Annotated in this window: 42 protein-coding genes, 5 tRNA genes and 3 rRNA genes (1 of these 50 cut by a window edge); 26 read left to right on the forward strand and 24 right to left on the reverse strand. The window is 40.7% G+C overall.

Annotation, left to right across the window (positions count from 1 at the left end; all coding sequences use genetic code 11):
• The 4 genes from OGI71_RS20215 to OGI71_RS20230 form a co-directional block, all read right to left on the reverse strand.
• On the reverse strand, window positions 1-2,373 hold the 5' portion of the coding sequence (locus OGI71_RS20215) for a PIG-L family deacetylase (protein ID WP_282251479.1). It extends 102 nt beyond the left edge of the window; 2,373 of the gene's 2,475 nt are visible here — the first part of the coding sequence; the start codon lies at window positions 2,371-2,373; the stop codon falls past the left edge of the window.
• Window positions 2,374-2,744: 371 nt separating this feature from the next.
• Window positions 2,745-2,999 carry a hypothetical protein gene (locus tag OGI71_RS20220; protein ID WP_077436919.1) on the reverse strand — a complete coding sequence of 85 codons (255 nt, stop codon included), beginning with the start codon at window positions 2,997-2,999 and terminating at the stop codon, window positions 2,745-2,747.
• On the reverse strand, window positions 2,980-3,294 hold the full coding sequence (locus tag OGI71_RS20225) for a thioredoxin family protein (RefSeq protein WP_172392504.1): 315 nt from the start codon (window positions 3,292-3,294) through the stop codon (window positions 2,980-2,982). Before OGI71_RS20225 ends, OGI71_RS20220 begins: the two co-directional genes overlap by 20 nt.
• An 85-nt stretch (window positions 3,295-3,379) precedes the next feature.
• Complete coding sequence (locus OGI71_RS20230) at window positions 3,380-4,012, reverse strand: peroxiredoxin (RefSeq protein WP_120261326.1); 633 nt, start codon at window positions 4,010-4,012, stop codon at window positions 3,380-3,382.
• 287 nt (window positions 4,013-4,299) lie between these two features.
• Between OGI71_RS20230 and OGI71_RS20235 the strand changes: the two genes are divergently transcribed.
• The 3 genes from OGI71_RS20235 to OGI71_RS20245 all read left to right on the forward strand — a co-directional run bounded on the left by OGI71_RS20235 (window position 4,300) and on the right by OGI71_RS20245 (window position 5,836).
• A tRNA-Tyr gene (locus OGI71_RS20235) sits at window positions 4,300-4,380 on the forward strand.
• Window positions 4,381-4,622: 242 nt separating this feature from the next.
• Window positions 4,623-4,694 (forward strand) — tRNA-Arg (locus OGI71_RS20240).
• 407 nt (window positions 4,695-5,101) lie between these two features.
• On the forward strand, window positions 5,102-5,836 hold the full coding sequence (locus OGI71_RS20245) for a phosphatase PAP2 family protein (RefSeq protein ID WP_282251480.1): 735 nt from the start codon (window positions 5,102-5,104) through the stop codon (window positions 5,834-5,836).
• An 86-nt stretch (window positions 5,837-5,922) separates the two neighbouring features.
• On the opposite strand, the gene OGI71_RS20250 is transcribed toward OGI71_RS20245, so the two are convergent.
• Window positions 5,923-7,113 carry an MFS transporter gene (locus tag OGI71_RS20250; protein ID WP_282251490.1) on the reverse strand — a complete coding sequence of 397 codons (1,191 nt, stop codon included), beginning with the start codon at window positions 7,111-7,113 and terminating at the stop codon, window positions 5,923-5,925.
• A gap of 498 nt (window positions 7,114-7,611) precedes the next feature.
• Here OGI71_RS20250 and OGI71_RS20255 point away from each other — a divergent pair, with 498 nt between their 5' ends.
• The 4 genes from OGI71_RS20255 (at window position 7,612) to OGI71_RS20270 (ending at window position 14,454) form a co-directional block, all read left to right on the forward strand.
• Window positions 7,612-10,815 carry a S41 family peptidase gene (locus OGI71_RS20255; protein WP_282251492.1) on the forward strand — a complete coding sequence of 1,068 codons (3,204 nt, stop codon included), beginning with the start codon at window positions 7,612-7,614 and terminating at the stop codon, window positions 10,813-10,815.
• Between the two features lie 275 nt (window positions 10,816-11,090).
• The gene (locus OGI71_RS20260) at window positions 11,091-11,951 is read left to right on the forward strand and encodes a hypothetical protein (protein WP_282251494.1); all 861 of its coding nucleotides are present in this window, start codon (window positions 11,091-11,093) and stop codon (window positions 11,949-11,951) included.
• A gap of 421 nt (window positions 11,952-12,372) precedes the next feature.
• A tRNA-Lys gene (locus OGI71_RS20265) sits at window positions 12,373-12,445 on the forward strand.
• A gap of 446 nt (window positions 12,446-12,891) precedes the next feature.
• Window positions 12,892-14,454: a serine hydrolase gene (locus tag OGI71_RS20270; protein ID WP_282251495.1), complete on the forward strand. Its 1,563-nt coding sequence runs from the start codon at window positions 12,892-12,894 to the stop codon at window positions 14,452-14,454.
• 123 nt (window positions 14,455-14,577) lie between these two features.
• Here the strand turns inward: OGI71_RS20270 and OGI71_RS20275 are convergent, their stop codons facing one another.
• A complete protein-coding gene (locus OGI71_RS20275) occupies window positions 14,578-15,822 on the reverse strand; it encodes a hypothetical protein (RefSeq protein WP_282251496.1) in 1,245 nt (414 codons plus the stop codon).
• A 218-nt stretch (window positions 15,823-16,040) separates the two neighbouring features.
• On the opposite strand from OGI71_RS20275, the gene OGI71_RS20280 reads away from it, so the two are divergent.
• Window positions 16,041-16,604, forward strand: coding sequence for a hypothetical protein (locus OGI71_RS20280; RefSeq protein WP_282251497.1), 564 nt, complete (start codon window positions 16,041-16,043; stop codon window positions 16,602-16,604).
• A gap of 104 nt (window positions 16,605-16,708) precedes the next feature.
• Window positions 16,709-17,173, forward strand: a complete 465-nt coding sequence (locus tag OGI71_RS20285) for a response regulator (protein WP_282251498.1) — start codon at window positions 16,709-16,711, stop codon at window positions 17,171-17,173.
• 26 nt (window positions 17,174-17,199) lie between these two features.
• On the opposite strand, the gene OGI71_RS20290 is transcribed toward OGI71_RS20285, so the two are convergent.
• The 4 genes from OGI71_RS20290 to OGI71_RS20305 all read right to left on the reverse strand — a co-directional run bounded on the left by OGI71_RS20290 (window position 17,200) and on the right by OGI71_RS20305 (window position 22,098).
• Window positions 17,200-18,285 (reverse strand): hybrid sensor histidine kinase/response regulator, encoded by a 1,086-nt coding sequence (locus OGI71_RS20290; protein ID WP_282251500.1) that lies wholly within the window; start codon window positions 18,283-18,285, stop codon window positions 17,200-17,202.
• 78 nt (window positions 18,286-18,363) lie between these two features.
• Window positions 18,364-20,514, reverse strand: coding sequence for a 7TM diverse intracellular signaling domain-containing protein (locus OGI71_RS20295; RefSeq protein ID WP_282251502.1), 2,151 nt, complete (start codon window positions 20,512-20,514; stop codon window positions 18,364-18,366).
• 10 nt (window positions 20,515-20,524) lie between these two features.
• Window positions 20,525-21,289 carry a methyltransferase domain-containing protein gene (locus OGI71_RS20300; RefSeq protein WP_282251504.1) on the reverse strand — a complete coding sequence of 255 codons (765 nt, stop codon included), beginning with the start codon at window positions 21,287-21,289 and terminating at the stop codon, window positions 20,525-20,527.
• Complete coding sequence (locus OGI71_RS20305; protein ID WP_282251505.1) at window positions 21,289-22,098, reverse strand: hypothetical protein; 810 nt, start codon at window positions 22,096-22,098, stop codon at window positions 21,289-21,291. Before OGI71_RS20305 ends, OGI71_RS20300 begins: the two co-directional genes overlap by 1 nt.
• Window positions 22,099-22,458: 360 nt before the next feature.
• Between OGI71_RS20305 and OGI71_RS20310 the strand changes: the two genes are divergently transcribed.
• From OGI71_RS20310 to OGI71_RS20330, 5 genes are all read left to right on the forward strand, one after another.
• Window positions 22,459-23,403 carry a LytTR family DNA-binding domain-containing protein gene (locus tag OGI71_RS20310; protein WP_282251506.1) on the forward strand — a complete coding sequence of 315 codons (945 nt, stop codon included), beginning with the start codon at window positions 22,459-22,461 and terminating at the stop codon, window positions 23,401-23,403.
• Window positions 23,404-23,514: 111 nt separating this feature from the next.
• Entirely contained in the window at window positions 23,515-24,297 is a 783-nt protein-coding gene (locus OGI71_RS20315; RefSeq protein WP_282251507.1) for a CPBP family intramembrane glutamic endopeptidase, read from the forward strand.
• Between the two features lie 152 nt (window positions 24,298-24,449).
• A complete protein-coding gene (locus OGI71_RS20320) occupies window positions 24,450-25,580 on the forward strand; it encodes an SH3 domain-containing protein (protein ID WP_282251508.1) in 1,131 nt (376 codons plus the stop codon).
• 131 nt (window positions 25,581-25,711) lie between these two features.
• Window positions 25,712-26,188 (forward strand): hypothetical protein, encoded by a 477-nt coding sequence (locus OGI71_RS20325; RefSeq protein WP_282251509.1) that lies wholly within the window; start codon window positions 25,712-25,714, stop codon window positions 26,186-26,188.
• A gap of 10 nt (window positions 26,189-26,198) precedes the next feature.
• Window positions 26,199-26,663: a hypothetical protein gene (locus OGI71_RS20330; protein ID WP_282251510.1), complete on the forward strand. Its 465-nt coding sequence runs from the start codon at window positions 26,199-26,201 to the stop codon at window positions 26,661-26,663.
• Window positions 26,664-26,781: 118 nt separating this feature from the next.
• On the opposite strand, the gene OGI71_RS20335 is transcribed toward OGI71_RS20330, so the two are convergent.
• The 4 genes from OGI71_RS20335 to OGI71_RS20350 form a co-directional block, all read right to left on the reverse strand.
• Entirely contained in the window at window positions 26,782-27,531 is a 750-nt protein-coding gene (locus tag OGI71_RS20335) for a LytTR family DNA-binding domain-containing protein (RefSeq protein ID WP_282251512.1), read from the reverse strand.
• Between the two features lie 193 nt (window positions 27,532-27,724).
• Window positions 27,725-28,792 (reverse strand): sensor histidine kinase, encoded by a 1,068-nt coding sequence (locus tag OGI71_RS20340; protein ID WP_282251514.1) that lies wholly within the window; start codon window positions 28,790-28,792, stop codon window positions 27,725-27,727.
• A gap of 7 nt (window positions 28,793-28,799) precedes the next feature.
• Window positions 28,800-29,414 carry a hypothetical protein gene (locus tag OGI71_RS20345; protein ID WP_282251516.1) on the reverse strand — a complete coding sequence of 205 codons (615 nt, stop codon included), beginning with the start codon at window positions 29,412-29,414 and terminating at the stop codon, window positions 28,800-28,802.
• Window positions 29,415-29,551: 137 nt separating this feature from the next.
• Complete coding sequence (locus OGI71_RS20350) at window positions 29,552-31,699, reverse strand: carboxypeptidase-like regulatory domain-containing protein (RefSeq protein ID WP_282251517.1); 2,148 nt, start codon at window positions 31,697-31,699, stop codon at window positions 29,552-29,554.
• 171 nt (window positions 31,700-31,870) lie between these two features.
• Here OGI71_RS20350 and OGI71_RS20355 point away from each other — a divergent pair, with 171 nt between their 5' ends.
• From OGI71_RS20355 to OGI71_RS20375, 6 genes are all read left to right on the forward strand, one after another.
• Window positions 31,871-32,839 carry a D-2-hydroxyacid dehydrogenase family protein gene (locus tag OGI71_RS20355; protein ID WP_282251518.1) on the forward strand — a complete coding sequence of 323 codons (969 nt, stop codon included), beginning with the start codon at window positions 31,871-31,873 and terminating at the stop codon, window positions 32,837-32,839.
• A 23-nt stretch (window positions 32,840-32,862) separates the two neighbouring features.
• Window positions 32,863-33,909 (forward strand): 8-amino-7-oxononanoate synthase, encoded by a 1,047-nt coding sequence (locus OGI71_RS20360; protein WP_282251519.1) that lies wholly within the window; start codon window positions 32,863-32,865, stop codon window positions 33,907-33,909.
• 247 nt (window positions 33,910-34,156) lie between these two features.
• Complete coding sequence (locus tag OGI71_RS20365) at window positions 34,157-34,441, forward strand: HU family DNA-binding protein (RefSeq protein WP_028071165.1); 285 nt, start codon at window positions 34,157-34,159, stop codon at window positions 34,439-34,441.
• Window positions 34,442-34,458: 17 nt separating this feature from the next.
• Window positions 34,459-35,295 (forward strand): tetratricopeptide repeat protein, encoded by an 837-nt coding sequence (locus tag OGI71_RS20370; RefSeq protein ID WP_104384819.1) that lies wholly within the window; start codon window positions 34,459-34,461, stop codon window positions 35,293-35,295.
• A 37-nt stretch (window positions 35,296-35,332) separates the two neighbouring features.
• A complete protein-coding gene (locus tag OGI71_RS27120; protein WP_008506795.1) occupies window positions 35,333-35,422 on the forward strand; it encodes a hypothetical protein in 90 nt (29 codons plus the stop codon).
• Window positions 35,423-35,599: 177 nt separating this feature from the next.
• On the forward strand, window positions 35,600-37,153 hold the full coding sequence (locus OGI71_RS20375) for an Rne/Rng family ribonuclease (protein ID WP_077436961.1): 1,554 nt from the start codon (window positions 35,600-35,602) through the stop codon (window positions 37,151-37,153).
• A gap of 50 nt (window positions 37,154-37,203) precedes the next feature.
• Here OGI71_RS20375 and miaA read toward each other — a convergent pair whose 3' ends face one another.
• The 3 genes from miaA to OGI71_RS20390 form a co-directional block, all read right to left on the reverse strand.
• Window positions 37,204-38,103, reverse strand: coding sequence for a tRNA (adenosine(37)-N6)-dimethylallyltransferase MiaA (gene miaA, locus OGI71_RS20380; protein ID WP_282251522.1), 900 nt, complete (start codon window positions 38,101-38,103; stop codon window positions 37,204-37,206).
• Window positions 38,100-39,272: a Gfo/Idh/MocA family oxidoreductase gene (locus tag OGI71_RS20385; protein WP_282251523.1), complete on the reverse strand. Its 1,173-nt coding sequence runs from the start codon at window positions 39,270-39,272 to the stop codon at window positions 38,100-38,102. The genes miaA and OGI71_RS20385 overlap by 4 nt, the downstream gene beginning before the upstream one ends.
• Window positions 39,273-39,339: 67 nt before the next feature.
• Window positions 39,340-40,119: a hypothetical protein gene (locus OGI71_RS20390; protein ID WP_282251525.1), complete on the reverse strand. Its 780-nt coding sequence runs from the start codon at window positions 40,117-40,119 to the stop codon at window positions 39,340-39,342.
• Window positions 40,120-40,205: 86 nt separating this feature from the next.
• Here OGI71_RS20390 and def point away from each other — a divergent pair, with 86 nt between their 5' ends.
• Window positions 40,206-40,787 (forward strand): peptide deformylase, encoded by a 582-nt coding sequence (gene def / locus OGI71_RS20395; RefSeq protein ID WP_259184803.1) that lies wholly within the window; start codon window positions 40,206-40,208, stop codon window positions 40,785-40,787.
• A 57-nt stretch (window positions 40,788-40,844) separates the two neighbouring features.
• Here the strand turns inward: def and OGI71_RS20400 are convergent, their stop codons facing one another.
• The 7 genes from OGI71_RS20400 to OGI71_RS20430 form a co-directional block, all read right to left on the reverse strand.
• A complete protein-coding gene (locus OGI71_RS20400; protein ID WP_282251526.1) occupies window positions 40,845-41,456 on the reverse strand; it encodes a trimeric intracellular cation channel family protein in 612 nt (203 codons plus the stop codon).
• A 66-nt stretch (window positions 41,457-41,522) separates the two neighbouring features.
• The gene (locus OGI71_RS20405) at window positions 41,523-43,883 is read right to left on the reverse strand and encodes a GAF domain-containing protein (RefSeq protein WP_282251527.1); all 2,361 of its coding nucleotides are present in this window, start codon (window positions 43,881-43,883) and stop codon (window positions 41,523-41,525) included.
• Between the two features lie 13 nt (window positions 43,884-43,896).
• Window positions 43,897-46,506, reverse strand: a complete 2,610-nt coding sequence (locus OGI71_RS20410; RefSeq protein ID WP_282251528.1) for a BamA/TamA family outer membrane protein — start codon at window positions 46,504-46,506, stop codon at window positions 43,897-43,899.
• A gap of 5 nt (window positions 46,507-46,511) precedes the next feature.
• Window positions 46,512-47,408, reverse strand: coding sequence for a hypothetical protein (locus tag OGI71_RS20415; protein ID WP_282251529.1), 897 nt, complete (start codon window positions 47,406-47,408; stop codon window positions 46,512-46,514).
• Between the two features lie 4 nt (window positions 47,409-47,412).
• Complete coding sequence (ppk1, locus tag OGI71_RS20420) at window positions 47,413-49,425, reverse strand: polyphosphate kinase 1 (RefSeq protein ID WP_282251530.1); 2,013 nt, start codon at window positions 49,423-49,425, stop codon at window positions 47,413-47,415.
• A 49-nt stretch (window positions 49,426-49,474) separates the two neighbouring features.
• Entirely contained in the window at window positions 49,475-50,659 is a 1,185-nt protein-coding gene (locus OGI71_RS20425; protein ID WP_282251531.1) for a Pycsar system effector family protein, read from the reverse strand.
• An 815-nt stretch (window positions 50,660-51,474) separates the two neighbouring features.
• Window positions 51,475-51,759: a hypothetical protein gene (locus tag OGI71_RS20430; RefSeq protein ID WP_282251533.1), complete on the reverse strand. Its 285-nt coding sequence runs from the start codon at window positions 51,757-51,759 to the stop codon at window positions 51,475-51,477.
• A 552-nt stretch (window positions 51,760-52,311) separates the two neighbouring features.
• Between OGI71_RS20430 and OGI71_RS20435 the strand changes: the two genes are divergently transcribed.
• The 5 genes from OGI71_RS20435 to rrf all read left to right on the forward strand — a co-directional run bounded on the left by OGI71_RS20435 (window position 52,312) and on the right by rrf (window position 57,629).
• Window positions 52,312-53,839 (forward strand): 16S ribosomal RNA (locus tag OGI71_RS20435).
• Window positions 53,840-53,961: 122 nt separating this feature from the next.
• Window positions 53,962-54,038: transfer RNA gene (locus OGI71_RS20440), tRNA-Ile, on the forward strand.
• A 97-nt stretch (window positions 54,039-54,135) separates the two neighbouring features.
• A tRNA-Ala gene (locus OGI71_RS20445) sits at window positions 54,136-54,209 on the forward strand.
• Between the two features lie 280 nt (window positions 54,210-54,489).
• Window positions 54,490-57,371: ribosomal RNA gene (locus OGI71_RS20450) — 23S ribosomal RNA — on the forward strand.
• A 146-nt stretch (window positions 57,372-57,517) separates the two neighbouring features.
• Window positions 57,518-57,629: ribosomal RNA gene (gene rrf, locus OGI71_RS20455) — 5S ribosomal RNA — on the forward strand.
• The 16S, 23S and 5S rRNA genes sit together here with 2 tRNA genes alongside, the layout of an rRNA operon.
• Window positions 57,630-57,671 lie beyond the last annotated feature (42 nt).

The raw sequence follows: 57,671 nt of genomic DNA on the forward strand, positions 1-57,671 counted from the left end.
TTTTCCGTAGTCCGTGATCAATAATGATCCGTTGTGTAAAGGCTCACCGGAATCTTGTATGGCAATTGGTGTACGGTATCTCTTGTCGATATTTTCAGCGAAATACAATCCCCTCTCCTGTACCCAATTGTCAAAGTCTGCTTTTGTAATTTTATTGGGATAATTGAAAACCGGATCTTTTTCGTCAAAATGAACATCGGCAAGTTCATCGGTAACCCGACTCCTTCCAAGGCTAAAGGCATAGGGACCAAAATTTTTCGAAACCAAGCCATTGCTTACGTTGTATTGCTCGAGGACAGTTCCGCCATTATTGACATAATCCAATAGTCTATTTTGAATCTGTGCGATGTCTTTATTAACATTGAAGATCCTCACACCCAAGATGACCGCATCATAGCCTGAAAGATCACTTTTTAATAGCTGTTCGCTTGTTAGCACGTCCACTTTGATGCCAATTGCACTGAGCGATTCCGGAATTAGATCTCCTGCGCCATGAATATAGGCTACTTTTTTTACCTCATTGCTTAGATTGATATTGCTCATTTTTATAGCAACATCTGGGAAATAGACAATCTCAGGAATATGGTTATAACCTATAGTTTTTATCTCTTTTAGTCTATCCTTTTGATTGACTTGAAAAAGCAGTGTATCAATGGACGAAACAGTAGCATCTAAGGGGCTTATTGTGATCTCTTTAGAGAGATCGCTAACACCAGAGGTAAACTGGAGTTCAAATGAAGCAGGAGATATTTCCCAGCCTTTTGCTCCAATGGTCTTTACACTAAAGGATTGTGCTGGATCCTGTCCATTTTTTTGGAACAATAGGTTTACTTTGACAGATTGGGCATTTTGAGTCAAAGCCAATGGACTTGAACTCTTTGCAGTGAGCAGTGGAAGGACAACTATTGGATTATAGATTTCGCCACGAACGGGGTCAGTATATTTATATTGTATATTCTGGTCAAATGTGATTGCAGTACCATTGATCAATAATTCAAAGCGTACTTTTGTATTATTGGGGTTTTCGGGATAACCGGTGAGATTGAAATCACTGACATTAAATTTTCCTTTGGCGTGAGGTTCATTTAGCCAATAAGGCTGTGTTGAATTTGTTGTACTAACAGCAATAGCATCTTTTAAAAGAAGATTATTGACAAGGTTTTTATGGATCTCTTTGCCATTTAACTTAGCCAATTGTACGGTAACATCTGGACGTCTTGCAATAATGGCGTTGTCGACATTGATCTGATCACCTACCGCATAATTAGGATTTTTTGCGATACTTTCAAACCAAATTCCAGCACAGGCTAAGATTAATTTCTCTACCTCCTTTTTCTTCTCATTTTTCCAGTACGCGTCATTGATCTGATCAAGTGCTTTATAGAGCTGGATCAGATCGGGCAAAGCCGATTCAGGTTTGTCCATTTGATAGTTCTGATTGACTTTTGCGATCAGTGACTGTACTGTTCCGCTATTTGCGACCCTTTTCCAGGAAGTATCTATTCCTTCCAGTGGAGAAGCTTTTGCGGGAGTACCATCGACATACTCAAAATACTCGATAGAAGAACCACGTTGAGCGGCCGATCCGAAGCCTTGGCTTTTGTGGGAAGAACGGCTATGCGCGGCAATTTCACCATAGGAAGCACCTATCAGCGCATTATAGTTTCCGATATCCACTTTTAGCTGATCTTCGCTAGTGTTGTCCTGTCCGCCGAAATTAAAAGTATTCCAAAGGAGGCGTTTCGCTTGCCAGGGTTTGACGTATTGAAGCTGCTCTGGAAACTGTTTGGGATCGGCTGCGGCTTTGAAAGCTTCGTGTGCCAACATCGCTGAGGCCTGGTGGTGCCCATGTCCCCCCCTAGCATCAGGTGGAAACCTTGTTATGATGACATCAGGTCTGAATTTGCGGATCAACCATACCGCCTCGGCGAGCACCCTTTGTTTGTCCCAGAAGGCAAACGTTTCTTCGGGCGTTTTGGAAAACCCAAAATCATACGCAGAGGAGAAAAATTGTTCCCCTTTGTCGATCTTTCGCGCAGCAAGAAGTTCTTGCGTACGGATCAGTCCCAGTTCGATGCCCTGTTCGGTACCGATGAGATTTTGACCTCCGTCACCACGAGTTAGGGATAAGTAGCCTGTTCTATATTTTTTCTCCTGGGCAAGCCAGGCGATCAGACGGGTATTTTCGTCGTCTGGATGTGCTGCAAAATACAGAACAGAGCCTAAAACATTCAGTTTTTCTAGATTAAGCTTGATCTCGGCGGCATTCCACTGCGGATTTTGTGCTTGTACAGTTGATTTTGACAAGATACTAGCTAATAAAATAATGATGGAAAGAAAGGGTTTTCGCATGCTTAAAGATAAAGATTTCATCCAAAACAGCATTGTTTCACATTGTAATTTTAATGTATATTAATCACTCTTGAGGACGCAAAAATCAGAGAAAATAAAGGAGTTAACTTTAAATACGTACAAAAACAAAAAACGGAAATTCCAACCAAGTTGAAATTTCCGTTTAACAATTAAAATATTTTTTCCTGAAACGAATTTTTAGAGAATAGTTATTTTGTCGCTTCGCTCCAAGTGGCAACCTTTAACATAGTAAATATATGTAGAAAATATTTAGTTCTGTCAGATTCCTTCAATTAGTTTTCCACATTGCTAAATTTTGTCAACAATTTAGCTTTTGGGCAACTAAAAACATGAAAAGAAAGTTTCACTTCAGGGTGTTTAATCAAGCAAAATTATTTGTCAATTGCTCCTAAAACACGTTTCATGAACATATTTAAGGCATCTTTTTTCGAATTGCCTTCTTTTATCAATTTATCAACCTCTACTGCTCCGTATAGGTTAGAAATTAATTCACCGATCACGTCAAGTTCCTCATCTTTCAAGGGAGCTTCGGTAAGAGCTTCCAATGTCTCGATGGTCTCCAATACATAGTCGACATCATTCTGTTCGATGAATTCTGTAAGATGTTTAATTACCGGCAGCTTCATTGAATAATTCTACTAATGCGTCCAACTTATTTGTTTGTACTTGATTCACCAATTTGCCGTTTTTAAATGCAGCAAATGTAGGCAGGTTATTGACATTCGCCAATTTGCGTGATTCAGGGAATTTTTCTGCATCAGCGATGATAAAAGGAACACCCTCATTTTCGCCAGATAATTTCTTGAATTTTGGTTTCATGATTTTGCAATTACCACACCAGGTAGCAGCATACTGAACCATCACAATATCGTTATTGTTTACAATTTCTTGTAAATTATCGTTTTCTAATTCTTGTAACATGATTTTATTATTAAGGTGATTGATGGAGAAATCAACAGGAGCCGGGATAAAGGCCCCTGTTGATAAGAACTAGGGTCTTTTATTGTTAGTGTTTAGCTAAATAGTCAGCTACACCTTTTCTGTCTGCATTCATTGCATCTTTACCTTCTTCCCAGTTTGCAGGACATACTTCGCCAAATTTTTGTACGTGAGCGTAAGCGTCGATCAAGCGTAAATATTCTTTTACGTTACGGCCCAAAGGCATATCGTTTACAGACTCGTGGAATACACGGCCAGTCTCGTCGATCAAATAAGTAGCTCTGTAAGTAACAGCAGATCCTTGTGCTAATGTACCGTATTCAGGATGCTCAACTTCTTGAACGTCCAAGATACCCAATACGCTAGATAAGTTGCGGTTAGTATCAGCTAAAATAGGATATTCAACACCTTCGATACCGCCATTATCTTTTGCAGTGTTTAACCAAGCAAAGTGAACTTCGTTTGTGTCGCAAGAAGCACCGATTAAGATTGTGTTGCGTTTTTCAAATTCAGCAGCAGCTTCTTGGAAAGCATGTAATTCTGTAGGACATACAAAAGTGAAATCTTTTGGATACCAAAATAAAATTACTTTTTTACCTTCTTTAACTGCTTTTTCGAAAATGTTGATCTGCAAATTGTCGCCTAAATAATCGATTGCATCTACCGTAATGCTTGGAAAACTTTTACCTGTGAAACTCATAATATATCTTTCTTTTTTTGTTGTCACAAAGATAAGGCAACTCTGATCAAAAAGCGAATTGATTTTACCAATACACTATCATCAAAATCTATTATGACTAGAATATAACAATAAGTTTTTATTATATTAATATGTGGTGGATGATGTGTTTATACAGGAGCTAGGTCATCCCTGAGAAATAAAACAATTCATACTGGGGTAGTTACAAATTAATGCATCAAAATAGTTGCACAAGTGCTACGCAAAACCTACTTTTGCGACGTTCTATTTCAAAATAGCGCAATGCTGGAGGGGTTCCAGAGCGGTCAAATGGGACGGACTGTAAATCCGTTGCTTCGGCTTCGAAGGTTCGAATCCTTCTCCCTCCACATTTTTTTCCTTTATAAAATTCACTTTAAATTTTCCTGTCAAATAGATGAGCACATTGCACTGATTGCAATCCGTCTCCATTGTCCGGTGTGTACTGTTATGCAGAGGTAGTTGAGGCATTGTTGAGCATCATCATCGAGCTATTTTTTCTTAATGATGGAGGTCTACAAAAAAGATACAACGGATTTTCATGTAGCTATTGACTTATTTATAAAATAAACCTAAGTTTGGCTTTTGAAAAGGCCCCGTAGTTCAACGGATAGAATAGATGTTTCCTAAACATTTGATAGCAGTTCGATTCTGCTCGGGGCTACATAAGGAGAAGTGATATTATTAATGTCGTTTTTCAATTGCAGGAGAAATACTATAAAAGGTATTTCTCCTGTTCTATTTTAAGACATAATCATCTTTGCTATTTTGTATAAGTCTCCTGTCGGATGTATAGATTGTATATTTTTAAAATAAAAATATACAATTTGGATTTGTTGAGATCACAGTGCTATCCAAGTAATGTAATATCTAATTGCTGTACATTAAAAAGGATGTATATCTTTTAGTGTTGATCATCAATAAACTCATTATGTCATTAATTCTGTAACATTTCAGGACTTTTGTCATAATATTTTCATGGTTGGTAAAAATTGTGTTAATTTAAATTTTATTACAAATTAATGACTTACTAATATTCGGCAGCTAAATTTGTCTGATAAAACCTGTGAAATGATAAAAGTGATTCAGAATCAATTTAAAAGGATATATAATACCAATTGTGCCTTTTTCATCACCTTCAGTATATGGTTTATACTGATTGCCTCTATCCTGCTTTTTGTTACGAAAAGAGAATCATTTCAGTTTATTAATAGTCATCATGCCCTATGGGCGGATATTTTCATGACATTGAACACTTTCGTTGGGGATGGGATCTGTATGATAACCCTCGCTGTTGTGTTTTGCTTTCTGAAAAAATGGAATTTCGCCAAGGGAATTTTTGGAACTTATGTTTTTTCGGGCTTGGTGTGTTGTGTTTTGAAAAGTCTATTTCATGCGGAGCGTCCGGCAGCGATGTTTAAAGGTGATCCGACATTACATGTTGTCTCTTGGTTACCTGTAGCCTATGCAAATTCCTTCCCTTCGGGGCATACAACTTCTGCATTTGCTATGGCAGCTACTGTTGCCATCATTTCCAAGGACAAAAGAATAGGTCTGTTTTGTTTTATTCTAGCAGCGTTAACAGGCTATTCCAGAATTTATTTGGGCCAACATTTCCTTGAAGATGTTGCGTTTGGATCACTATTGGGTGTGGGAACTACTTGTATTTATTTTATTCTTATGCCGATGATTTCATTTAATAAACGTCCGGTATCCAACTTTAAATTCCCTCAAACCAAACTAATAGGAGCTGTCCTTCCGGCTATGGTTAATAGGAATAGGTCAAAACAGGAACGAAGACCGTAAGGGTATTATGGTAAAATACCAATATAAATAGCGGCGGTCAAAGACAGCTAGACACACTATGAATATACTATCTAAAGCCAATACTGTTAGGAATTGGACTGCGGTTCCTTAAATAGGGATAATCTTCCAACCATACAAAACATAAGTAAGCCGAAGCAGGCGAAAACACCGTAGGAATAGCGAAGACTAAAAGCTTCTGCGATATAACCGATCAACGGAGGTCCCATTAAAAAGCCAAGATAGCTAATGCTCGATACCATAGCTAAGGCCACACCCGATGGTACATTTTTGTTTTGGCCTGCGATACTATAGATAGAGGGTACATTACAGGCAACACCGATGCCCACAAGCATAAAAGCAAGGGTACATACAATAAATTGAGGAAAAACGACAGAGGCCATCATGCCTATAAACATCAAGATTCCACTATATTGTAATGTTCTTTTGCGGCCCAGCTTGCGAATCACGGCATCACCCACGAAACGGCCGATAGCCATCATGATCATAAAAGAAGCGTAGCCCACGACAACGAATTTTTCGGGAGCATGTACAATTTCCTTAAAGTAAACCCCACTCCAGTCAAACATGGCTCCCTCGGTTGCCATACTGAAAAAGCCAATGATACCCAGTTGCAAAAGACTTCCCTCCGGTTTGGAGAAGAAACTCCGCTTTTCTTTCTGCGGCGATTTTCCCGGAACCAGGTACCGCTGATTAATCAATGTATTGCCAGTGACGAAAGCCAATATGATCAAGAAATGGGATAGCGTATCCAGGCCAAGATTCATGGTCAGCAGTCCAACTAGCGCTCCCGTAAAACCAGCAATACTCCAGGCGCCATGGAAGGATGTCATAATAGACTTTTTATAGATCTGCTCCGTGGCTACCCCCTGTGTATTGACTGAGATGTTGCACATATTACCTGTGACACCAAACAGGAAGAGAATAGCCCCCAGTTGCCAGGCATTTTGAGCAAAGGCGATGGAGCACAAGACCAATGCGTAAGCAATCGGTACGATACGCAATACTTTAGCGCTACCATATTTGGTAACCAACTTGCCTGAAAGAGCCATTGTCACCAATTGACCTACAGGAAGCATCAATAGAATTGTTCCCAGTTGTCCTTCGCTCAAATGGAGGCGCTCCTTGATGACAGGAATGCGGCTAGCCCAAGATGCGAAAGCAATACCCTGACAGAAAAAGAAAAGTGATACTGCAATCCGTATGCGGTTGCGCTTATTGTAAAGATCTTCCTCTGAGAGAGTTAACGTTGCGTTCATAGTTCTTGATTTGAGGGTGCAAAGTTACGGATAAGTATTTCATTTTACGACAGGATCAATAAAGAAATTTAATAGCTCAGTTTCAACAGAAAAAATGCTCGCCAAGCTGAGCAAGAATGTAATCGGTAATTAGAGTCGCGATAATTATCTTCAAAAAACAATGCTAATTATCTTCTTTAGTTTTGTTTTCTGCGCAGGAAGGTTGCGATAATTATCTTCGCCTATTCGCTAGGACGGAGTTATTTGCTTTAAATAGTTTATTATCAGATTTCTATGTGTTTCGCATGTCTGACTCAACCAAGCTTATTGATACTAAGATCAGATGCCAAATATTGAAGGCACCCCTACTTTACATTAAATATACGAAGATGTTCAAACATGACCTATTAATATCGGGCTAAATTCAATAAAAATGTAAAATTCACAATACTTCAATAGTTTTTCAATAACCTATTCTATTTTTGTTAAAGGCAAACAATTATTAGCCTCCTAGATATAATGATAAAAAAACTGCTTTTGAGTGCAGTTCTGGCCTATGGTGGAACTGCTTATGTTGTTGCGCAGCAACCGACATTCTTGTCTCATCCCGCGTTGACACCCGATGGGAAGGAGATGGTATTCAGTTATGAAGGTGATCTTTGGAAAGTCGCAAGTCAAGGTGGGGTTGCTGTCCGGCTTACTGGTATGGAAGGTAATGAGATCAATCCCCGAATATCCCCAGATGGCAAATGGTTAGCATTCTCGGCCAATCAAAATGGGAATATGGACGTCTATGTCATGCCCTTAGCGGGTGGAGACATCCGTCAATTGACCGCGCATGACGCCTCGGATGAAGTGGATAGCTGGAGCTGGGACAGTAAAACACTCTATTTTACTTCGACACGTTATAATCGTATGGGAGGTTACCAGGTCTCAGTAGATGGTGGTACGGCAATACGCCTATTTCCACATTTTTTTAATTATATCAGCGGGATCGTCCCTACACCGTCGGGAGAGCTGCTGTTCAACGATAGCTGGGAAGGATATAGTTCGGCAAACCGCAAGCGCTATAAAGGAGCATTCAATCCAGATATCCGTTCCTATAATCCCAAAACAAAAGCCTTTCAACAGTATACAGACTATGTTGGAAAAGATCTATGGCCAACGATAGACCAAAAAGGAACGATATATTACGTCTCGGATGAAAACAACGGCGAATACAACCTGTATCAGCTCAACGGTAAGACCAAAACAGCGCTGACAAGTTTCCCGGAATCCATTAAAAGACCCTTCGTGTCAGCAAACGGCGATAAGATCGTATTTGAAAAGGGGTATCAGCTCTATATTTACGATGTCAATGGAAAGAAAACGGTACAGCCCAATATTGCTTTAAACCGCAATCAGGTCCTCGGCAAGCTAAAGGAATTCAATATTTCGGGCAGCATCAGTAATTTTGATGTCTCACCAGATGGCAAAAAAATAGCTTTTGTATCCCGAGGAGAGCTTTTTGTTTCCGATAGCGAGGGCAAGTTTGTCCGTCAGATGTCCGGACAGGGAGAGCGCGTCATGGAGGTCAAATGGCTTAAGGATAGCAAAACCTTACTCTATAGCCAAACATTCCAAGGCTATCAAAATTGGTTTTCCCGCACTGCGGATGGAAAAGGTGAAGTGAAACAGCTGACGCAAGATCTTCGAAACAACCGTGACATTACCTTTAATGCCGACCGTACAAAAGCGGTATACCTAAGCGGCCGTGATGAGGTACGTACGTTGGATCTAGGTAGTCTCAAGAGCCAGACCGTAGTCAAAGACGAAATCTGGGGATTCCAAAATTCTACGCCTTCATTTTCGCCCGACGGCAATTATTTGCTATTTACCGCAATGCGTAATTTTGAGCAGGATATCTTTGTCCATAACCTCAAGAGTGGACAAACGACCAACCTAACCAATACCGGTGTCTCCGAGACCAGCCCCTATTGGTCGCCAGATGGCAAGTATATTTATTTTGCAAGTAATAGAACAAAGCCCTCATACCCTACCGGAATGCAAAATTCGAGCATTTTCCGTATGGCGCTGACCAATTTTGACCAACCCTATCGCAGTACGAAGTTTGATGAATTATTTGCCAAACCCACAGTAAAAAAAGATTCCGTCGCAAATAAGCCAGCAGCGCCTAAAAAAGAAAACGATGCCAAGGATAAGAGTAAGGCCAATGCGGATAAGAATAAACCGGCAGCTCCTAGTCCAGAACCAAAGAAAACCGTTTTGGTACAGCTTGATCTCGAGGGTTTGCGGGATCGTATTGAGCAGGTCAGTCCTGCATTTGGGACACAATATAGCCCTTTGGTGATCCAAAAGGCAGACAAGACCTATGTCTTCTATGGGTCTGATCATGAGGGGAAGTTCAGTGCTTATCGTACAGTTTATGAACCATTCACTGCTCCAAAAACTGAAAAAGTAATTGAAGGCGGTATGGGACAGGTACAGGAATCGGCAGGCAAGTATTTTGTGCTTAACCGTGGTATCATACAGAAATACAGCCTGGAGGGAAACAAGCTCGATGCAATAACCATGAGCTATAAATTTAATAAAGACCTGGAGAAAGAGTTTAACCAGATGTTTTATGAGACCTGGGCCAATCTGGAAGAGAATTTTTATGATCACAATTTTCATGGTGTAGACTGGACAGCAACCAAAAAGAAATACGAAAAATATCTGCCCGGCATCAACGACCGGAATGACCTGCGTATTCTCTTAAACGACATGCTGGGTGAGCTGAACTCATCACACTTGGGCTTTAGTTCAATGGGGACTGAAGAGCGCAAACCATTCGGTTTTGTGACTAACGAAATCGGCGTGGAATATGATAGCCAAAATCCTTATAAGATCAGTCGGATCGTAGGCAATGGACCTGCGACCAAGAAAGAGGTGGATATTAAACAAGGGGACGTACTGGTCGCTGTCAATGGTGTTAAATTAAATACTGCCGCAGATCGGGATAGCTATTTTACCTGGCCATCATTGGAAGAGGAAATTCAGCTGACTTTGAACCGTAATGGGAAAGAGGTTCAAACGAATGTACGACCAGCTTCCAGTACAGCTTTTAGGGAATTGATTTACGATGAATGGATCAAGGATAACCGCAGCCGTGTAGACAAACTGAGTGACAATAAGATCGCTTATTCGCACATGAAGAATATGTCGGGAGGCGAACTGCAACGTTTTCTCATCGATATGGCTGAGCAGGAGAATAATAAGCAAGGTATAATCTTAGATCTGCGGTATAATACTGGAGGAAATGTACACGATGAGGTATTACGCTTTTTGTCGCAGCGCCCTTACCTACAATGGCAATATCGTGGGGGAAAGCGTGCTCCGCAGAGTAATTTTGCGCCTGCAGCCAAACCGATCGTTCTGTTAATCAATGAGCAATCGCTGAGTGATGCGGAGATGACCGCAGCGGGGTTCAAAGCATTGAAACTAGGTAAAATCATCGGTAATGAAACTTATCGCTGGATTATTTTTACCTCTGGCAAAGGATTGGTCGATGGGTCTTTTTACCGCTTACCTTCCTGGGGATGCTATACCCTAGATGGTCAGGATTTAGAGCAGACAGGTGTCGCACCGGATATTTTTGTAAAAAATACGGTGCAAGACCGTATGGAAAATAAAGATCCACAGTTGGAGCGTGCTGTGAAGGAGATTTTAGCTGATCTCAAATAATGCTGTAACAAGATTAAATGACTACAGGCTGGGGGCTACCTCCGGCCTGTAGCAGGATTACTTCGAAAGGCGATTTCGAAAAATAGCTTCCAGAGTTGAAAGCGATATTAAATATTGTGAACAGGCTGTGTCCGAAAAAGGGTCGGACACAGCCTGTTTTTTATTTTTACTTGTATTCCCCTACTAGCTCTTTATAGATATTTAAAATTATTTTATTCTACTCTTGTGGAATCTTGAATTTTTGTGCATCCCTTACCAAACATAAAGACATAGACATGGAGAAGATCATATTACAAGTAAAAGAATCTTGCAAAGCAGATTGGGGTAAAATGACACCACAGGAGCAGGGACGTTTTTGTGGCAAATGTGAAAAGGTAGTCGTTGATTTCTCGGAGATGAGCGATCAGGAAATTGTAGATCAGATCAAAAAATCCAGTAAAGGGCTTTGTGGCCGGTTTTATGAAGATCAGCTGCTGCGTGAACTGGATGCCAGTGTTTCCTTTGCAAAAAATCCGATATGGCGCAATAGATGGAGCGGTATTGCTGCGGGTCTGATGCTGATCGGTTCATTGAGCTTTCCTATGGCACAGGCGCAGACTGCCACGACCGCTCAAGGGATTACTGTACAATCAAACGAAAAAGGTGTAAAGCCCGCCGGGAAACAAATAAATCCAAACTATCGTGTCAATAACAAGACGACTGGAGAAGTGATGGTGGTACAATTGAAAGGAAAGAGTGCAGGTAAATCTGTTGGGAAAAAAATAGATTCAAACCATCGTGTTAATAATAAACAGGTATCATCTGGTCAAGATAGCAGTAAGGTAAAGATCGCCGGAAAAATTGTCTGCGCTTCTGCTGGGGAAAGTATGAAGGGTACCAATGTGACCATAGGAAACTACCATACACAGGCTGATGAAAAAGGTAATTTTGAACTTTGGGTACAGCAGTCGCTCCTGAATAAGGATCAGGAACTTCGGGCAGAGATGATTGGTTATCGAACTGTTGTCATCCCATTGAAAAAAGGAGCTAAAACAGCGATAAACAAGCCGATTGTGATGGAGGTTAGACCGATGATCATGGGAAAGATCGTTGCTCCTATGAAGCAAGAGGATATACCTACGATGAATAAATATTAGTGTATGCTGTATTACCATCATCAAATTGCTTGAGCGCCATTTCACGAGGAATTATGTGAAAGTGGATATCTTTTTTAGAGGCTCTGTAAGCATGGAGTGGCGCTAATACACCCATATGTCGATCCCTACCACGGTTTGTTCGCGAAAATTTTAAATCCGTTAATGTCGTTTCTGTTGATGATGATCAGTAGGCTTTTCTTGGAGCTTATCTGGATATATCGATTCTGTATATGCCGAATCAGGACTTCGCTTAGGAGATTTTCGAGAGTTATCGCATGTGATATGAATTTGTAAAACCGGTGTACGAACGTACATCAAAAGCGATCGAAGCAATGACGTCAAAAATGAAAGATAAAGAATAAAAAATCTACTTTTATACTTGACTTTCTCTTCAGTGAATCTTACATTTGATTTATCGAATGACTTCGTAGCTCAGTTGGTAGAGCAACAGACTCTTAATCTGTGGGTCCTGAGTTCGAGCCTCAGCGGGGTCACTTTCAGAAAAGCCGTTTTACGTAAGTAGGACGGTTTTTTTGTGTGTTTAGAGCACCTTTAAAGCGGTTTTTTCATTTTTGTCATACCGAGAAGTTATAAAATCTATTAATTACTTCTTTGTTCAAAGATACTAAAAAATGGTCATTTTAGGGCTGTTTTGTCTCGCAAAGTGTCTCGCACAATCGTGAAAAATCAAATTTTAATTCGTGATGGAACTGCATTTTCTGTTTTATATACCGTCAATTGTTTTCGTGTCTCCCCTCCTATCTAATCTTAATGAGCTTTTTTAAACGTTGACTTTATTCTATATAATTGAAAAAAAAGTATTCGCCAGCATTAATAAATAAACCCGTAATTAATGTAAATTAGCGTATTGCAATTTCTCCTGAAAAAAGGATTACTGACCATGATATTGTAAGCTGGATGTATCCATATTAAATAAGACATGAAGATTTTTAAACGATTTCTATTTACGGCATTGATCAACCTTGGAATATCAATGCAAGTCATTGCTCAGGTAACAACACTTCAAGTAGACTCGCTTATGAAGTCCGCATTGGCCGAGTTAGAGGTAGCGGGTGCAGCCATCGCAATTGTCAAAGATGGAAAAGTAGTCATTCAAAAAGGATATGGAACCCGCGATATAGATGCACCATCCCCTGTTAATGAGTATACTAACTTTCAGATAGCCAGTACGTCCAAAGCTTTTACCGTGGCCGCATTGGCAATTTTGGTTGAAGAGGGAAAAGTTACCTGGGAGGATAAAGTAAAGGATCATATACCTGAGTTTAAGATGTACAACGATTATGTCACCGAAAACATGAATATTGCTGATCTGTTGACTCATCGCAGTGGACTTGGACTTGGTGTTGGCGATCTCATGTTCTTTCCGGATGGGGGAGATTTCGATGCAAAGGATGTCGTAAAAGTTTTCCAATATTTTAAACCCGTTTCCGCATTTCGGACTCAATTTGACTACGATAATTTACTTTATATTGTCGCTGGAGAGGTAATCCATCGCGTGAGCGGACAACCTTTCGGAACGTTTGTCGAAAAACGTATTCTAATGCCTTTGGGGATGAATCGTTCAAAAGTGGATAAAAAGGCTATGCTGAAAGATGAGAATACTGCTGGCCCGCATAGCTTGATAGCCAATAAAGTGAAAAGGATAAATTTTTTCGAAAACAGTGAATCCGCAGCAGCAGGGGGAATCTACTCAAATGTTGCCGACATGACCAAGTGGATGTCTGTTCAATTGAATCGAGGAAAATACGGACGTAATCTAGATTCAGCCTTATTCTCTGCAGCCAATAGCAAACGGATGTGGACAATCCATACACCATTGAGTGCAGAGGAATCAAAACGCTATAAATCACATTTCTTAGGTTATGGGCTCGGTTGGTTTCTTACGGATAAAAATGGTTGTATGGTTGTTTCACATTCTGGATATGTACCAGGAATGCATTCTGAAGTGATATTGGTGCCAGATCTGAACTTGGGTATTACTATACTAAATAATTCAGATCATTCAGGAGGGGCACTCAATCATGCTGTAACAAACGCTATTTTGGATAAGTATTTGGGCTTAAGTGAACTGAAATGGGTCGACATGGGTGTCAATTTCCTTGCGCAAAACAAAGGTAAGGATGATGAGGCAACAACAAAAGTATGGGCGAAGGTAGATTCGCTAAAAAAACAGAAGGTTGATATTCAGAAATATATTGGTTCCTATTCTGATCGCTGGTTTGGTGAAGTACAAGTCTATCTAAAAGATAAGGAACTTCGGATCCGCAGTGTTCGATCACCCAAATTAAATGGTGCAATGCATTTGTACGAGAAGGATATTTTCGCTATCCGATGGGATTATCAGGACATGAACTGTGATGCACTTGCGACCTTCACTTTAAATAAAGAAGGAAAGGCCGAAAGCATCAAAATGAAGGGAATTTCCCCCAATATTGATTTTAGCTTTGATTTTCAGGACTTGGATCTTCGTCGTAAACCTTAAATAACAGAATAGGACAATTTGTTTACCTAAGAAATAGAATTAAAACTGTCCAAATTTTACATTTAGATGCAACGAAGGCGGACGGATTTTAATTATAATTACTATTCAGTGTTTGGTTAAGTTCTAATGGCGTAATACGGCTGTATCATGGATATCAAATGATTTGATAAGTCCAGACCCCTGAAAGGAAACTCGGACACCAACAATCTTTCCGATTCCAGTAAGAAACAATCCCTGATAGGCGAGTTTGTCATTCAGCTCTATCTTAATCTTCCCCGCATTGGATATGCATTTGACTGATACAGGTGAAGAGAAGTCGACTCCAAAAGCAGATAGATTGTTGGTAGCTCCTTCCAATAATTGCTCCCCAATCCACAATTGGAGTTCTCCGACACAGCCTGGTTTGGAGAGTGGAATCATAATTATTCCATCTGTTCCTAAGAGTGTTATTCCGCTTTGTTGACAAGGCACATTAAGTTGTCGATATGTATTCTGAATGGCCAGGGATAAAGTGAAATTTTTACTGTCGATATTCCATCCCCTGGAAACCTGTGTTAATACAAATTCTGGTATTTCGGAATTGTAGTTATTGGTATTTTGTGGTAAATCCTGTTGCTTCAGACCCTGCCAGTCTCCATGATCAATCATTTCCTTGGGCAGATATATTGGGACAGGTTCCTTCGTTATGAATCCCATCCAATCTTCGGATTCTATAAAAATATCATGCTCTTTAACAATCGAGTCATTGAGGACCAATTTTGCCCGGTAATATCCCGGACGGTAATAGGTACTGGCATGTTCGTGACGGTTTTTATCAACTTTTACCCTTCTTTTTGAATCCCAGTTTTGTTGAATAAAGACACTGTCTGCATTGGAATGGCTTGCATCGTACTCGAATATGACTGTATTGGGTACCCCTGTTGTTACAGGTTTACTACTAAAGCTGATTTTACGATAGGATAATTCATTCCTTGATTTTCCTCGAAATCTATTGACCCCTATCAGAAATCCTGTTAATATTAGCAGGATAAGACAGCCATATACTATTTTAGCACGAGGTCTTCTCTTGCGCTCTTCTTTATTGTTTTGATCAGTGATTGGGATGGAAGATATCAGTGAGCGCCAATTCGAGAATCCCGAAAATTTGGCTAAAGCATCTAATGTGCTTAAATTGGGATTGCTATTGTATTGTACCTTTCCCCAGATTCTTTTGAGGGTGCTTGTGCTGAGGACAACATTGGTTTCCTTATAAATCAATTCACTCAGGTTATCAAAATCCTGCGATTGCCAACCTGCGCTACTTCCCCACCCGACTTTTTCTTCGATGAGTTCCTTGCATTTGTTTATATGGTGTTGATTTTCAGTCATATTTAATCAAGATTAAACTTGCACAGATTTGAACAAGCCATGAATTCAGGATATATCCATTGCGAACTATCTTTATCAAAGTATATTTTGCAATGCCTAATATAAACATCAAATCTTTTAACAATATGATTAAATTTAAAATTACATGCTGCTTGTGTTTACTCTTTTCTTTGCTGTCTATAGCATCAGGACAGGAGCCCGTCAAAACAAATTTATCTTTGGATAATTTATATCCGGTCAACAGGACGGTGACCATAGAAAAGGACAGTACAGGAACACCTGTCTTACATATTAATGGTCGGCCCAATGCTGGTATCGCATGGATAAAAGATAGTTCTTTTAAAAATGGTTATATCGAATTCGATGTCAGAGGAAAAGACCTGTTGCAACAGAGCTTTGTGGGGATAGCATTTCACGGAGTTAATGATACAACTTATGAAGCCGTATATTTCCGGCCATTTAATTTTTATGCAACGGATCCGATAAGAAAGAAGCATGCGGTACAATATATCGCGCTACCGACCAATGACTGGCCCCATCTGAGAGAGCAATTTCCAGACAAATACGAAGCGCCCATAACATCTGTGATGGATCCTAACGATTGGTTTCATGTAAAGCTCCTTGTAGTCGGACAAACGATCAAAATTTATTTTAATTCGGATACTACCCCAGTACTTGAAGTTCAATCTTTACATGGAAAATCCGATGGAAAAGTGGGATTTTGGACGGGACATACATCGGATGGTGACTTTAAAAATCTAACTATTACTGCTAAAAATTAAAAGTATGAAGCTGTTGACACAAGGGCTAATCTCATAAAAACTACCTTCTTGTTACTTAATTCAGAAGATTTATTCCGTAAATTTGTCCTGGAGGCAACAAGCTTATGGAAAATAAGAAGATTTCGATATTGTATGTTGACGACGAGGAAAATAATCTATTTTCCTTTAAAGCGACATTCCGGTTAAAATATAAGGTGTTTACGGCTATAAATGGCGCCGAAGCAATAGAACTTGTCAAAAACAACCCCATTGATATCATTATCACGGACCAGCGGATGCCAGAAATGACGGGTGTGGAGTTTTTGGAAGAAATCATAAAAATTGATGCGGCTCCAATGCGCATCCTTTTAACAGGGTATGCCGATATGGCTGCAGTGGTCGATGCTGTCAATAAAGGGAAGATATTTCATTACCTCAATAAACCCTGGAGTGAGAAAGAGCTCGATCAAACAATTCAACGCGCTTATGAAGTGTATACTGAGCGGCAAAAAATAATTGAAACAAATGCGCTGCTAGAAACCTCTAATGATCAATTGGAATTTATGCTACGTCAGAAGCTGCTATCCTAAAAAATCAGTTTTTAGGATAGCAGATCTTATTTGCTCGGTATCCTAACCGTAAATGTTGTTCCTGTATTTGGTGGCGATTGCACATCGATTGCCCCCTGTAGCTTAAGTAGGGCGTTCTGTACATTATATAAGCCAAATCCCATTCCTTTGGCCTGATCACTGCCTCTAAAGAATAACTTGAAAATATCACCGATATGTTCGGGAGAAATTCCAATACCATTATCACTCACGACAATAGTAGCATGTTTGTCAGATACATCGACCGATAATTTGACAAATGGATTCGTCTGCTCTTTTTGCTGATATTTAAAAGCATTGGATAGTAGATTGTGCAAGATTAATTCCAGTATGGCTTTATCACAATGAAATGGCTCTTTCTGCTCCACATGAATATCAAATGTTACATCCTTATTTTGTGTGTACATTTTATAGAATTGTCTAACATTGCCGAAAAGTTCATCAAAATTAATTTCAGAGAGCATGAGCTCACCTCTCCGCAACAGATAGTAGTCCCTTAGACTATCAATGTAGGCATCCAGACTGACCAAGGAACTATCCATCAAGGTAAGCAACTCGTGGATGCGGTCTATGTTGTTAAATTCTAGTCCTAGTTTTACCGCAGAGAGTACGCCAGTTAAGGGATCACGTAAATCATGGCTCACACTATATGCAAACTTATCGAGCTCATCGTATGCTTTCTGCAATTCTTGGTTCTTTGTCTCCAATAATGAATTTGCGACATAAAATTTATTCGCCTCTTCGATCGCAGAGATAATTTCTTCACGCATCCAGGGTTTGCGAACGAACCGAAATATATGCCCCTTATTGATCGCATCTATAACCGTATCCATGTCTGCATAGGCGGTCAATAGAATACGGATTGGCTTAGGATAATCTTTTTTGATGCGGTGGAGAAAATCTATTCCCAGTTCCCCAGGCATACGCTGATCACAAAAGATCACACGGATATCCGGGTTGGAAAGAAGTATTTTTTCGGCTTCGGCAGTATTTGATGCGGTATGAATGACATAGTCGTATCTAAAATTTGCTTTAAAACCAACCAAGTTATTTGCTTCATCATCAATATATAATATTTCAATCTCCGTCTGCATAATTTTTATAATCTGGTTTTTTTCCAAAATGAACGAAATTAATGATAATTTATCGAATTCATTGGGTTTACTTTGGCATCAATTTGTTTGTTGTACAGGAATGTGTAATGTAAAAGCTGTTCCCTCTCCTATTTCTGATTCTACAATAATCTTACCATGATGTTTTGCAATAGTATTATAGGCAATAGACATGCCTAGTCCTGTTCCTTCACCTACATCTTTTGTCGTAAAAAAGGGTTCAAAAATTCGGTCTCGAATGTTTTCTGGGATGCCGATACCGTTGTCTGCTATTTTAACATAAATAGCGGATTGATCAGCTGTAAGCCCCGTTTCAATACTTAGTTTCCCTCCACTTTTCCCACCGAATTTTTTGCCTATGGCATACACTGCGTTAGTGATAATATTCAGAAATACCTGATTCAGTTTTCCGGCATGGCATTCGATCTTTGGTAGATTTGCAAGATGTTTTTCTACCTCTATCGAATTGTTTATTACGTTGTTAAGTATTATCATGGTGGACATCAGGCCTTCATTGATATCCGCAAATTTTAAGGTGTCTTCGTCGACACGAGAAAAGATACGTAAACTTTTTACAATTTCTGCTGTTCGATGAGCACCTTCGTCCATTCCTTTCAATAGATAATCTACTTCGGTCTTCAGATATCCAATATCCAAATCATCTTTAAATTTTTTGATCTGTGACTGTTTTTCACTATCGGAAAGGCCCGTAGTAAATGCAATACGCTCAACTTCGTCCAGTGTTTCCCAGATCATATTGATGTCGCGCTTTAGTGGGGCGACATTGGAAGTGACAAAGTTGATCGGGTTATTTATCTCATGAGCTACTCCTGCAGTCAATTGCCCTAAAGAAGCCATTTTTTCGGCTTCGACAAGCTGTGACTGGGCTTCTTTCAGATGTGCCAATGTTATTTGTAGCGACTCATTGGATTCTTTTAGTTCATGTGTCCGTTCATCTACCTTTTGTTCTAACACCGTATTCTGCTCACGGATAAGTTGCTCATTTTCCAGAGAGATAGCCAATTCTCGTTGTTGGGACTCTTCTTTTTCCTGTTTAAGTATATTGATACTGTATGCCAGACCAAAAGAAAGTAAAGCCATTTCGATAACTGAGGCAATTTGTACCGAATTGCTCGTAAAGTTGTTATAGTCTAATATCCCATAGTCTTTTAATAAAAATACTACGGATCCCAATAATAGAACAGTCCAGCCATAGACAAAGTATTTCGCCGGCCTATATCCGCTGATCATGATGCGGTAGGATAAATAGAGGACAAATAATGAACCTATACCAGTGGTCACTTGCATCACAAAAAATGCGGGCTGTGTCCGATTGAACAATGCGAGGATGGTACCAAGGGCAAATAATATGATAAAGATCGTGATTATCCGTTTTGATCGAGGAGCATTCTTCTCTAATTGGAGAAATGAACCTGCGAAGAGAAGGGCGTTAAGTCCAGACAAACAGCCGAAAATAATCGGACCTTTGGTCGCAAAATAAGGCCAGTTAGGCCATAAATATTGAAAACTATAGCCTTTGATACCCATTTGAGTGATCCCTGCACAAACAACATATAGGACATAATAGAGGTAGCCCTTGTCCCGAACAGAAAAAAACAGAAAAAGGTTGTATATCGCCATAATGAATACGATACCAATATAAATACCACTAAGGAGGCTATCGCTATTCATCTGCGCCATAAATTTGCGTTCGCTACTTAAGTAGATCGGCAATATAATTTGCTCGATACTTTTAATGCGGAGAAAAAAGGTCTTTTCCGACTGACAGTGCAGATGAATGTCAAACACATAATTGGGAACTTTATATTTTCTGATCGAAAAATTCTGATGTTCTCCCAGTTTAATGGATTGATATGTGCCATTCTCATTAGGACTATATAGTTCAATCTCATCCAGCAATGGATAGGCGATTTCCAGAAGAAGATCTAAATCTTGTTTGGTATTATTTTTAACAGGTAGACGCAACCAGATGGCATTGGGCGATGTCCCTAGGTTAGGCACCTCACTGTTCAGCGATTGAAAGGTCGATGATGATGAAACTGTTGAAAAATCTGAGGTTTCGGGGCCTGTATAGCGCTCGAGCATATGACCAATCAGCAACCGTTGCCCAGATTGATCAATAGTGAGCTGGGCACGTGATGGTAGGCTTGCGAGAATAAAAATACAGATCAGGAAAAACCAGCACTTCATCTTTAGGATACTATTTTTTTGCTTGTGCGATTACTAAATTCATGGAGACTAAAAAGCAGCCCGATTCATCCAATTGGTTTAATGTGAGCTGAAAATTGTCGTATTCGGTTTGACTTAATTTACCTTTTTCAAACATTTCCAACAGTATCTTGTCCAGAAATAAATAACGGTTGGCTTCTTCTCTGGAGCTTGTAACCATATTGAATGTTTGTAGTTGAACCTGTTGAAATCCATTTGCAAGGAGATCAGCCGTTAGCTTATTGCCTGCCCAACCATTATTGACCTTCTCTTCGGTCAAGTAATGACATATCTTGGCCTCTATCTCAACATGTTGTGTGTAGAAAGTCAGGCTATTCCAGATTGTCTCCACAATGACCAACGGTTGCTCTTTGCGCAATATGCGATAGACCTCCTGAAACATGTTTTGTGGAGCTGTTAGATGCTGAACAAGACGTTCCATCCGTATGCCTGAAACGCTTTCATTCTCGAAACCGAGCTGATACACCTCGCCCTGTACGAAATTGACGTTGCTGAGGTCCTTACTGCCTGACTTGGCATGATCAATCAATGTAGCATCATGGTCAATGCCAATGACCTGTACATTGCTGCCTAACATATTTGCAAGGTTAACAGCGTCCATCCCGGTACCGCAGCCCAAATCGGCAACGAGCCCTTCTTTGATGGTGTTAAAAGGGCTATAGGAATGTATTTTTAGTTGCTTGAGAAAGTCTCCGGTATCCTGTAAATAACCGGCGCTATAGTGTTTAGTATCCATTACAAAATATTTAGATTACGATGATCTACTTGGAGATCTGCCGATGTATGGTTCAAATTTTTTATGACTTCGTCGAGATCCCAACGATCTAAATTGGGAATATCTATTTGATAGTGAATTTCAATCTCTTTATTTCGCAAGGTTTCTATCCTGACAATATTGGAATTGTTTCGGAGCGAAAATATTGCCTCCTTGTTTTCTTGATCAGCTTCGGTTAATGTGTCCAGATTTCTCATGATCATAACCGTTGCCAATAAATCCAATTTGGGATAGTAAAAAGTCCCATTGTTACCAACGCTGGTATCTCTTCGATAACCGACGCTCTCGGCCAGTTTTACTGTATATGGAGCGCATAGTGCAAACAGTGACTTGATCCCGATCTGTGTACTGATTGCTGCTCCCGCCCTTGTAAGGAAGATACTGCCGATGCCATATCCCGCGATCTCACGGGAATTCCATAGGCCACAGCCTTCTCCCGTACCATGTAGTGCGTAGTCGTAAACTAAATCGTAGACACGTGCATCCATAGCACCAGTAGCCTGTTCTATCGGTAGTGGCTCACTTCCTCCGGCGGCATGTATCCGAACACCTCCATATACCTTCTCACCATCAAGTGACTCTACAATAAGTACAAATGATGCCGGATTATACATCCAGTCATTTTTGGATGAAGTAACTTTCTTGACACCTATTGCTGTCAAGACATGGGCGTGCCCTTCTATAAAACGTTCACAGGTCTTAGGATCGTCGATAGCACGAAATGCTCTCAGTCTAACTACCGGACGTCCATCGTTGAATAATAATGCCACCGAAATGCTTTAATTTATCGTTGAAACACAAAACTAATCAATAAAAAGCAAAGCTGTTTATTGGTTTATCAAATAAACAGCTTTATGATCTGCCTTTTACAAAAAGAGTATCGGTTCTGTCTTTGACTGTTCAGTGAGAAATTTTTGGAGGGGGGTAGCAGCAGCGTAAGCTCTCTAAGTGAATTACCAAAACAACGAGTACGTCTGCCATGGCACATCTTCGATAGGGTTGGGTTGGGTTTTTCGGGACATAGGTTTCGTAAAACGGCGTGTTGTAATTGTGAAAATTAGCTTGAAAATCTCTGCGCGACTGAAAAGTACGATATGAAATGATGAAATTTTAGTAAATTGTCGCTGATTATGATCAATTTAACTTTATGGTTAAGGCAGGGGCAGCAAGTCATTCCGGGGATATTTTCACTTCGGACATCGCTGCGTTATGCTTTTTTGCTGGGAGTATCCTGTTATCTTTTTTTAATTATTTTTCAACCTTTTGGAACTTACAATTTCGAAGATTCTAGCAAGTACCTACTATTAGCCGGCTATGGAGGTATTTTCGCTTTTTCTTACCTATTAATTTCTGCCTTCCTGTCCAATGGGAAGGAATGGACGGTAAGAAAAGAATACCTACGTATGCTGTTGGTGTATATATCAGCTTCAATGTTGAATTTTTTATACAATAGTAGTATTGTTAGTCAGGTACCCATGCAATGGATTAACTTGCTATATATGGGGCTTTATACCCTATCACTCTATGTGCCAATTGGGCTGATCTATTTTTTAACAATCACATATACGAATAGGGCTAAAACGACTGTGCCCGTCGCGAACTCAGCTTCTCTGAAATCAGCACCTTCGGTTTCGGTACAGGCGAGCTTATCTGAACAATCCAACAACATCTCCCAAAATCCCACTTCTCCGAGACCGAAGTGTTTAACGGATCAGTTTACTGTTATTTCCGAATATAATACTATTGTTAGTCTTCCTAATGGGAGTCAAAGGATAGATTTTGGGAGGCAAGATTTTATATTTGCCAAATCCATGGATAATTATTGCATAGTCTATTTTTACGAAGGTAAAAAGGTGAAAAAGGAGATCGTGCGTATTACGCTAGGGAAGCTAGCCGAGCTGCTGACGGGTGCAAACATCCACCGCTGCCATAGATCATATCTGGTTAACCTTGATAAGGTACTGAGCAAAGAGGGCAATGCGCAAGGATTTGTATTGCGTTTCGGAGATATGGACGAGTATGCTTTGGTATCCCGTTCGATGCTTCATTCGGTAAAATCCTACTTACTGAACTAATCTTGTTTAATTAATTCTAAGGTGCTGTTTACCATCCGTCCCTAATCTTTGCCATTCGCCACTTATTTTTGTCTGTTGTTGAACTGAAATTTAGTTTTGTCCCAAAAAGTTATGAATCGTACAAATTTCAATTTATTTGTTTTGTTTTTGTTTTTCGGAATCTATTTTGTTTTGGATCAATTATTCTTTGCAAAAGTTCAGACCAAAATGACCACCCTCCTTCACAACAGAACCTTGGGTCATATGTCAACCTATGCACTTAGCTTACCCCCCCTGCTCATAGGAGCGTTTTTACTTCGCCCAAAAGATCAGGATACCATGGTTTCTAAATTTGGTTTAAATGGATCATTCCTATTGGGGCTATCTATCAGCGGGTTGGAAACACTCCCGATGTTTATCGGGTATGCATTTAAGTTTTCTTTAATCGAGCAGCCCGAATTCAATTCTTTGATGATTAATACCCTCTCTGCGGGATTGTTTGAAGAGCTTATCTTTAGGGCTTACTTTTTTGGTCTAGTTTATCGGTACACTCGCTTGGGTTTTATTCCTGCTATTCTGTCAACTTCGTTCGTATTTGCCTTATTGCATCTATATCAAAGTCAAGATCCGATGGAATTGGCGCTCATTTTTACGACAACATTTTTAGGATCGGTATTGTTTGCCTGGTTGTATACCGAGTGGAAGTTTAATCTCTGGGTTCCGATTGCTTTACATATCTTGATGAATCTGGCTTGGATGCTCTTTGATGTCGATGATAACGCCGCAGGGAACTGGTACGCGAATATCTTCCGCTTTTTGACGATTGCGATTGTTATTACATACACAGTAATTAGGGCAAAAAGAGTGTATGGCGGTCTTCAGGTAAATCGAAAGACACTTTGGCGAAAATGCTAGATTTATTGTGGATGAAAAAGACCATAATTACGATAGCCGCTACTCAAATAGCGATGAATTTAGCTTGTTGGCTTTTTGATATTTATATTGGGAGGTAAGAACCCCTGAATACCAGTATTTTTTTTGGCACAGGAATCGCTATCTTCACCCTTATGAAAAGACTGCTATTTTTACTCCTGTGTATACTAGTCGGTGGGACTATTTCCATGGGAATCTCAGGCTGTGGTGACGGAGCGAAAAAGACGGATACCCAAAAGGGAGATTCTACTCAGGTGGATTCGGTTACGGTCAAGAATACTGCCGTAACGGAGAAATTTCCTCCATTGCCGATCAACTATGATCAGACAAAGGTATTGAAAAACCTCTATGTGATTGACCGTGCTGGTGTGGTGTTGCGTCAGGGGGCGGACGAAAGTGCTCCGACACTTGGAAAGTATCCTTATGGTACAAAACTGGATGTAATCGGTGAGGAAGGAGAGTGGATTGCTGTGATGGATCGTGTTCAACGGGATTATAAAGGGGCTAACGGTGAAGCTAATGATGTAACACGATGGGAAAAAGTATATGTGGCCAAATCTAAATTGGGCAAGCAGGATAAAATCACAATATCGCCCAAGGATTTAAATATCATTGTCTCACAGACGGTGAACGGAAAAGAAAGCTATTACGAAAAAGGGCATCCATTGGATAAATATCTTCTTGTGGAATTAATAGATGAACAGACTTTTTTAGCGGCCCGAAATACGGCAAAAAATTATATGATCAAGGATACACTGTCCTATACTAAAAACGGCAAGATCCTGGAGTTGCCGCTAGAAAATGGGAAAAAGCTGACTTTTACAGATAAAGATATTGACAATGAGTTGGAATCTATGTATTCGTACATGGGGCATTACGATTTCCTGAATGCCTTTGCTGTTGCGGGAAACTATTGGGAAAGTGCTGATGTACGCCTTTTTGACCGAAAGGACGGTCATCTTATCGTGGAATGTGGTGATTATCCATTCTTTTCTGCTGACAAAAAATACTTGATGGCTTTCCATGCTGATCCCTATGAATCGACAGGTGACCTGCAACTCTTCCACGTGAAACAAGGGAAAGTAATACCGATGATTTCGGTAAGTTTTAAAGAATGGATGCCGACGTGGAAAGAGGAACTGCTATTTTGGGGTAAAGATGGACATATATATACCGCGGCAAACCATATAAATGGTTATTGGGGAGAAGAAGGTGCCCTGAGTGAAAGGTCTCAATTTATCAGAATTAAGCTGCTTGAACATTAAAATAAGGTCATTTTCCGAATTAATTTGATGGTATAAAGCTGTGTTGGAACTATTTTCTGTTTTAAGTAAAACTATTCCAGAGCGCGCCTGTTGTATTCCATAAAATAGATTATAGTTTGTAATTTAGCTGGATGAAACTAAAAATACTATCGTTAATTGCCGCACTATGTTGTTCATTTTCGCTAGTAAAGGCTCAGAAGAAGCCTTTACAAGAGCATAATAGATGGATCTGGGGCCCTTCTGTGGGGTATCAATATCAGAGCGGAAATTTCCTAAAAGTTTCAGGCTGGGGCCTATTTGCGCCAAACGACTTTCAGTATATGAAAATAGATGCTGGTGCCAATTTTAGCTGGATGGAAAACAAAACGACGGTAATTCCGGAAGTAGGGTTTACTTATTACCTGAATGACTTTGTCCTTTTCCCATTTGTCAAAGCTGAATTGACACCATATACCATTACTCCTAAAGTTGGAGCAAGTTTATTTTCAATTGTCGACTTGGGTATAGGCTATGGCTTTGATTACAACACAAAGAAAAATTTCAAGCCAATAGATGGTTTCACGGTATCTGTAGGTGTGAATATACCATTGAATTTTCATCTTTATTAAATGATGGGTTATGCAAAATAGAAATATACTTTGGGTAAGTTGTATGGTTATTTTGCTCGCTTTTGGAAAAAAGGCAGCAGCACAAGACCATTTGATCGGTCCGACCCTGAGCTATCAGTTCCAAAAAGGGAGTATTATCAAAACTGGAGCTTATTTTGCATTTCCATTTATAGGTGATAATATCTTGCGGGCAGATGCCACGGCCAACTTCACCTGGACACAAAAGAAATTTGCGGTTGTTCCAGAAGCGGCGTTCACATATTATCCGCAAAGTTATGTACTGACCCCATTTGTGCGCGCAGAAGTGACGCCTTATACTTTCACCCCTAAAGTCGGAGCTAGTCTGGCGACACTTTTGGATATTGATTTTGGATATGGTTTTTCCATCAAAGAAAAAAAAGATTATCGGCCAATGAAGGGATTTACCGTGTCCCTGAGATTCAGTATTCCACTGAACTATAGGCTCAATATGTAACCTCCTCCACTGTATCCTTCTTTCCTAGCCGCCGGGTGCTTGCTTGATAACTTCAGTCCGGATCCTTGTATGTGATTTAATAGCTTCACAAATAGTAATTCGTGCGCTCAATCCTAGGTTATTTATCTAGCCAATTTTTGAAAGCAGAGACTTTCTCCCTCGAAACGATCAGTTCGTCAGATTCGTAATGCTTGAGGTATATTTTTAATCTCGCATTGGAGTGTACAGCGATGCTTTTGATGGCATCAAATTGCACAATAGCACTTCGGTTGATCCGAAAGAAATCTTTGGGCGATAATTGTGGGGTTAAGGCATCCAGTGTTTGGTCTAACAGGTAATTTCCATTTTCATTAGTATGTAAATAGGTGCCTTTGTTCTCGCTGTAAATGCACTCGATCTGTTGGGTGGTCACAACCTTGAGGCTCTGGCCAATCCTGATGGTAAAACGCTCCTTAAATGTTTGGGTGGTGTTTTTAAATAATGCCTCAAAAGTTGCTAGATCAAATGGAGAGATTGGGCGCCTAAACTGCAGAAACTTTTCAATTGCAGTTTCCAGTTCTTCATCTTCAATCGGCTTTAACAGGTAATCAACACTATTTTGTTTAAATGCCCGTAACATATATTCATCATACGCTGTAGTGAAAATGATGGCCGAACTAGGTTTTATCTGTTCGAGGATCTCAAACGATATGCCATCAGCAAGTTGAATGTCCATAAAAAGTAGATCGGGTTCGTCATTTGACCTAAACCATTCAATCGATTCTTCTACGGTTTGCAGTGTCGCTGATACCGTGTAACCGAGCCGTTCCAATTTTCTTCGGAGCAATCTCGCGGAGGGAAGTTCGTCTTCTATGATTAATATCTTCATTGTATATCTTCGTTCTCATTGATCATCTGATCCCTGAGTGGTTTATTTATTTAGCTTTGCGGTCATACCTGCCCGCTTATTACATTTAATTGCTACTGGTATTTGGTTCATTATATTTAATGGCCTCCTAGACCAGACTGATCTTGATCGTCAAATGCTATTAGCATTGACTTATGTTTGAATTAGCTGATTTTCATGCTACTATTTCGGCAATAATTGGCAGCCCCACAGAAAACAGATCAGCGCTCCCCTGAATGTAAACTGGTCGATCGGATAGTAGTGCATAACGCTCCTGGATATTTTTCAAACCAATTCCAGCGTTGCTGTTGAGCCCTTTCTTTTTCTGTAGATTGTTCTCAACATATAAATAATCGTTTTTACGATAAATCTTCAAGATCAGTGGGCTCTTTAACGAAATAACATTGTGCTTGACTACATTTTCAATGAGCAATTGAAGAGAAAGCGGTAAAATAAAACCACTGATCTCGTCTTCATGAATATGTAGATCAATCTGGATACCTGCTTCAAACCGTAGGCTCAGAAGATTCAAATAGGCTTTTGAAAATGTGAGCTCTTCCTGTAAGGAAACAAGACTCTTGTTTTTGTGTTCAAGCACATAGCGGTATATCCTTGACAGGTCTGTTGTAAATAGGCTAGCCTTTTTGGGATCCTCTTCAATCAACCCGTTCAGCACATTTAAGCTGTTGAATAGAAAGTGTGGATCCAATTGGTTTTTTAAAGATTCGAATTGGGCAGTTATCTGTTGTTTTTCCTGCTCAGACTCTTTAATCTGATAGTCCTTGAATCTTTTGTAGAAATAAAATCCAAAGAAAATCATTGAAATACACCAGGAGATAATCGCAAGCTGAAAGTAGTAAGCAAGACGCTGTTGATTAATGAAATGATTGAAGCGCTGGAGAAAACCTTTTGAACCGGTCGGGGTAAACAGGCCGGAAAAAAAGGCATTGACAATAAAAACAACTAGTATGGTCAAGATGAAACTGATACTATAAAAAGCAATCATTTTTTTTCCAAACTCTTTACTGCTTGGGTATTTGTCCGAGACCCATTTTGATAAATAGCCATGCCCTAGGAAAAGAAAAAATCCATACAATAAACCTCTAACCATATTAGGGTGCAGGATAATGGATAACAAAGGGATATCTTTATGATCGAGCTTGGCTACAACTAAAAAGTAGATGGAGACAACCACACTTGCTAATATGGCCTGAATAATGGCTTTAAATGGAAATCTCTTCACAGCAATATTATTTGCATTCCTTCAGTATTTGCTCTGCCCGATCTTTGCCCCAAGAAGGTGTAAAGGGAGCGGTCGGCTTTTCTTCATTGAATAAAGATAGTGCTTTCCTGACATCCTCACACTCTTTACTGGTCTCCTGATTGAAATATTTTTTGGCGTTTATCTGGAATTCAGCTAGCCCCAACGCCGCTCGTGGATTACTAGGCGTTATTGCCAATGCTTTTTTATACAAACCAATAATGATCGGTGATAGCTCCTTGGCTTTTGTCATGGGATCGGTGACCATGAATGCGGTTTTATTCATTGCCCGCAAAACAAGCCATTCTGAGTTATTGTCCTGCGTACTGTTATTCAGGATGTCTTCGGCAGATTGTATATATTTTGTCTGGGCTTCCTTATCCTTCTCCCTAAAGGAAGCTGTCGTCAGGATCATTGCTTGATAATAGGCCGGAATCCAATTGCCCTTTTCGGCTTGGCTGATTCGTTCCAGTAGTGCAGATGCTTTCTGTATCTCTCCAGACTGCCACAAACTCATGGCTTGCCCCATACTTTTTTCATAATTGCTTTGTGCAAATGTGCTGCTGCTTATGAAGCAGATAATGGCGATAATAATTGATTTCATGATCTTTCGTTTTGTAGTTAACATTTTTGATTCTTCGATAGTTGGTTCATGTCTTTTTGAACTCCCGTGAAATTGCCAATAGTTGCTTGCAAAGGGGAATAATTTTGGATGAACCGACATATTTTGATGATGAATTGTTATAGATTGTCTAGTTGATTGTCTTTCTCATTTTTACTTATTGTCCAGAAATAACCTAAAAAAACAAAGCGTTTAGCTGTTGGTACAATTGCTCTACGCTCATAAGTGCCCTGTGTATTAGACTGGTCTGCATATTGATAACCATAGATCGGTGAAGCTCCAAGCACATTACTGACAGAGAAATGGATAATTTTTTGCTGACTGTGGAGGAATGACCAACTCATGGATAGATTATTATATCCTTTGGTGCGGCCATTCATAAAGGTGGTCTGGTTCGGGTCATTGTAATTTCTTCCTGAGACAATCGAATTTGTCAAACTGAGCTGTGATCGAAGGCCTGCAAGCCAGTATTTTCCAACTATAAAAAGGCTATGCTTATAGACATAAGAGGGAGTAACTGTATGGGGATAGTTCGCTTCATTTCTTTTGCTGTCCGTGTATGCGTATGAAATCCAGTATTGTAGATTCTTTACGCTACTGGTATTTTTGTAAAATACATCAAAACCTTTGACCTTGCCGTTGCCATTGTTGTCATATTGACTGTCGTACCTTGCTGTTTGGCTGTTGTATTTTATCAGGTTATCGTATGTTTTGTGGTAGGCTTCCAGACGCAAGAGGTGTCCACCCTTCTCGTAAAAGTAATTCGCGATATAATGTCTGGCGGCTAGCCAATCCAGATGAGGATCATATTTTAATAGTGTACTTGGGGCTTGTTGATGAAACGTTCCATAGGCCAGCGAGAGCTGAGTATACTTGTTCAAAGCGTAGCCCAAGGAAGCTCTTGGTTCTATTGTTTTTTTGCTTTGTAAATTGGATGTAGTGCCCCGTAGGCCGATCTTTCCAATAAGGTTAGGTAATAGGCCAAAAATGGTTTCGGTAAACAATGAAGTCATTTTGCTATGATATCCATAGCTGTAGGCGAGTTCTTGACGATGGTATTCTTCCTTGTAATTGTTGTCAAAATATTCTATTCCCCAAATGCTTTTTATACTGTTTTTCCAGGTTTTTCTTAGTGTCCCTTTTACATGGAGGCTCTTTTCGTCGTTGGGCAGGTAAATATCACTGTAATGGAGCTTGTCTGTCAGATAGCCTATTCCAACACCTGAATGGAATGCCCAGCGATTTCCTAGGTCTTGACTATAGGTGATGTTGGCGTAGCTATTGTTGGACTTCTTTTTCAATGGGATAGGCTCTTCGTAATTGATGTCGGATTGGTAAAGCCCCATATTCTCAAAATTGTACGCCCCATAAATATTTAGAAAACCTTTTTTAAACTGGTGGCGATAGATCAGTTCCCCGGAAGCGTTTTCATAGGGCTTGGTCCATCTGATATCGGGGGTAATGATTTTTGAATAGGGCTTTAAGTTTGTATAGCTGCTGTTGAATGTCAGTGAGTTTTTACCCCATTGCAATGTATGTCCTAGACCTAATCCTACCGAGGATAAAGAAATTTCTGTTTTGGGCTGTTCAATAGTGTTTTCTGTACTAAGTGCCAAAATGCTGGATAAGGCATTACCAAATTCCGCAGAATAACCTCCGGTAGAAAAATTGACGCCTTTAAAGAGCATTGGTGAGAACCGACCCCTGACAGGAACTTCATTTGGGCTTGCGGTATAGGGCTGTGCTACTCGTATCCCATTGATGTAAGTCTGTGTTTCGGAGGCATCTCCGCCGTGAACCATGAGACGGCCGTTTTCTCCCGCAACTTGTGCTCCCGGTAATGTTGCCAAAGCGCTAATGATGTTGCCCATGCTTCCTGCTGTCGTGACGATGTCCAAGGGGCTCATCACCGTGTTTTTGCCTGAGCTGTTGGCTTGAAGGACCCCTGCCTGAATACTGACCTCTTGCAATCGATTCTCACTACCCTGCAATTGAATGATCAAAAGCTCCTTATATGGTAATTCAATAGTTTTGCTATACAGTGGACGACCTACAACGGACGCTTTGACTGTCTTGACACCCCGCTCATTGGTTTCAAAAGTAAAATTTCCGAGCGAGTCTGTTGTGCTCCCATCGTAGGTACCTTCTATATAAACATTGGCTAAATAGATAGGTTTACCATTTTTCTCTACTACCCTGCCTTTGAGAATAGATTGAGCGAAAATGGTAGTGGTACTTAAAAATAGTATGGTTAATAGCAGCTTCATTTTATTGACTTTTATCCAAAAATGGAATGGAGCAGCTGCTTCCACGAAAAAGAGTGGATGAAATGTCAAAATATGATGATGAAATGTCGTATTCCGATTTTATGCTGTAAATTAATGCTTTGAATGAGAACCGATCGTGATAACGAGCGGTGTAAATTAAGTCACAGAAAGATGCGAATTACCATTTTAGATGACTATCAAGATGCTGTCCGACAGTTGGATTGTTTCAAAATACTTGATGGTCACGATGTTCAGATATTGAAACAATCCTATATAGATCCGGCTCTTCTGGCCGAAAAGCTTGAAAATACAGAGGCGTTGGTGTTGATTAGAGAACGAACGAAAATCTCTGCTGATCTGCTCAATAGGCTTCCAACTCTCCAGCTTATCAGTCAAACCGGTAAAATTTCCAACCACCTTGATCTGGAGAGCTGTACTGCTTATCAGGTTGCTGTCGCAGAAAGTATGGGATCGCCGATTGCACCTGCCGAGCTTACCTGGTTATTAATTATGAGTGGTTTACGGAAGCTGCCGCAAGCGATTACAGCGATGAAAGCGGGGCAATGGCAGACGAATATTGGCCAAGCTGTGGCCGGGAAGACGATAGGTATATGGAGCTACGGAAAGATCGGGCGCCGGGTTGCGCAGTATGCCAAGGCCTTTGGTGCGGAGGTGATTGTGTGGGGTAGCGAAAGTTCCCGGGAAGAGGCAGTGAAAGACGGATTCTTAGCCGCGTCTAGTAAGTCGGATTTCTTTCATTTTGCTGATGTCGTATCATTACATCTAAGATTGGTTCCGGAAACCCGGGGTATAGTAAAGTTGGAAGATCTACGTTCCATGAAACCATCCGCGCTATTCGTAAATACTTCGCGTGCGGAATTGGTTGAACAAAATGCACTTCTGGATGCTTTGAAAAGCGGAACTCCTGGCGCTGCAGCAGTGGACGTTTACGAGACAGAGCCTATTACAGACTCCAATTATCCATTGTTGCAGATGCCGAATGTGATTTGCACACCCCATTTGGGCTACGTTGAAGAAAATGGCTACGAGCAGCTATTTAAGTTGGCTTTTGAGAATATTGTTGCTTTCGCACAAGGAGCCCCACAGCATATTGCCAATCCGGAGGTGTTGGAGGACTAAGTATATCACCCCTAAATATTTAAATGAAGAATTTTACAAAACTTGATCAGCCTACTGCACGATGCATCTATTTGGATGGAAAGGAATACCTTTTTTTTGGAGGAACTTCCTATTTAGGGTTGGCGACCGATAATGAATATATCGAACTTTTCATCGAAGGGTTAAGGCGTTATGGTGTTAATAATGGCACTTCTCGAAATAACAATGTTCAGCAGGCTATATTTGACCAAGCTGAGGAATATGCGGCCCAGCGATTTGGATTTGAGTCTGGATTATTGCTGTCAAGCGGTTACTTGGCGACTCAATTTGTTGTCAAAACGTTATCACAAGAGGGAGAATTGCTTTATGCGCCTGCTAGCCATCCTTCCTTGTGGCTTGACGCAAACCCTGGCATAATAGGGGCTTTTAGGGATTGGTGCTTGCGTACTGTCGATTATATCAATCAATCCAAAGAAACATCTTTTGTTATTGTTAGCAATAGCCTGGATAACATGACTCCTGAAAGATATGATTTCTCTGTCTTTGATGGAATTTCGGCAACTAAAAGGGTCACCCTTTTGTTGGATGATTCTCACGGGATCGGTGTGCTGCATGAAAATAGCAGCTCACTGGTGGAGCGTGATTTTGCAAGGGGAAATATGGAGTTGATTGTTGTTGCTTCTTTGGCAAAGGGCTTAGCGACAGACGCGGGCCTAATTTTGGCCCGCCAGAAACGGATAGCACAGCTGAAAAAATCAAACTTTTATACTGGAGCCTCCCCTAGTTCCCCCGCGAGTCTTTATGCTTTTGTAAATGGGGAGCAGATCTATCGTAAGCAATTTGAAAAATTGCAGGCAAATATTCTTTATTTCGCATCCCTTTCACAAGGGGATTTAAATAGCATTGCTAATTTCCCCGTATTTTCTTCCAGTGATATTAGTCTCTATGAAAGGCTGATGGAAGCAAGTATATTGGTCTCTAGTTTTACTTATCCCCTTCCGACAGATCCATTATTGAATAGAATTGTTGTCAATGCACACCATACTCGGGAAGATTTGGAACGTATTGGTCAAGCAATTGGCATATCTTGATTTTTTTATGACATCCAATGAATCAACTTGTTGTAAATTAGGAAATTGTTGTTAATTTTGGAATTTATTTAGCGGTTTGTTCGATGTGAAATCTCGTTAATTGATTGTAAATGTTTGGCTTTTGGAAGCTTATTTATCAAAAAAGTGTTTAAATAATTTCCATTCCTCATTTTAAAACAATACTTTTGCATCCCCAAACATTAGTTGGCTTAAGGGTTGAAAAATAAATAATTACAGTAAAATAGATATGACTAAAGCAGAAATTATTGCAGAAATCTCTAACAAAACTGGCTTAGAGAAGGTAGATGTTCAAGAGACCGTAGAGGCGTTCTTCAAAGTTGTCAAAAACGCAATGATCGGAGGAGAAAATGTATATGTAAGAGGTTTTGGTAGCTTCGTAGTCAAAAAAAGAGCTGAGAAGACTGCAAGAAACATTTCAAAAAATACAGCAATCATTATTCCAGAGCACTTTGTTCCTAGCTTCAAGCCAGCTAAAATTTTCGTTGAGAAAGTAAAAAACGGCAATAAATAATCTTAAAATAGATTAAAATGGCAAAAACCAAACAAATAATAGTCATAGGAGCAGTAGTAGCCTTGGTTGCTGTGCTATTTGCGCAGCCTATTAAAGGTTTGGTGGACAAAGAAAAACAAACTGCTGCAGCATCTGAATCGAAACCTTCCAATGAAGTAAACTTGGAAAATATCTCTTCGATGACAAAACAAGGTTTAGATGCTAGTTTAGTCAAAGAAATTTCCGATATTGAGGCCCAGGTTGCAAAAGCTTCCGGTGAAGATAAGATAAAGCTGTTGCAACAGTTGGCAAATAAGTGGGACGATGTCGCAAAACCAGCCCCTCAGGCATTTGTGTATGAGGAAATGGCAAAGGTTTCTCCTCAATTTGAATATTGGTTGAAAGCGGGTAATGCTTATCGTGCTGCTTATACTAATTTGCAAGATTCTACTTTGGCTCAAGCTCTTAATCAGAATGCAATTCATGCGTATGAGGCGGCGCTAAAAGCTAATTCAAGTAGTCTTGATGCAAAAACAGGATTAGGTGCCGCAATGGTATCAGGAACAAACAATCCAATGGCAGGTATTGCTTTATTGCGTGAAGTTGTTGCTGCTGATCCGAAAAACTTAGAAGCGAATAAAACTTTGGGATTGTTTTCATTACAGTCCCGTCAGTTTGACAAAGCCATCGAGCGTTTTAAGACCGTTATCGATCAAAAACCCGATGCAGAGTCATACTTTTACTTAGCCACAGGCTATGAAAATATTGGGATGAAAAAAGAGGCCGTAACTGCTTTTCAAAAAAGTAAAGAGTTGGCAGCTGATCCGTCCCTATCACAATTCATCGACCGTAAGATCGGGGAATTGAGCAAGTAATTAATTTATTATTTTATAATCATTAAAAAATTTAGCTATGCCAAGCGGAAAAAAAAGAAAAAGACACAAGATGGCTACTCACAAACGTAAAAAACGTTTAAGAAAAAATAGACACAAGAAAAAATAGTCTTGTGTTAAGCTTTTAAACATCTTGGCCCATCTTGCTGAGATAGCTTTACGAAACGATCTACATGTCTTTAATGGGTGTGTAGATTGTTTTTTTCGTAACAACGTTCTTTAAATGTTTAATCGGATACCAAAAATTGCGATAGGATATTGCATAGGTATCAAAAATGAGTAGCTTTTGGTAAAGGAATTAATTATCGATTCAACTCCTGATAAAGGGGTAACTATTGCTTTACTACAAGACAAGCAGCTTGTTGAACTTAACCGTGAACCCGCAAATAACAATTTCGCTGTCGGAGATATTTATCTTGGACGTATCAAGCGGATTATGCCAGGGCTGAATGCGGCTTTCGTAGATGTAGGCTACGAAAAGGATGCTTTTCTACATTATCTAGATTTGGGTCCACAAGTTCAATCTTTGCTAAAGCTTACGCGTATAGTAAAGAATGGCAGTTATCAAGAGAAACTGCTCAATAGTTTAAAACTTGAAAAGGATATCGATAAAGCTGGTAAGATCTCTGATGTCTTGAGCAAAAATATGCTCGTGCCAGTACAAATCGCCAAAGAACCCATTTCAACAAAAGGACCTCGTCTGAGTTCAGACCTTTCAATTGCAGGTCGTTTTGTCGTTTTGGTACCTTTCTCAAGTACTGTTTCCATTTCCAAGCGTATCAAAGGTAGTAATGAGCGCAACCGCCTCAAAAAGATTGTCGAAGGAATTAAACCAGCTAATTTTGGTGTAATTATCCGTACGGTCTCTGAAGGAAAGGGTGTTGAAGAACTACAACGAGACTTACTGGACCTGATCTCAAAATGGGAGCTATTTACCAAACGTCTTCGTAATGCTGAACCACCACAAAAGGTTCTCGGCGAAATGGATCGTGCATCCACGATTCTCCGGGATATCCTAACGGATGAGTTTTCGCATATTTATGTTAATGATCCTTCGATCTTCGAAGAAACAAAATCATATATACACGATATATCTCCAGATTTGGAGAAAATTGTAAAACTTTACAAACATAAAGAACCAATTTTCGACCATTTTGGTGTTGAAAAGCAAATCAAGGCAGCTTTTGGCAAAACTGTTACATTGCCCGGTGGTGCGTATCTCGTTATCGAGCATACCGAAGCCCTACATGTAATTGATGTCAATAGCGGTAACCGTTCTGCCAATAAGGAGAATCAGGAAGATAATGCATTGCTGGTCAATATGGAAGCAGCAAAAGAAATCGCGCGGCAACTGCGTTTGCGTGATATGGGGGGAATTGTAGTCATCGATTTTATCGATATGCACAAGCCTAATCATCGAAAAGAGTTGTATACGTTCTTAAAAGAATGTATGGTGTCGGACAGAGCGAGACATACGATTTTGCCACCAAGTAAATTTGGGCTAGTGCAGATCACCCGTCAACGTGTAAGACCTGAAATGAATATTGTCACAAACGAGAAATGTCCGGCTTGTGATGGTACAGGTGAAATCCGATCAAGTATTGTCCTGATGGATGATATTGAAAATAATTTGAGTTTTATTCTTCAAGAACAGAATGAGAAAAAGGTGACCTTATGTGTTCACCCATACATAGACGCTTACATTAAGTCTGGCTTGATTTCTAAAAGAATGAAATGGTTTATGAAGTACGGTAAATGGATTAAAGTAAATCCAATGACGTCATATTACCTAACTGAATTCCACTTCTTCAATGCGAAAGATGAGGAAATCAAGTTATAATAGAAAGAGATTAACGAAAAGGGTTAGTAGCAATACTAGCCCTTTTTTGTTTATATCCAATGAATCTTGATCCCATCTTTTTCCATTTTCCGGAAGTACGTCATTTGACGTTTGGCATAACGATGTATTTCTGTTTCTAACTTTGTGAAGAAGGAAGCGTAGTTCAACTGTCCAAGGAGATAAAAAGAAGCATATTTATATTCTAGTCCATAATATTGTAATTGCTCATGGGAAATCCCCTCGGCTAATAATTGTTCGACTTCTTGCAGAAAGCCGTTTTCTATTCGCCCATTTAGTCTCTTACTGATGCTTGATCTTCTTTTTTCAAGAGGCGGATTTAGTCCAATAACAAGAGTCTCAGGAGCTTGCTGCTCGGGTTTGAAGCCTGGATTTTGTCTGAGAAACTCTAGTATCTCGATGGCGCGGATGATGCGTTTATTGGTAGAATGATCTATCTGGAAGTCCAAGGGACATGTGTAAGCATTTACCCGTTCCACTAATTCTGATTTAGTCTGGTCCGAGAGCGCTTCTTTGAATCCTTCGATGCTCGGAATCAGTGCATAGGGAGCTCGTTGGATAACGCTTTGCAAGTATAAACCCGTCCCGCCGCATAAGATTGTATGTTTGCCTTTTTTTAAAATGGATTGATAGGCCTGATTGAAATCAGTGATAAAATTTCCAAGATTGTATTTTGCGCCGGGTTCTTGTATATCGATAAGATGATATAGAATGTCTTGATATTCAGTAAGGTCTTTTCCGGTGCCGATATCCATACGTCTGTAAATTTGCCGGGAATCCGCACTTATAATTTCGGCATCAATTTGTTGGGCAAGTTGTACTGCCAGTTTGGTTTTTCCTGAGGCTGTTGGTCCCAAAATAACGATTACTTTCTCTTTTGGAACAGTTGCCCGCTCCAAAAGAGAAAGTATATGTTCTAATCTGTCTATCACACGACAAATTTAGTCCATTTTTCTGTTCCTTCGTTATTTTTTACAACAGTATCAATAAAAGTCATACCTCTTACACCATCGTAGACAGTTGGAAAATCTTGTTCTTCAGCTGTTGGGGTTCTACCTTCTCGTTTTGCGCTGACAGTTAACGTAAAGTTGCGATAAATGTTTGCAAAGGACTCCAATAAACCCTCTGGGTGACCTGCAGGGATACGTGTATTATGTGTAGCAAAAGAACTCAATGTATATGGAGCTGCATAAGCATTTCCTGTACGGTACAATTGGCGAGGCTGATCCAGCATTTTGATGATCAGGTTGTTGGGGTCTTCGTTGGCCCACTCTAGCCCTCCTTTTTCACCATAAATACGGATACGGACTGCGTTCTCCTCTCCTGCTGAGATCTGTGATGCCATTAATACACCTTTTGCGCCATTTTCAAAACGTAACAATACCGAACCATCATCATCCAATAAACGGCCTTCAACAAATGTTGTCAAATCAGCACATAATTCTTCGATTTTTAATCCTGAAACATATTCCGCAAGATGAGCCGCATGGGTACCGATATCCCCCATTACCAAAGATTTGCCTGAGCGTTTTGGGTCTGCGCGCCAGGCAGCACCTGCATTGCCCTCACGTTCGGTTAAACGGCTTAACCATCCCTGTGGATATTCAACAACAATTTTTCTTATTTTACCAAAGTGGCCTTCTTTCACCATTGCTTTGGCCTGTTTTACCATTGGATACCCCGAATAGGTATGTGTCAAACATAGGGTACGACCTGTGCGCTCTACAGTCTCCTGTAACTCTTTTGCTTCTTCAACGGATACAGTCATAGGTTTTTCAACGACAACATCGAAACCTTTTTCCAAGGCTAATTTAGCTGGGGCAAAATGTAGAAAGTTAGGAGTAACAATAGTTACAAAATCCATGCGTTCTCCATCAGGAAGCAAAGATTCTTTCTCGATCATCTCTTCGTAGGTTAAATAGACACGCTCGGGAGCTACAAATAAGTCTTCTCCAGATTGTTTTGAAATCTGTGGATCGATGCTAAATGCACCACAAACCAACTCAATCTTGCCATCCATAAAAGCGGCGATGCGGTGTACAGCTCCAATAAAGGCGTCATTTCCGCCTCCGACCATACCCATGCGAAGTTTTCTCTTCATAACGTTATTATTTTTGATTATTTATTTTTTTTCAAACTATTACAGTGTACAATATACACAATTTAGCTTATTTTATATATAAAATCATCTTGATGCTTCCCATGTTTTCTTTTGGAAAGCCAATTGGGATTCGCTCCATTAATGCTTGTAGTTCTTCGTCGGAGCGATAGGTATATCGATGTATTCCCGCTACCCAAAAGTTAATAGGTGTCGTAATTTCTTTTGTTGTAAAACCGATCTTTTCCAACGAGGAATGTTGACTCCAATCCCGGTCGGTATATGTCATGATATCCCCCGGCTGGAAATCTTTAGCGAATGCGGTGATTAATTTGCTTAGCCCGCCGATCACGTTATAACCAGATTTATTGCAAAAGCGCAATAATTCAAAGGAGCGATATTCTTCTCTTTTATCATTCATACGGCGCCCACCAGAAAATACAGCAACGGAAACGAGTTCACCTTGATCATATAGTCCATACCGATATTTTCCGGGGAGAGCTGTCTGCAGATGATGTTCCACGAGGAACTGTTGAGTTACTTTTTTATCAATGCGGGCAACGACAGTTTTCCGGGCATAGATACGTCTATTATTCTTTGATTTAGCAACGATGCGCTGGACGATGAGATCGAATTTTAGCGCTAGTTGGTCTTCATCTATATGAATGCCATGTTCAGGGGTATGATAGCGTAAAAATCGCTCATTAGGGTAAATAAATATATTTTTTGTTATTTCAGTAGCGGTAATTTGTATAAATCCATCAAGTTCGATTAACGTTAGCTGTATTTCGAGATATCGTTCGAGGTCAATTTTGAGCCGAATAGCCAAGTCTTTAAAGGATGGAGTCATAAGACAAAAGTAACTTTTATGGAAGTTTTGACGAAATATTTGCTTTTAATAATTATCCGTACCTTTGTGCAAAATATAATAGTACTATGAAACTTCCGATAGTGGCGTATGGCGACCCTGTATTGAGAAAGGTCGCTGAAGAAATAGATGAAGACTATCCCGATTTAAAAAAATTGATTGATGATATGTATGATACCATGTATGCCGCGCATGGTGTTGGGATTGCTGCACCACAAGTGGGTCTGCCAATACGTATGTTTGTTATTGATGCGACACCGTTTGCGGAGGATGACGAAGAGAATAAAGAAATGCTTAAGTCTTTCAAAAGAGTTTTCATCAACCCGATTATGGTCGAAGAATCCGGTGAAAAATGGGCCTTTGGTGAAGGCTGCCTAAGTATACCAGATATTAACGAAGACGTGCTTCGTCACAAAAATATTCGCATTAATTATTTGGATGAGAATTTTGAAGAACATGAAGTGGATCTAACTGGACTGGCTGCACGTGTCGTTCAACACGAATACGATCATCTTGAAGGTAAATTGTTTACGGACAAACTAAGTACACTTAAGAAAACAATGTTGAAGAGCAAATTGGATGCGATTGCCAAAGGCAATATCCGAGTGAGTTATAAAATGAAATTCCCACAACAAAAGAAAAAGCGTTAGTCCATACTAACGCTTTTTCTTTTGTTGTTAACAGCAATAATTTCCAAATCTCACCTATCAATCCAATCGGGGAAGATATAATCTGTATTTGACCGCAGTCATCCGAACAAGGAAAACAACGCCAGCGGCAATAAAAGCGGCCCAGGATAAATCAAAGTTGAGGTGAACGAGTAGAATGTAAATTAATCCACCTGCCAAGCAGGCTGTTGCATAGACTTCCTTTTTAAAGATCAATGGTGTCTCATTGAGCAAAATATCTCGTGTCATGCCTCCACAAACAGCAGTAAACATTCCAAAAATGATGGCAGCATAGACGTTACTTTCGTAGTTCAATGACTTTTGTACACCTAAGATAGTAAAGAAGCTGATTCCTATGGCATCAAAAAGTGTTAGGGTGCGATAGTAACCATAGAGCTGCCTATTGAATACGATAGCAATCAAGATGCCCAAGAATATGGCTATTAGATAATTGCTATCGTTGACCCAAACGGGACGTAGGTTTAAAAATACATCTCGCATGGAGCCTCCGCCAATAGCTGTCACAAAGCCCAGAAAAGCAGCTCCAAAGATGTCGATATCCTTACGTTTTGCGGATAAAGTCCCCGATATTGCAAAAAATAAGGTGCCAAGCAAATCGCTTAAATAAAAATAGTTGGCATCAGTTATCATCGTAATACTGTTTTTAAAATATTTTCCTATTTATTCACTCTACTGCAGAGAGAGATTTCGACAAATTTAGGAGAAATCTCTGTAGTTTAGGTTTACTGTAAGACGAATAGCCTTCAAACCTACAATTCCCTGCACATCTTCCAATTTGAGATGTTCTACGGTGCTTTCAATTATTCCCATATCATAGATAGCTTGTATGCTTAAGTTCAGGTCTTCTAAAATCTCATCCGATAAATAGACAATTGCAATTTTGTTTGTCTGAGTAAGCCTTTCCTTTGTACGTTTTATCCTTATCTTATCTATTCTTTTTTTGATGATTTCGTAACGGATATTTAATGATCCTTCTACATCGAATCGACGTTCGTCTTCCCGAAAACTGATATCAATACTGTGCGGGTTGATGAAGATAAGTTGTGTGGTCTCTAGAGCAAGCGGTAGATCACGCTTCGCATGATGTGCTTTTAAGGCGATTCGGGCCATGGATATAATTTGTTGCCGCCTAAAAACATTGATAAACTCGTAACTAAAAGGTTGCTGTGGCGTAATGGATTCCCCAACATAAATATCATACTCAATACCATCCGTCCTGAATTTTTGGAAGTAAGATGGATAATTGCCCTGAATGAAGCTGTTGAAATGATTGAGTTCTTTACTGATAATATGGTTTACTTGACGTAAAGAGGTTTCAAATTCATTCCTATAAAACTCACCTGTATCACGATTGGTAAAAAAGTGTCTCGCATAATGCTCGATAATGCCATGCTTTGTTGGGAATTGTCTTCTCGCCTCATCGAGAAATGGTTGAACATCCTTTCTGAAAAACTCAATAATCTTTACCATAGACTCATCAAAGGAAATATGGTCGAGCGATTCGGTAATCTGATCTACGCGTTTAGAAAAAGCGACAATTAATTGATGTGTACCATCCGAAGACAATTCGTCAATGAGGAGAGCTAGTTGTTTTACTTTGAAACTAAAGTCTTTTAAGATGGATGCATTACGGATGACTGTAGAATCTTTTACATCAATGGCACCATAGAGAGGATATACCTCTTCAAAAATAACCGGTTTAATATGCGCATTTTGTTCGTCATTTTCGAATTCTTGAATATACTGAGCGGCAATATGGTTAAACTTCCACTGTACGGCTGGCTGTATTGTTGTAAACCGGTTAATGATAATCTCGTCAATACGTTTTTTGAATTCTGTCGTGATATCATGTGATAACTGGGATAGTAGCGGTACAAGCTCACGAAGAGAGTGTATTGTTTCATTATCCAATTGATCCAGTTGATGACTGTAAATTTCCAGAATGCCAGACAAATCATGATTATGTATCAACGGAATGCATAGATAGGTCCTGACTCCGGATGTCTTAATGCGTTCTTCAAAAATGGAAGTGGTATTTTTAATAGCATCCATTGTATTGTAGAAGATGAGATGCGGATGTTTTAGATAATTGGCGACTTCTGGATTGATGTTGGTATAGCTGTTGTTTGCGTAGGTTTCCGAAATTAAAATACTTTTGTTGGTAATAGAATAATCAAAAAATGGTAGCCCATTTAGCTGAAACAATGGAAACAGGCTGAAAACCGTATCTGAACCCTTCAAGATCGGAGCAATAATTTTTTCGAGATCTGATAGGAAGAGATGGTAATTATATGTTGCGAGATCCAATAAAATAGATTGTATCCTCTTGATAGTATGCTCTAAACTGCTTTTCCTGACAGTGAGGATGGTAAAGCCCGATAGCTCAAAATCTTCGATCTTAATTGTATTGACAACAATATTCCAATCGAATAAAGAGGTATCATTGGCATTTTTGGTCAGAAGCCCTACATCAAATTGTGGAAGTTCCTTTTTTGGTTTAATATCAACAAATTTGAAATCTATATTTAAATCGTAATAATCAATGATTTCGCCCTGCTCATTTAAATGATAGTAGACGATTGTATTATTTTCTTTGGCAGGAAGTCCATATAACCGTTCGAAAATAAGGGCATACATCAGTTTTTCCTGATTGTTCAGGATGCCTCCATCTTGCATTTGATCTCGAAGATCTTGTTCCTCCAGCTCATTTTTCCAGAGTCCGAAAAAAGCTTCTGTACCATAAAATGTTTCTTCCGCAAGTGGTGTTGCAAGTGCCCAATATCTTTTGGGGTCAGTATCAATTAGCGATACTGAAAGGCTGTAAATGAGCTGTAAAATATCTTTATAAGCGCTTAAGTTTTGCTTACATAGCCTACCGCTGACCTGTTCAATCTCTCTGATGCGTTCTAGGGCAAATAATGGAATCATGTCATCTGTAGATACATCGCCTTCGGTAAATGACTCTAGATAACGAAAAAAAGGTTCGAAATGGAGCTTCTTCTCGATATTATATAGCCTGCTTTCGCTTTTGGCTAGTCGTATATTCTTTATTTCCATTTATTGAACACTTTTAGAAACGGAAGCCGGTACTAAAATAGGGGTACCAACCTTCATTAGATTTGGCCATCACAAAGTGAAGAGGTAATGCATTGGCGATGATATAATAAAGTCCTCCACCGAATCCTTGATGGACTGTCTTACTGTTATGATCTTTTGCCCATACTTTCCCGATATCATACATCCCCATGATCCCTAGTTCTCCGGGTAGAACGTAGCTTTTTACCTCATGAATCTTGACGCGGGCTTCTAGGTTGTTGTATATCATTTGCTCGCCAGCAAATCTATATTGACGAAAACCACGAAGATTCTCATGACCTCCTAGAAATAGATATTGATAGAATGTAGGATTGCCCACCACCGTTCCCCCGCCTACTCTATTTGCGAATACGATGCCTTCATTCAGGGCACTAAAATAGCCTGTCATTTCTGCGCTTAGTTGGCCTGAATTTCTCGAATATTTATTTAAGCCCAAAAAAGAATGTAGTGCTGCCTTGATAAATAATCCTTTACTTGGATTGATCTTGCGGTTACGTGTATCTTGCGTCAGAAAAGCATTTAGTCCAACGAAAGCTTTGTCATTGGTAATGGAAACACTATCGTAAGAATGGAGCGCTTGCGGATTTAAGATAAAACGGTCCTGATTTTCAATTGGATCCAGGTGATAGAACTGGATATGGGGACCAATAGCATAATTCAGCGTAGACGAAGGGTGCCACCTCAGTAGTGGATTGACATTGAAAATATTGAATCTGCTACGGTAGTATTTAGCGCCATACTGATCTTTTAGAAATAGGGAATTGTTGCCAACACCAAAAAAGTTTTGCGTATTGTCGGGCGCTTTTGCTAATGCATCAATGACGAAGTCTGCATTACCTATTACATCTTCCCATTCGCCACGATAATGAATTTTATAGGCCCCTGTTCGGAATGCCGCAGCCACAGTAATCTGCTGTTTATAGGTAAAAGGAGCTTTTCTAAAACCCCGCTGATGCGTATATGCTGCGCCAAGTCCGAGAGAAAAGCCATCATCAGCGTTATAACCCGCTGTTAACAAGGGTAGCCAAGAGTTGTATAGATTGACGGGAACGAACTGTGTATTCGAGCTGTCCTTACCTTGATGTAGCCTGATTCGACCTTTTTCTCCTAAAAAAGTGGAGTTGCCCGTATTCTCATAGAGCTTTATTTTTGAGTGGCTGTTATTGATTACATAGGTCTTTGGCAGACTATCGCCAATAATGCGCAGTTTTATGGGCGAATTTACATTATTTATGGATACCGAGTCCTGACCTTCAGAAAGGTATAATCGGATTTCTTTTGTTAAGTTCTTTTCATAAGTCTTGTCCATTAGGGTTTTAGTCACCTTTCCATCTTTGTTGATTTTGGACACAATGATTTTTAAGCCCTCATCTTGAGTACTTGCAATCTCCACCTTTTCGTTCTTATCACTGAAATGGATATCGACAATATTATTGATAAAACGATAATACTCTTCCATTGCCGCCGGCAAAGCATCGCGTCTGCTTTGAAGGATGCGGAAAATCTGTTCTCCCCGAATAGCGATGGATGATTGTGGTAAGCTTTTGACAGATTGCCAGAGTACCGAATCTGTCAAATTGGAGGTAAACTGATTTACTTCTTTTGTCCATTCCTTGTGGGAGAGCTGATTGCTTGGATGTGCATTTAAAAATCTAGATTTGAAAAGGGAGTATCTGATATTTGGAATGCCTGTTGTAAACCCCTGCATAACGGGGTTGACAAACTGTTGATAAATATCTTTCATCAAAAATCCCTGTGTAACACGCAAGGCCTGATCTCGATCCCGAGGGATCGGAATATAATCCTTGTCTTTATCATCAGTATCCTGATTTTCATTATACCAACGCCACTGATCTTCATGACGATCCCAGTCACTTACAATTACATCCAGCATACGTGCCCTCAGGTATGCCTTGGGTTTAAAATCATCATCGTTGTCTTCCTGAAGCTTGCGCACGGCCTTTGAACTATTATCGGAGTCGCCCATAGGCTCTCGTTCTTCCAATAGGGCAATAGTGTGTTCGAATAAAGGAGCATACTCGCCAAGGATTGTATCTGGTGCAACGACTCCTATAACGGGATGTGCATGTGGAACATTCACCGCATTAGCCAGCGCTGGAATCATCAATGCTGAATAAGGATGTTGTGCGCTCGTCGCATCATCCAGAACATCCTGTACAAAGGTGCCATGCAATTCTACTGGGATCAAAGACTCTGTTCGCTTATTTACTGATCGAAGCGCCCATTCTCTACCTGTTGGGTCTGTCAACCTGAGCGAAATGGATTGCATCCCTCCGCCCTGTTTAACAGGGGTCAGACCGCCGTATAATCGAGAGAGCTGTAACACAGGTAAGGTGGTCTCGGCAGCCCATTCTCTACGATAATTTTCTCCAAGAAATGACTTCTTAAATCCACCCGCCTTTCCATACTTTGCATTTGCTACAACAATAGTGCTGTCTTTAATCACGGCTTGTATCGGAGATTTTTCTTTGTGTGTGTCGATTGTCGAATTCAACTTATTCTTCTGCTGAGAATAAGCTTGTGTAGCGAGAAAAAGTAAAAAGAATGGTAAGGCCCGTTGCATGCTTATTATTTTTCAAATTTATAAATGATTCCTTTGTCTTGATCGCCAGCTTCGCTACTGATGTAAAGATTGGATTTTGAATCAAAGTTGATACCTTCTGGTTGCGGAAATAGCTTTGGATCCAGCGTTGTTATAGATTTGACATGGAAATTTTCATCTGTTACAACAAGGGCCTTGTCAATGGAAGATAAAATGTACCATTCATTGCTATCGGTTTTCTTTGCAAGGGCTGAAGGTTTGAATGTCTTTTTGATTTTGGGATTAAATTTTTTCAGTTCATCAATCTGAATTGCAAATTCACCTTGTGGATTGAACTTGCCATCGGCGCCAATGGAGAAAATATATCCCGTAGTTTGTGACTGTTTTTTGTCTGTACGACATTCTTTACAGAGTACATAGGCAAGGTTACTTGTTTTGTCTACAAAAAGCCCTTCATATTCACCTTTGGGTAAAATATCTTTTTGTTCGGCGACCGTCTGTATGTTATCTTTCTCCGTGATGGGAAAGGAATAGACAGCCCCATTGCTCTTTAAAATAAAGAAATGTGTTTTACTAATACCGATATCTTCGTAATCACCATCCTTTCCAAATGGATTGAATATAAGCTTTTGAGTGGACAAATTGTATTTGAAAAGTAACCCCTGTTCGTCCTGAATGGCATAGATATCTTGGTCTTGTCCCTCAAGAAATGCGATACCTGATATTTCGAGCAGTTCATCGGGCAAATTTATCTTTTCGCCGGATGATAATCTATAGGGAATTGCCTGTTGCTGTTGTTTATCTGTTGTAACGTCGGTTACATTAGCCGTACGTTCTTTATTCGCATTACTGGGGTTACAAGCCAGCAATACCGTGGAAATCATTCCTAAAGCAAGAGCAGTTAATCGTGTAGCGTCTTTCATGAATTCAGTTGTTTAAGTAGTCAACAATTTGTTGCTGTGATTTATTGCCAATCGGATGTTCTACAGGTATATTTTGCCCCGTCTCATCAAGGAAAGTTGCTTCAATGTCGTCAGCAAATTGAATTTCAAATAGCTGCTGAATCTTGCTGGCTAAGACTGGTTCCGTCATCGGGAAACAGGTTTCTATCCGATGGTAGATATTGCGATTCATCCAGTCTGAGGAACCTAAATACACCTTTGTATACTCTCCATATTGGAATATAAAGATTCTCCCATGCTCTAGATATCGCCCTACGATCCGTTTTACTTCAATGTTTTCACTTAATCCCTTTACCTGGGGTTTAAGTCTGCAAATTCCTCTGACCAATAATTGTACCTGCACACCAGCCTGACTGGCTTCGTATAATTTATTGATTAACGATTCTTCTTCTAAATTGTTTAGCTTAATTTTTATCGAAGCAACGATGCCCATCTTTACCTGAGCAATGGTTTCATCAATCAAAGTGACAAAAGTCTGCCTTAAATTGAATTGAGCAATTAAAAGCTCTTGAAATGGAATATCCGTTGGGCTGTTCGGTTTCTTTCTGTTGGGTAAAAATTCAAATAGCAGGCTTAGCTCTTCTGTTAACAGGCGATTGGATGTCATTAAGAAGTAATCGGTATATACCTTGGCGGTTTTCTCATTTAAGTTGCCTGTTCCGAATAATGCACTCTCTTTTCCATCTTTTCGTTTGACAAGGGCAATTTTAGCATGCACTTTAAGGTTTGGGATACTATAGCTGATCGTTACCCCCTGCTCTTTCATAATTCTTGACCAATGTATATTATTGGCTTCATCAAAGCGTGCTTTTAACTCAACAAATACATTCACTTTTTTGCCATTCTTTGCTGCGGTAGCCAAGGCTTGAGCAATATGCGAATCGCTGGCAATTCGATAGAGCGTGGTATGGATCTCCTCAACATCAGGGTTTATTGCTGCCTCATTAAAAAACCGAAGAATAGGATCAAATGATTCATAAGGAGTACAGATTAAAATATCATGCTGATCGAGCTGGTCAAAAATGGAATGTTCAAAGTCCTGATGTGCGACTATCTGCTGCTGTTTTGGAAAAGACAATTCTCCCTTTTTTATTGGGAAAGAGAAAAAATCCTTCAAATTATGATAATATCCACCAGCGACAATGCTACTTTTTCTTAAGTCAAAAAGAACGGCGAGCCTTTCGGTAATTTGGTTTGGAAAACCCGGTTGATGTAAGAATCGAGTTGCATAGCCAAGATCCCTCTTCTTGACCTCTGCCTCTATTTTCTGCGCTATATCACCATCAAATTCGTCTTGTAAATTGAGTTCAGCATCCCGAGTGATTTTGAAGGAATAGAAATTTAAATTTTCTTTCTTTAGTAAGTTTGGAAGAAATAGTTTGATAATATCATCGATGAAGACTACATATGTTTTACTATTGGCTTGACAGGTAAAAAAACGATTAATGCGATCCGAGGGTATGTTGACAATGAACAGCTCTGTCGTAATCCTATCTGTTAACGCAAAATATAGCTGGTTGTTGATCGGGAAAAAGGAAAACTCTTCGTTTACAGGAATTATTTGCAGATAAGAAGCTATTGTATTAAAAAAATAGTTAGCTACAAGAGGTTTTATCGCTAATGGAATCTCCTGATTATAGATTAGTGTAATATTTTCGTCCGCTAACTGATGAATGATATCAGTTAAAAGGAAACCGAATTTTTCCTGTTGCTTATCGATTATTTTAGATGCCTTTTTGTAAGTCCCAATATCAAGATTTGGGACGATCTGGTCATTAGTCTTCTTTTTAATTTTCTTCCAGGCCATCAATACAGGCATCCGTACACGGTAGAACTCATCTAAGTTTGAGGAAAAAATGGCGAGGAACTGTAGTTTTTCCAATAGCGGGACTTCCGTGCGTTCAGCCTCAGTAAGTACTCTGTCATTGAAGGAAAGCCAACTGATATCTCGGTTGATATATAGGTCTTTTTTTTGCATCTGAAAAATAATCTAAGCAGCAATGAAGTTAAAGGAGCTTTATCTATATTTATAATAGTGTTGCAACAACAAAGGTAATAACAGAGATAACCAGGCCAAACATAAAAATGCCATAGGCATAACGTAATAACTTATATTTTCTGCCTAGCACGACTCCTTGGGAATAGACATCTTTTGTAAGCATGCCGTATAAAAATTCGGAATCGATCATTACTTTTTGCATGCCTTCATTATAGTCGTCGAGTTTCATTTTGTAAAAGTTCCCGAAGAATAATAGATTGACGGTTTTATTCTCAATCTCCTGTTTTGTGAATTTTCCAGAGGATATTTTCGGAATTGTCGATAGGATGGCCATAACCATTGTTGCCACAACACTGACGGTGAGAATTATCGTTGGGAAGATGAGATGTTCGTTACTATCCAATTTCCTAAATAATACCGCAATAACGACAGATAGAATAATGGAGTTAACAGTCAATAAAATATTAGCTTTATTATCAGCCATATCACTCAAACGTTGGTTGTTGGACGATGTTATCCGGAACATTGTTTCTATACCACGTTCAGGTTTGACACTTTTATCTTTCTCTTTTTTTGTTTCTTTCTTGTCGTCTTTTTTCTTGTCCTTGGATTTTTCCTGTTTTCGCTCCAGTTCTTTTAAGTTCTCTTCTTTCTTTGCGTTGAGCTTTTGTTGGGCATAATCTGTATGGTAATGATGACTTGACAAAAGTTTTATAGTGCCAGCACGCCAAACATCCTTATCGATTTCTTTACCTAATACAGCCTCTGCTTCAGTCTTCATCAGTTTATTCCTGTTTTCAAAGTCCTCTCCTCCAAAATGGAACAAGTCAGCGTCACAAAGAATTTGCTCCAATAGATTGTTTGGGTCCTGGGGCATTCTGGTGGCGAGGATACAACCTTTGATTTTTTCTTTTACCTCTTCTGGTACGCCTTTATCCTTTAGGAAGTCTAAAGCGATCTCTACACTTCTTTTTTCATGGCCAATCGCATTGTCAGATTTTACATAACCTAAATCATGAAAGTAGGCTGCACTGATCACTATAAAATGATCTTCGTCATTTAACTTATAAAACGAGGAAATCTCATCTGCAGCTTGTACTACTGAATGTGTATGTAGGCTGTTGTGAAAACAATGACAAGAGGAGATATTCTGTATAATATAAGCGTTAGAAAATTCTTCTACCTGTTTTAAAAGTTCGTTATAATCTATCATGACTAATATGATGTTTATTTACAATAAAAGTATTCAATATCTTTAACATCTTATATACAAGTGATCCCTTTTCGTAATTTTTTAATCTAGATCAAACTGATATTCCTAATTAGAACCTGAAATCATTTTTTTGTGATGATTAAAATCTTTGTCAAGACCCCCATCAGGGATATCTCTGGATCTGGTGGATCTCATGTTTTCCGGAGTAAAACGACTAGGTTGGCTATAGCAGTAATATGATGCTGAATTATTCTTCAAACCTGCGATTCCAGCCAATGAGGTCGAGTATTTGGTCTATTTTTCTGTTTTTTAGGCTGCGGTTGGAGAGCTGTTCGGCCCCGAATCGGGCTTTGAACGTACCTCAGTGCAGATTCTAGCATAGCTAGATCGTACTGCGAGTGCGGTTTTAGCGTGCTGGACTCGGACTCACCATGGACTCACTACGGAAACAGCATGGATTTATACCAAGGCTGTCCCGACTGTGGTATGGCTTAGGCCTGCCCAAGAGGTTGATCGGAACTGGAGCATATATGTAAACCCAATCGTTCTATAGCTCGAAAATTAAAGAACTGTCTTCGTGGTTACCCCATTGCTGCCCGTTGTTATGGACAAGTTTGTCATTAATTTAGCAATAACTTAATATTAAGTTAGAGTACAGTTAGGTATTGGTTAGGTTTTATCTAAACAAAACCTAACCAATACCTAAACTAAACCTAAACAAACCCTAACTAAACAATGAATTTCTGCTGACCTTGAAGACTCCACTTTAGCATTATCTTTCTGCAGTCTCCGCGGTCTGTTTCCGGCCTCGGTTTTTATGCCTGTCCATGATCCGATCTGCCTGCTGCGGCTCTTCGGCTTTTTTTCTGGTCGGCTATCTTTCCGGGATGTTCGCTGCTGTGGGCATACCGGCTTTCTGTCCCTACTGCGGCGTAGAGGTAGGATGCCCTTCCCCATACGACTGTTATGTTTAGTGTCCCCTTTCGCTCGGGGACACTTTTCCCCATGAGTTCCCCGTTTCCATAACCTCTGCGCCCATTGTATCCACTGCCGTGCCGGATTCCCCGGTTCCTCCGGCCACGTTCCCGCGGCCTTTCCACAGCATTTTCCCGTATAACTGTCCATTTTTGCTCCCCGGCACCCCCCGAGATGCTGTTTTACAAAAACAATCCGCCAAGTTCCCAGCGAGTTAGCGGAAAAACAAAATAAATAAGAACAAAAGGCTTGGAAGTTTGTTAGTAAACTCCCTATCTTTGCACCACTCCGCAAGGGAGGGGCGGTTACTTCGAAAGAAGGGATCATGAAAAAAAGAAGGGTCTGACGGGAGTTAGGCGCGGAAATCGAAAAAAAGGAAAAGAAAAAAAACTTCAAAAGTTTTTTGGTATTTCAAAAAAGATTTCTACCTTTGCAGTCCCAACGGAAACGGAGGGAGACAGAAAAAAGATAAAGAGGGCGCAATGCCATCGGAATATAGCGGATACGGAAGTTGAAGCGAGAGAAGTTCTTTAAGAAAACACAATCATGTAAGCGTGACGAGTAGGCAAAACGAAAGTCATGAACAAATTCAAGAATTAGTTCAATTCGATCCAAGATCAGAGATATAAAAAAAGAATTCTGATTATGTAAATAGTTGGAATCAAAAACTTCATTTTACAATGGAGAGTTTGATCCTGGCTCAGGATGAACGCTAGCGGCAGGCCTAATACATGCAAGTCGGACGGGATCCGGTGGTAGCTTGCTATCATTGGTGAGAGTGGCGCACGGGTGCGTAACGCGTGAGCAACCTACCTCTATCAGGGGGATAGCCTCTCGAAAGAGAGATTAAGACCGCATAATATAATTTTCCGGCATCGGGAGATTATTAAATATTTATAGGATAGAGATGGGCTCGCGTGACATTAGCTAGTTGGTAGGGTAACGGCCTACCAAGGCGACGATGTCTAGGGGCTCTGAGAGGAGAATCCCCCACACTGGTACTGAGACACGGACCAGACTCCTACGGGAGGCAGCAGTAAGGAATATTGGTCAATGGGCGGAAGCCTGAACCAGCCATGCCGCGTGCAGGATGACTGCCCTATGGGTTGTAAACTGCTTTTGTCCAGGAATAAACCTCTTTACGTGTAGAGAGCTGAATGTACTGGAAGAATAAGGATCGGCTAACTCCGTGCCAGCAGCCGCGGTAATACGGAGGATCCGAGCGTTATCCGGATTTATTGGGTTTAAAGGGTGCGTAGGCGGCCTATTAAGTCAGGGGTGAAATACGGTGGCTCAACCATCGCAGTGCCTTTGATACTGATGGGCTTGAATCCATTTGAAGTGGGCGGAATAAGACAAGTAGCGGTGAAATGCATAGATATGTCTTAGAACTCCGATTGCGAAGGCAGCTCACTAAGCTGGTATTGACGCTGATGCACGAAAGCGTGGGGATCGAACAGGATTAGATACCCTGGTAGTCCACGCCCTAAACGATGATAACTCGATGTTGGCGATAGACAGCCAGCGTCTTAGCGAAAGCGTTAAGTTATCCACCTGGGGAGTACGCCCGCAAGGGTGAAACTCAAAGGAATTGACGGGGGCCCGCACAAGCGGAGGAGCATGTGGTTTAATTCGATGATACGCGAGGAACCTTACCCGGGCTTGAAAGTTAGTGAAGAGACCAGAGACGGTCTCGTCCTTCGGGACACGAAACTAGGTGCTGCATGGCTGTCGTCAGCTCGTGCCGTGAGGTGTTGGGTTAAGTCCCGCAACGAGCGCAACCCCTATGTTTAGTTGCCAGCATGTAATGGTGGGGACTCTAAACAGACTGCCTGTGCAAACAGTGAGGAAGGTGGGGACGACGTCAAGTCATCATGGCCCTTACGTCCGGGGCTACACACGTGCTACAATGGATGGTACAGCGGGCAGCTACATAGCAATATGATGCTAATCTCTAAAAGCCATTCACAGTTCGGATTGGGGTCTGCAACTCGACCCCATGAAGTTGGATTCGCTAGTAATCGCGTATCAGCAATGACGCGGTGAATACGTTCCCGGGCCTTGTACACACCGCCCGTCAAGCCATGAAAGTTGGGGGTACCTAAAGCATGTGACCGCAAGGAGCGTGTTAGGGTAAAACCGATAATTGGGGCTAAGTCGTAACAAGGTAGCCGTACCGGAAGGTGCGGCTGGAATACCTCCTTTCTAGAGTATCGCGGATCGGTACTCGTCACGTTACATATGATTGCATAAGAAGAAAAAACATCAGAAGAAAGTGCCCGCCCCTAATGGAGCGGTCCCTGAGAGAAGAGATGAACAGAATAGCTAGTCCCGTAGCTCAGTTGGTTAGAGCACTACACTGATAATGTAGGGGTCAGCAGTTCAAATCTGCTCGGGACTACCAGGTAGTAATGAGTATTTAGTATCTAGTATTTAGACAAATGGATGGCGACATACATGGATCTAAGGACTAATGTCTAACATCTCAGGTCTAACAAAAAGGGGAATTAGCTCAGCTGGCTAGAGCACCTGCCTTGCACGCAGGGGGTCAACGGTTCGAATCCGTTATTCTCCACGTTCTTAGTACAAAGTATTTGGTATATAGTATTTAGAGATGATATGGCGACATATCGGAGTCTAACTACTGCTATCTAACTACTGGTTACTAAAAAAAGAGTTCTTTGACATATTGAAAGAGAAAAAAAATTACAAGAGAAGACAACAGTATAGAGACAATACTTGTATGTGTTTGATGTAGGGAGGAGACCCTCGGTCGAAGGCCGAACGAATCACTGCGTAGCATATTGGTATATATATCACAAGCAGCCGCATAGTAGCAAAAGGCTATGCCGGTGAAGAAAGTAAATAAGGGCACACGGGGGATGCCTAGGCTCTCAGAGGCGAAGAAGGACGTGATAAGCTGCGATAAGCTTTGGGGATTGGCAAATGCGACTTGATCCAGAGATTTCCGAATGGGGCAACCTGACTATTTGAAGAATAGTCGTATAATACGCGAACGCGCTGAACTGAAACATCTAAGTAGGCGTAGGAGAAGAAAATAACAATGATTTCCCAAGTAGTGGCGAGCGAACGGGAAAGAGCCCAAACCGATTATGTTACGGCATAGTCGGGGTTGTAGGACCACGACATTGTACAATGCTATGAACTGGAAGCAGGTGGGAAACTGCGCGATAAGGGTGAGAGCCCCGTACAGGTAAAGAATATTGGCATAGTGGTATCCTGAGTACCGCGGGACCGGAGAAATCCTGTGGGAATCCACCAGCACCATCTGGTAAGGCTAAATACTCCTGAGAGACCGATAGTGAACCAGTACCGTGAGGGAAAGGTGAAAAGAACCCCGAACAGGGGAGTGAAAAGAACCTGAAACCGTGTGCTTACAAGCGGTTGGAGCAGACAAGTTCTGTGACAGCGTGCCTTTTGCATAATGAGCCTACGAGTTACTCTTGTCTGGCAAGGTTAAGTCCTTCAGGGACGCAGCCGAAGCGAAAGCGAGTCTTAATAGGGCGCATAGTCAGATGAGGTAGACGCGAAACCTTGTGATCTACCCTTGGGCAGGTTGAAGTTGCAGTAACATGTAATGGAGGACCGAACCGATAAACGTTGAAAAGTTTCCGGATGACCTGAGGGTAGGGGTGAAAGGCCAATCAAACTGGGAAATAGCTCGTACTCCCCGAAATGTTTTTAGGAACAGCGTCGGCATCGAGTTTAATAGAGGTAGAGCTACCGATTGGGTGCGGGGGAGTCAAATCCTACCAAATCCAGACGAACTCCGAATGCTATTAAATATGGCCGGCAGTGAGGCTTTGGGTGCTAAGGTCCAAGGCCGAGAGGGAAAGAACCCAGACCATCAGCTAAGGTCCCCAAATTCGTTCTAAGTTGAACTAACGAGGTCCGGTTGCCCAGACAGCTAGGATGTTGGCTTGGAAGCAGCCATTCATTTAAAGAGTGCGTAACAGCTCACTAGTCGAGCGGCCGGGCGTGGATAATAAACGGGCATCAAGAACGGTACCGAAGCTATGGATTTGCATTGAAAGATATGCATCTGGTAGGGGAGCATTCCATATGGGGCGAAGATATCTGGTAATGGGTGTTGGACCGTATGGAAAAGCAAATGTAGGCATAAGTAACGATAAGGCGGGTGGGAAACCCGCCCACCGAAAGACCAAGGTTTCCTGATCAACGTTAATCGGATCAGGGTCAGTCGGGACCTAAGGCGCACCCGAAGGGGGCAAGCCGATGGACAACTGGTTAATATTCCAGTACTCTTCATAACTGCGATGTGGTGACGGAGTAGTGACACTGCCGCGAACTGACGGAATAGTTCGTTGAAAGGCGTAGGTATAGGGACGGTAGGCAAATCCGCCGACCCTGCTGAACCCCAATAGTACAGCAAAGCTCCGGTGGCGCTGATAGAGCAGGTAAACAGACTTCCAAGAAAACCCGCTAAGCTTCAGGTTATGAAGACCCGTACCGCAAACCGACACAGGTGGTCGAGGAGAGAATCCTAAGGTGCTCGAGTGAGTCATGGCTAAGGAACTCGGCAAAATGGCCCTGTAACTTCGGGAGAAGGGGCGCTGTCTCGTAAGAGCAGCCGCAGTGAAAAGGCCCAGGCGACTGTTTAACAAAAACATATGGCTTTGCAAAATCGCAAGATGAGGTATAAGGCCTGACACCTGCCCGGTGCTGGAAGGTTAAGAGGGGATGTCATCGTAAGAGAAGCATTGAATCGAAGCCCCAGTAAACGGCGGCCGTAACTATAACGGTCCTAAGGTAGCGAAATTCCTTGTCGGGTAAGTTCCGACCTGCACGAATGGTGTAACGATCTGGGCGCTGTCTCAGCCATGAGCTCGGTGAAATTGTGGTATCGGTGAAGACGCCGATTACCCGCAACGGGACGGAAAGACCCCATGCACCTTCACTATAGCTTAACATTGAGATTGGGTACAGGATGTGTAGGATAGGCGGGAGATGTTGAAGCGGCTTCGCCAGGAGTCGTGGAATCAACCTTGAAATACCGCCCTTTCTGTATTCGGTTTCTAACTCCTTTATGAGGAGGACATTGTTTGGTGGGTAGTTTGACTGGGGTGGTCGCCTCCAAAAAGGTAACGGAGGCTTTCAAAGGTAAGCTCAGTACGCTTGGTAACCGTACGTGGAGTGCAATGGCATAAGCTTGCTTGACTGTGAGACCAACAAGTCGAACAGGGTCGAAAGACGGACATAGTGATCCGGTGGTTCTGTATGGAAGGGCCATCGCTCAAAGGATAAAAGGTACGCTGGGGATAACAGGCTGATCTCCCCCAAGAGCTCATATCGACGGGGAGGTTTGGCACCTCGATGTCGGCTCGTCACATCCTGGGGCTGGAGAAGGTCCCAAGGGTTGGGCTGTTCGCCCATTAAAGTGGCACGCGAGCTGGGTTCAGAACGTCGCGAGACAGTTCGGTCCCTATCTGTTGTGGGCGTTGGAAGTTTGAGTGGATCTGACCTTAGTACGAGAGGACCGGGTTGGACAGACCTCTGGTGAACCTGTTATGCCGCCAGGTGTACGGCAGGGTAGCTACGTCTGGAATAGATAAGCGCTGAAAGCATCTAAGTGCGAAACTAGCCACGAGATGAGACTTCCTTATAGGGTCGTAGGAGATGACTACGTTGATAGGCCATAGGTGTAAAGGTTGAGAGACCAAAGCCAAGTGGTACTAATAGCCCGAAGCTTTCTCAAGCAGACAGACACTGTTGTCTTCCTCTTTAATTTTTGAATTAATCTTTCAATATATATGTCATTATGGTTTAAGCTATAAGATGGGTATAAACTTTCACAGGAAAGTCTACATACTGCTATCTAAAACTTGATACTATACAAGATCTTTAGGTGCCTATATCGGCGGTGTCTACCTCTTCCCATTCCGAACAGAGCAGTCAAGCCCGCCAGAGCCGATGGTATTGCCGTAACAGGTGGGAGAGTAGGTCGGTGCCTTTTTTTACACGGAAGCCCTTGCTGGAAACAGTCAAGGGCTTCTTT

Source organism: Sphingobacterium sp. ML3W (assembly GCF_029542085.1).
Taxonomy (GTDB): domain Bacteria; phylum Bacteroidota; class Bacteroidia; order Sphingobacteriales; family Sphingobacteriaceae; genus Sphingobacterium.

What these genes read in the sequence shown, in the direction of transcription:
- OGI71_RS20320 (WP_282251508.1), top strand. Translation starts at nt 24,450, where the DNA reads ATGAAAAGACTGCTATTTTTACTCCTGTGTATACTAGTCGGTGGGACT.
- OGI71_RS20250 (WP_282251490.1), bottom strand. Translation starts at nt 7,113, where the DNA reads ATGAACGCAACGTTAACTCTCTCAGAGGAAGATCTTTACAATAAGCGC.
- OGI71_RS20400 (WP_282251526.1), bottom strand. Translation starts at nt 41,456, where the DNA reads ATGATAACTGATGCCAACTATTTTTATTTAAGCGATTTGCTTGGCACC.
- def (WP_259184803.1), top strand. Translation starts at nt 40,206, where the DNA reads ATGAAACTTCCGATAGTGGCGTATGGCGACCCTGTATTGAGAAAGGTC.
- OGI71_RS20225 (WP_172392504.1), bottom strand. Translation starts at nt 3,294, where the DNA reads ATGTTACAAGAATTAGAAAACGATAATTTACAAGAAATTGTAAACAAT.
- OGI71_RS20425 (WP_282251531.1), bottom strand. Translation starts at nt 50,659, where the DNA reads ATGATAGATTATAACGAACTTTTAAAACAGGTAGAAGAATTTTCTAAC.
- OGI71_RS20390 (WP_282251525.1), bottom strand. Translation starts at nt 40,119, where the DNA reads ATGACTCCATCCTTTAAAGACTTGGCTATTCGGCTCAAAATTGACCTC.
- OGI71_RS20270 (WP_282251495.1), top strand. Translation starts at nt 12,892, where the DNA reads ATGAAGATTTTTAAACGATTTCTATTTACGGCATTGATCAACCTTGGA.
- OGI71_RS20355 (WP_282251518.1), top strand. Translation starts at nt 31,871, where the DNA reads ATGCGAATTACCATTTTAGATGACTATCAAGATGCTGTCCGACAGTTG.
- OGI71_RS20290 (WP_282251500.1), bottom strand. Translation starts at nt 18,285, where the DNA reads ATGCAGACGGAGATTGAAATATTATATATTGATGATGAAGCAAATAAC.
- OGI71_RS20230 (WP_120261326.1), bottom strand. Translation starts at nt 4,012, where the DNA reads ATGAGTTTCACAGGTAAAAGTTTTCCAAGCATTACGGTAGATGCAATC.
- OGI71_RS20245 (WP_282251480.1), top strand. Translation starts at nt 5,102, where the DNA reads ATGATAAAAGTGATTCAGAATCAATTTAAAAGGATATATAATACCAAT.
- OGI71_RS27120 (WP_008506795.1), top strand. Translation starts at nt 35,333, where the DNA reads ATGCCAAGCGGAAAAAAAAGAAAAAGACACAAGATGGCTACTCACAAA.
- OGI71_RS20285 (WP_282251498.1), top strand. Translation starts at nt 16,709, where the DNA reads ATGGAAAATAAGAAGATTTCGATATTGTATGTTGACGACGAGGAAAAT.
- OGI71_RS20315 (WP_282251507.1), top strand. Translation starts at nt 23,515, where the DNA reads ATGAATCGTACAAATTTCAATTTATTTGTTTTGTTTTTGTTTTTCGGA.
- OGI71_RS20410 (WP_282251528.1), bottom strand. Translation starts at nt 46,506, where the DNA reads ATGCAACGGGCCTTACCATTCTTTTTACTTTTTCTCGCTACACAAGCT.
- OGI71_RS20350 (WP_282251517.1), bottom strand. Translation starts at nt 31,699, where the DNA reads ATGAAGCTGCTATTAACCATACTATTTTTAAGTACCACTACCATTTTC.
- OGI71_RS20260 (WP_282251494.1), top strand. Translation starts at nt 11,091, where the DNA reads ATGGAGAAGATCATATTACAAGTAAAAGAATCTTGCAAAGCAGATTGG.
- OGI71_RS20255 (WP_282251492.1), top strand. Translation starts at nt 7,612, where the DNA reads ATGATAAAAAAACTGCTTTTGAGTGCAGTTCTGGCCTATGGTGGAACT.
- ppk1 (WP_282251530.1), bottom strand. Translation starts at nt 49,425, where the DNA reads ATGCAAAAAAAAGACCTATATATCAACCGAGATATCAGTTGGCTTTCC.
- OGI71_RS20360 (WP_282251519.1), top strand. Translation starts at nt 32,863, where the DNA reads ATGAAGAATTTTACAAAACTTGATCAGCCTACTGCACGATGCATCTAT.
- OGI71_RS20365 (WP_028071165.1), top strand. Translation starts at nt 34,157, where the DNA reads ATGACTAAAGCAGAAATTATTGCAGAAATCTCTAACAAAACTGGCTTA.
- OGI71_RS20370 (WP_104384819.1), top strand. Translation starts at nt 34,459, where the DNA reads ATGGCAAAAACCAAACAAATAATAGTCATAGGAGCAGTAGTAGCCTTG.
- OGI71_RS20330 (WP_282251510.1), top strand. Translation starts at nt 26,199, where the DNA reads ATGCAAAATAGAAATATACTTTGGGTAAGTTGTATGGTTATTTTGCTC.
- OGI71_RS20325 (WP_282251509.1), top strand. Translation starts at nt 25,712, where the DNA reads ATGAAACTAAAAATACTATCGTTAATTGCCGCACTATGTTGTTCATTT.
- OGI71_RS20220 (WP_077436919.1), bottom strand. Translation starts at nt 2,999, where the DNA reads ATGAAGCTGCCGGTAATTAAACATCTTACAGAATTCATCGAACAGAAT.
- OGI71_RS20275 (WP_282251496.1), bottom strand. Translation starts at nt 15,822, where the DNA reads ATGACTGAAAATCAACACCATATAAACAAATGCAAGGAACTCATCGAA.
- OGI71_RS20295 (WP_282251502.1), bottom strand. Translation starts at nt 20,514, where the DNA reads ATGAAGTGCTGGTTTTTCCTGATCTGTATTTTTATTCTCGCAAGCCTA.
- OGI71_RS20310 (WP_282251506.1), top strand. Translation starts at nt 22,459, where the DNA reads ATGATCAATTTAACTTTATGGTTAAGGCAGGGGCAGCAAGTCATTCCG.
- OGI71_RS20300 (WP_282251504.1), bottom strand. Translation starts at nt 21,289, where the DNA reads ATGGATACTAAACACTATAGCGCCGGTTATTTACAGGATACCGGAGAC.
- OGI71_RS20345 (WP_282251516.1), bottom strand. Translation starts at nt 29,414, where the DNA reads ATGAAATCAATTATTATCGCCATTATCTGCTTCATAAGCAGCAGCACA.
- OGI71_RS20415 (WP_282251529.1), bottom strand. Translation starts at nt 47,408, where the DNA reads ATGAAAGACGCTACACGATTAACTGCTCTTGCTTTAGGAATGATTTCC.
- OGI71_RS20405 (WP_282251527.1), bottom strand. Translation starts at nt 43,883, where the DNA reads ATGGAAATAAAGAATATACGACTAGCCAAAAGCGAAAGCAGGCTATAT.
- OGI71_RS20385 (WP_282251523.1), bottom strand. Translation starts at nt 39,272, where the DNA reads ATGAAGAGAAAACTTCGCATGGGTATGGTCGGAGGCGGAAATGACGCC.
- OGI71_RS20335 (WP_282251512.1), bottom strand. Translation starts at nt 27,531, where the DNA reads ATGAAGATATTAATCATAGAAGACGAACTTCCCTCCGCGAGATTGCTC.